The sequence below is a fragment of the Streptomyces sp. DH37 genome, from assembly GCF_029813835.1.
Classification (GTDB): domain Bacteria; phylum Actinomycetota; class Actinomycetes; order Streptomycetales; family Streptomycetaceae; genus Streptomyces.
In genome coordinates this window covers 1-55,009 of sequence record NZ_JARVKV010000044.1, presented here as the reverse complement: position 1 = coordinate 55,009, position 55,009 = coordinate 1, and the positions used below count along the sequence as shown (strand labels likewise).

Below are 55,009 nucleotides of genomic sequence, written 5' to 3'. Positions count from 1 at the left end.
TTGGTGTTTCGGTGGTCATGGCGAGAGGGAAACGCCCGGTTACATTCCGAACCCGGAAGCTAAGCCTTTCAGCGCCGATGGTACTGCATGGGGGACCGTGTGGGAGAGTAGGACGCCGCCGAACAATGTGTGTGGAGAGGGCCCCGCCGGCATGCCGGCGAGGCCCTCTCTTTTTTGGTGTGTCCGGGGTGGTGTGGTGTCCGGGGATTGGGTTCCGGGGGCCGCGCCACCCCTTTTTCGCGTTCGCCGGGTTTTTCCGGTGATGTTCCTCCGGTGCGGGGCCCTGGTGTCCCCGGGGGGCGCGGCACCGGTGAATCCGGCGCCCGAGTTCCTTTCGCGTTGTACCTCTGCAAGCCGGAGTGAGGAGAAGCCTCGGCGCCGAATGGTGATCGTGCTCTGCTCCAAGGCGATGGACAAAGGCGATGGACACGTGCACGCGCATCCGATCGGCGTCCACCCGCGTCCTGGGAACCGCGGAGCCGACCCCTTGGCGGGCGCAGCTCCTACGAGCGCGGGCGTACTGCGGGATACGAGGATTCGGCTGCACGTCCCCACAGGGACGACTCCGGAGCCGGCGCCCTCCAGCGACGTGAGGGCTTTCGCGTCATCGGGACGGCCGGCCCTGGTCCCCGAGCGGTTCTCAGAGACGGCCCATGGCTTTGAGGGCGAGATAGGCGTCGGCCAGGGCCGGGGCGAGCTCGGCGGGGGTGGCGTCCACGACCGTGACGCCGTGGCGGCGGAGCCGGGCCGCCGTGTGGCGGCGTTCGGCCTGCGTCTGAGCCGCGGCCGCGGCTCCGTAGACGGCGTCGAGTGTGCCGCGTGCGGTGGCCATCTCCTCGATGCGGGGGTCCGCGACCGAGGCGACCACGACCGTGTGGCGCTGGGTGAGGAGGGGAAGCACCGGGAGCAGTCCCTCCTCCACGGGAGAGGGGTCGAGACCGGTGAGCAGGACGACGAGCGAGTGCTGTGGAGCGTTGCGCAGGACTGCCGAGGCCATGCCCCGGGTGTCGGATTCGATCAGCGCCGGCTCGAGCGGCGCCATCGCCGTGACCAGGGCGGGCAGCAGATCGTGGGCGGTGCGGCCCCGGACCGTGGCGCGTACCCGGCGGTCGTAGGCCAGGAGGTCGAAGCGGTCGCCCGCACGGGCGGAGAGGGCGGCCAGCAGCAGGGCGGCGTCCATCGCGGCGTCGAGGCGCGGGATGTCGCCCACGCGGCCGGCCGAGGTGCGTCCGGTGTCGAGGACGGTCAGGATGCGGCGGTCGCGTTCGGGCCGCCAGGTGCGGACGGCGACGGTGGTCTGGCGGGCGGTGGCGCGCCAGTCGATGGAGCGGGTGTCGTCTCCGGGGATGTACTCGCGGAGGCTGTCGAACTCGGTGCCCTCGCCACGGGTGAGGACGCTGGTGCGTCCGTCGAGTTCGCGGAGCCGGGAGAGCCGGGCGGGCAGGTGTTTGCGGCTGGTGAAGGGCGGCAGGACGCGCAGGGTCCAGGGCACGGAGTGGCTGCCCTGGCGGGCGGCGAGACCGAGCGGGCCGTAGGAGCGCACGGTGACGCGTGCGGCCCGGTGGTCGCCGCGCCGGGTCGGGCGCAGATGCGTGGTGATGCGGCGGCGCTCTCCCGGGGGCACGGTCAGCCGGTGGCGGGAGGCGGTGATCCCGGAGCCGGCGGGCCAGCCGCTGGGGGGCCAGGCGTCGCGGAGATGGGCGCGGAGCGGACGCCCCGAGGGGTTGGCGACGGTGAGCTGGACCTGGGCGGGCTCACCGAGTCGAACTGATGTGTCACCGGAACGGGTGAAAAGGAGCTTTCGGACTGGTGCCGCGCGTCCGAGGTCGTACAGAATTGCGAGCAGCAGGGGAAGTTCGACGGCGAGGAGGCCGGTCCAGCCGGGAAGCAGGAAGCCGACGAGGAGCGCGCCGAGAGCGGCGATGAGGGCTGTACGTCCGGTGAGAGCCATCGGTCGGTTCGCGTCGCTTCAGCGGGGCACGGGGACATGGGCGAGCAGCGAGGAGATCACGCTGTCCGTGGTGACGCCCTCCATCTCGGCCTCGGGGCGCAGTTGGATGCGGTGCCGCAGGGTGGGCAGGGCGAGGGCCTTCACGTCGTCGGGGGTGACGTAGTCGCGTCCGGTGAGCCAGGCCCAGGCGCGGGCAGCAGAGAGCAGCGCGGTGGCGCCGCGGGGTGAGGCGCCCAGGGAGAGCGAGGGGGATTCACGGGTGGCACGGCAGATATCGACGACGTAGCCGGCGACTTCGGAGGAGATCGAGGTCTTGGCGACCGCGGCGCGGGCCGCGTCGAGTTCCGCGGGGCCGGCCACGCGCCGTACTCCGGCGGCGGCGAGGTCGCGGGGGTCGAAGCCCTCGGCATGCCGGGTGAGGACCTTGATCTCCTCTTCCCTGGAGGGCAGCTGCACCTGGAGTTTGAGAAGGAACCGGTCGAGCTGGGCCTCGGGGAGGGGGTAGGTGCCCTCGTACTCGACGGGGTTCTGGGTGGCGGCCACCAGGAAGGGATCCGGGAGCTTGCGCGCGGTGCCCTCGACGGAGACCTGCCGTTCCTCCATGGCCTCGAGGAGGGACGCCTGGGTCTTCGGCGGGGTGCGGTTGATCTCGTCGGCGAGAAGGAGGTTGGTGAAGACCGGGCCGGGCTGGAAGGAGAACTCGGCCGTCCGGTTGTCGTAGATGAGGGAGCCGGTGACGTCGCTGGGCATCAGGTCGGGGGTGAACTGGACGCGCTTGGTGTCGAGGTCGAGCGTGGCTGCCAGGGAGCGGACCAGAAGGGTCTTCGCGACGCCCGGGACGCCCTCCAGCAGTACGTGCCCGCGGCAGAGCAGGGCGACGACGAGTCCGGTGACGGTGGCGTCCTGACCGACCACGGCCTTGGAGATCTCGCTGCGCAGGGCCTCGAGGGCGGCGCGTGCGCTGTCTGCGGAGGGGGCGCTCACGGGGTGCGGTCCTTGTCTCTCGGAGTCGGGGTGATGCGGCGTTCGAGGAGGTCGAGTTCGTCGGTGAGCCGGACGAGGGCTTCGTCGTCGGCCGGGGCCGGACCGAACAGGACGGTGTGGATGCGGTTGCCGTCGTCTCCGGTGCGGGCGGCGACGGCCGGACACAGGGCCTCGGGACGGTGGGCCTGTGCGGTGGGCACTCCCGCGAGGGGGGCGAGCCGGGTGCGGGTGGCGGAACGCAGCGCTTCGGCGGCGCGGTCGCGTGCGTTCGCCTGGCGGTAGAGGCGGGCGCGGCCTTCGGTGGCCTCGGAGGCCGGGACGGCGACGGGCAGCCGTTCGGGGACGAGGGGTCCGAGCCTTCTGGCGCGCCAGAGGGCGGCGAGGACGGCGGCGATCGCGAGTTGGAGGGCGCCCCACCTCCACCCGGAGGGGATGAGGTCGAAGAAGCTCTCGTCGCCGCCGTCGGCGGCGGTGGCGTCGTCCAGGGAGGGGAGGTACCAGACCAGATGGGGACGGGAGCCGAGGAGTTGCAGGGCCAGCGAGGCGTTGCCGTGCTCGTCGAGGCGGTGGTTGTACAGCAGGTCCGGTGCGCCGAGCACCACTGTGTCGCCGTCGCCGGAGCCCGCGGGCAGCCGGAGCAGGGTGGGCAGGTCGCCGCTGGGGTAGCAGGCGTCGACCGTGGCCGCGGAGGTGGTGTAGGTGATGCCGCCGAGTTCGGCCTCGCCCGCGCGCCGGGCGTACGGGGCGTCGCAGTCGGGTCGCAGTACCTCGACGGGGGTGGGCTCCACGGCGCGTACGCCCGGGGCCAGGGTGTCCAGCGAGGCGGGGCCCGGGGCCAGCAGGACGGTGCGGCCTCCGCTGCCGGAGACGGCGGCGCGCAGCGCGGACTGCTGGCGGGCGCCGAGCAGGTCGGGGTTGGCCACCAGCAGCGTGGTGTCGGGCCCCAGCGCTTCGGTGGCCTCGGCGACGGTGGTGGCGACGGTGGTGTCCACGCCGCGGTCGGCGAGGAGTTCGGCGGTGGCGCGGCTGCCGTAGCGGTCGGCGGAGCGCGGGTCGAGCAGGCCGTACTGCTCGCCGGAGCGCAGGGCGGCGATGATCAGTCCGGCCAGCGCCAGGACGGTCGCCGCCAGCAGCAGGCCGCGGGCACGTCCCCACAGCTGGCGGGAGGTGGGCGAGACCGAGGTCGCCGGGCCCGTGGCGGTGGGGTCGGCGGGAGGCGGCGAGGTCGTCATGCGGCATCTCCGCCGGTGGTTGCGCCGGTGGTCTCGGCGGTGGCGCGGTCGTCGGCGAGCCGGGGCCTGCTGCGCCGGACGGCGTGGTCGAGGTCGCGCAGCCGGATGTACGCGGCCCGGTCGGCCGGGCGTTCGGCGTATGTGACCTCGTCGAAGGCGAGGGCGGCGGCGTACAGGGCCTCGGCGTGGCCGGGGAGGGCGCGGGCGGCCTCGGCGGCCGCCTCGTCGGCGGTGCGGCCGGGGCGGGGGTCGAGCAGGGCGCGCTCCTCCAAGGAGCGGACGAGGGCGCGCATCCGTTCCTGGAGGGCCTCGCTCCAGCGTCCGGCGTCCGCGTGCCGCTCGGCCGCGGCGCGGTGCTGGTCGGCGCTGCGCGGGCGGTCGTCGAAGAGCGCGGCGCTGCCGCCCGTCCCGGGGGCGCGGCGCAGCGCGCCCATGCGCAGGCGCAGGCCGGTGAGGAGCAGCACGACGAGCAGGGCGACGACCGCGAGGCCGACCCAGCCGCCGGGGGTGGCCCCGGCGGCCGCGTCGAGGAGGTCGCCGACCCGCTCCCACACCCAGTCGAGCAGGCGGCGCAGCGGGCTCGGGTCGTTCTCGTGGTACATCGGCTTGGACAGCTCGTCCTCGGCGGCCTCGCGCGCCGGGCCGCGTGGGATCGTCACCGGTACGTCGCCGTCGGAGCGCACGGCGGACGGGGCCTCCCCTGCCGCCGTGCGCGCGCCCGCGGACCGCGTCACCACATCAGTTCCCCGGGGGTGTGCCGTCGGTGGGCCGCTCGTAGCCGGGGACGCCCGCGGCGCGGGCGAGTTCGAGGTCGAGGGCCTCGCGGCGGATGCGCTGGTCCATGTAGAGCAGGGCGGTGACGCCCGCGCTGAGCGGGAGGGTGATGGTGGAGGCGAGCACCGCGCCGATGCCGATGACGATCAGGTACGTCCAGGTCACGTCGGCGACGCCGCCGGACAGGAAGGTGTCGATGCCGTCGCCGCCCAGCACCGGGGCCAGCAGGGATGCGGGGAGCTGGATGATCATGCTCACCATGGCGACCAGCACGACCGTGAGGAGCTGGATGCCGAACACGCGCCACCAGGAGTTCCGCACGAGCTTGGCGGAGCGGCGCAGGGCGGTGAACACGCCCTGCCGCTCCAGCATCAGCGCGGGTGCGGAGAGGCAGTAGCGGATCCACAGCCAGACGGCCGCCACGACGCCCGCGAAACCGCCGAGGAGGCCGATCCCTATGCCGGCCGCCTCCGAGCCGGCCGCGCCGAGCACGATGCCGGGCAGCGTCCCCAGGAAGATCACGCCGGTCACGATCAGCCCCACCAGCAGCGTCAGGCCGAGCAGGCGGGCGAGCTGCGGCCGGGAGTCGCGCCAGGCCTCCCCGATGGACACCGTGCGGCCCAGGACGGCGCGGCTGACCACCACGGTGAGCATCGCGGTGGCGATGACGGTGCCGACCAGGACGGCCAGCATCTCGACGCCCAGGGCGCTGAACGTACCGCTGAGGGCGTCCAGCACCTCGTCGGTGGTGGGCTCGGCCTTGGTCTCCAGGGCCTGGAGGCCGCTGTTGCCCCGCATCCAGACGCCGGTGGCGACGGTGGACGCGATCTGGATCATGATCGCGATCGCGAGCGAGATGCCCAGGACCGTACGCCAGTGGGCGCGCGCGGTGGAGACCGCCCCGTCCAGGATCTCCCCGATGCCCAGGGGGCGGAGCGGGATGACGCCGGGCTTGGCGGCGGGCGGCCGGCTCCAGTCCCCCCAGCCGGGCCGGCCCGGTGGTGGAGGAGGAGGCGTGCCCCAGCCCTGGGGGGCGGCGGGCGGCTGCTGCGGCGACCAGTTCCCGGGCGGCTGCTGCGCCGGCCCCTTGTCGACGGAGACCTTGTCGGTGGGCTGCCCGGAGGCGCCGCCACCGGATGCGCTCCCACCGGACGCCGGGGGAGGATCGGAGGGGGAGGATCCGGGCGAGACCCAGCCCGGAGAGTCACTCACTGCAGTTCACCTCGTGTTCTCGCGGCCCGTCCGTGGGGATGTGTCAGCTGGTTGGCAGCCATCGTGCCACGGGCCGCCGTGGAACGTAGCGGGCCCTGCGGGTCCCGGTTGTCATCGACTGATGGTTGGGAGAAGGGGCAGACTGTTCGAATGGTTGACCAGACTGAGGACCGATCCACGGCGTTGGCGCCCGATGGCGCACCGGTTCCCGTTCCCGCGCTGCGCTGGGAGGAACCTCCCGAGGGGCCGGTGGTGGTGTTGCTCGACCAGACCCGGCTGCCCGTCGAGGAGGTCGAGCTCGTCTGCACCGACGTGCCCGCCCTGGTGGAGGCGATCCGCACGCTCGCGGTGCGGGGGGCGCCGCTGCTGGGGCTGGCGGGCGCGTACGGCGTCGCGCTGGCCGCCGCCCGGGGGTACGACGTGACGGAGGCCGCCGAGCACCTCAGGCACGCACGTCCGACCGCGGTCAACCTCGAGTACGGGGTGCGCCGGGCCGAGCGGGCCTTCCGCGCGGTGGCCGACGCCGGTGCCGGGTACGAGCGGGCGGCCGCCGCGGCGCTCGCCGAGGCCCGCGCGCTGCACCGCGAGGACGCCGAGGCGAGCGAGCGGATGTCCGCGCACGGCCTGGCGCTGCTGGGCGAGCTGCTGCCGGGCGGCGGCTACCGAGTCCTCACCCACTGCAACACCGGGTCGCTGGTGTCGGGTGGGGGAGGCACGGCGTTCGGGGTCGTACGGGCCGCGCACCGCGCCGGGGAACTGCGCAGGCTGTGGGTGGACGAGACCCGGCCGCTGCTCCAGGGCGCGCGGCTGACGGCGTACGAGGCGGCCCGGGAGGGCATGGCGTACACGGTGCTCACGGACAGCGCGGCCGGTTCGCTGTTCGCGGCGGGCGAGGTGGACGCGGTGCTGGTCGGCGCGGACCGGATCGCGGCCGACGGCTCGGTGGCGAACAAGATCGGCAGTTACCCGCTGGCGGTGCTGGCCCGCTACCACCACGTGCCGTTCGTGGTGGTAGCGCCCGTGACCACGGTGGACCTGGAGACGGCCGACGGCGGCTCGATCGAGGTGGAGCAGCGTCCCGGCCACGAGGTGACGGAGTTCGCGCCGCCGACCGTGCCGGGAGCCGGGACGGAGCCGGGCAGCGGCATCCCGGTGGCCCCGCTGGGCGCCCAGGCCTACAACCCGGCCTTCGACGTCACCCCGGCGGAACTGGTCACGGCGATCGTCACCGAGCGCGGTGTGGTCTCGCCGGTCACCGGCGACGCCCTGGCCGAGCTGTGCGCTGCGTCACCGTCACCCCCGGAAAAGTCACGATCGGGTAATGGGATGATGGACGCATGAAGGGACGCGTCCTGGTCGTCGACGACGACACCGCACTGGCAGAGATGCTCGGCATCGTGCTGCGCGGCGAAGGCTTCGAACCGTCGTTCGTGTCGGACGGGGACAAGGCCCTCGCCGCGTTCCGCGAGACCAAGCCGGATCTCGTACTGCTCGACCTGATGCTGCCCGGGCGGGACGGCATCGAGGTGTGCCGGCTGATCCGGGCCGAGTCCGGGGTGCCGGTCGTCATGCTCACGGCCAAGAGCGACACCGTCGATGTGGTGGTGGGGCTGGAGTCCGGGGCCGACGACTACATCGTCAAGCCGTTCAAGCCCAAGGAACTGGTGGCCCGCATCCGGGCGCGGCTGCGGAGGTCGGAGGAGCCCGCTCCCGAGCAGCTCGCCATCGGCGATCTGGTCATCGACGTGGCGGGGCACTCCGTGAAGCGGGACGGCCAGTCGATCGCGCTGACGCCCCTGGAGTTCGACCTGCTGGTGGCCCTCGCCCGCAAGCCGTGGCAGGTCTTCACCCGCGAGGTGCTCCTGGAGCAGGTGTGGGGTTACCGCCACGCGGCGGACACCCGGCTGGTCAACGTCCATGTGCAGCGGCTGCGCTCCAAGGTCGAGAAGGACCCGGAGCGGCCCGAGATCGTGGTGACCGTACGCGGCGTGGGGTACAAGGCCGGACCAAGCTGACATGTGGCAAGGCGGTCGATTCCTCCCCGGCGGACTGCTGTCCGAAGGGGCGACGGGCAGCCGGGCGCACCCCCTGTTCCGGATGTTCGTCCGCTGGGTGCGCCGCCCGCTGCTGGCCGTGGTACGGCTGTGGCGGCGCAACATCCAGCTGCGGGTCGTGGCCGCCACGCTGCTGATGTCCCTCGCGGTCGTCCTGCTGCTGGGCCTGGTCGTCATCGGCCAGGTCCGCAACGGGCTCCTGGACGCCAAGCAGCAGGCCGCGCGGAGCCAGGCCGCCGGCGGCTTCGCGGTGGCCGAGCAGATGGCCGACAACGCGGCCGACGGCGCCGCCGAGGGCGACGCCGGGAACGGCCGCCGCGGGGTCCAGGACACCGGCACCTGGCTGAACAACCTGGTGACGCAGCTCGCCAGCGGCGGGCAGGGCGTCTACTACCTGGTGGCGCTCAGCTCCGAGGAGGGGCCGGACACCTTCGGCGCGGACGAGGGCGCCGGCACCCACGGGCCGCGCGCCTCCGGCCGGGCGCTGCCCGAGGAGAGCGTGTCCCAGGGCATGCGCCAGGCGCTGGCCGAGAGCCCGGACACCCACGAGCAGCACGGCAGGGTCGTGCTGGACGGCGGGCGCAGCGAGGCCGCGCTGGTCATAGGCAAGCGCCTCAGCGACCCCAACGGCGACCCGTACCAGCTCTACTACCTCTTCCCGTTCGAGCAGGAGGAGAAGTCCCTCAGCCTGGTGAAGGGCACCCTCGCCACCGCGGGGGTCTTCGTGGTGGTGCTGCTGGGGGCCATCGCCTGGCTCGTCGTGCGCCAGGTCGTCACGCCCGTCCGGATGGCGGCCAGGATCTCCGAGCGGCTCGCCGCCGGACGCCTCCAGGAGCGGATGAAGGTCTCCGGCGAGGACGACATCGCCCGGCTGGGGGAGTCGTTCAACAAGATGGCGAAGAACCTCCAGACGAAGATCCAGCAGCTGGAGGAGCTGTCCCGGATGCAGCGGCGCTTCGTCTCGGACGTCTCGCACGAGCTGCGCACCCCGCTCACCACGGTGCGGATGGCCGCCGACGTCATCTACGAGGCGCGCGACGAGTTCGACCCGGTGACGGCCCGCTCGGCCGAGCTGCTGCTGGGGCAGCTGGACCGCTTCGAGTCGCTGCTGGCGGACCTGCTGGAGATCAGCCGCTTCGACGCCGGGGCGGCCGCCCTGGAGGCCGAGCCGGTCGATCTGCGCGACGTCGTCAAGCGCGTCCTGGAGGGGGCCGAGCCGCTCGCCGAGCGCAAGGGCAGCCGGTTGCTGGTGCGCGGCGACGAGCGGCCGGTGGTGGCGGAGGCCGACGCCCGCCGCATCGAGCGCGTGCTGCGCAACCTCGTGGTCAACGCGGTGGAGCACGGTGAGGGCCGGGACGTGGTGGTCCGGCTCGCCTCGGGCGACGGCGCGGTGGCCGTGGCCGTGCGCGACTACGGCGTCGGTCTCAAGCCGGGCGAGGCCAACCGGGTCTTCAACCGCTTCTGGCGCGCCGACCCGGCCCGCGCCCGTACCACCGGCGGCACCGGCCTGGGCCTGTCCATCGCGGTCGAGGACGCCCGGCTGCACGGCGGCTGGCTGCAGGCATGGGGCGAGCCGGGCGGCGGCTCGCAGTTCCGGCTGACCATCCCGCGGACCGCGGGCGAGCCCCTGCGCGGCTCGCCCATCGCCCTGGAGCCGGCCGACTCGCGCCGCCGGAAGGAGGCGGCGGAAGCCCTCTCCGGCGGGACGCGCGCGTCCGTACCGCCGCCGCCCGCGTCCCACGGGACCGCGGAGGGCCCGCGCCGGACGCCCGGCGGCGGCGCGGTGGCGGCGCCGCCGCGGGACGGCCTGGGCGGAGGTCCGGACGGCGGTCCGGACGGCGGTCCGGACGGCGGGGGACCGGAAGAGCGGACACGGACGACGGAGGAGCGCGGTGGGCATGGCGACCGGCACGGCGGCTGAGCGTCCCCGCACGGGTTCCCCCGTGCCCCGTGCGCCCCGCAGGGCGGCGACGGCGCTGGGCGCCCTCGTCCTGCTGCTCACCGGGTGCGCGACGATGCCCTCCAAGGGGGACGTGCGCCCGGTGGACCCCTCCCCGCGCGCCGACACCGACTCCCAGGTGCGGGTGTTCGGGGTGAGCCCGCAGAAGGACGCGCAGCCCTGGCAGATCGTGCGCGGCTTCCTGGAGGCCACGACGAGCGACGAACCGGACTTCAGGACCGCCCGCGAGTACCTCACCGGCGGGACGGCGCGGGACTGGGACCCCTTCGCCCGCACGACGGTGCTCGACGGCGCGCCCAGCGTGCTCACGCCGGGCAGCTCCCTCACCGACCGGGAGGGCGACGGCGCCACCCTGGAGGTGACCGGCCCCACCGTCGCGATGGTGGACAGCGAGCACGCCTACCGCCCCAGCACGGGGACGTACCGGGAAACGTTCCACCTCGTCCGGGTCGGCGGCGAGTGGCGCATCGACCGGCTGCCGGACGGGCTGGTGGTGGCCGAGTCCGACTTCCAGCGCATCTACCAGTCGGTCAACACCTACCACTACGCCGACCTCGGCCCGGACACCGGCGCGGTGACGCGCGGCGAGGACGTCCTGGTCGCCGACCCGGTCTACGTCCGGCAGCGCATAGACCCGCTGACCGAGGCGGTCGGGGCGCTGCTGGACGGCCCGACCGGCTGGCTGGCCCCGGTGGTCGGCTCGGCCTTTCCCGAGGGCACGCGGCTCGCCGGGGGCGCCCGGCTCTCCCCGAACGACTCCGGCACGCTGGCCGTCCCGCTGGGCGTCCGCGACGAGAAGGGGCGCGAGCGTCCGCTGCGGGTGGGCAGCGCCCAGTGCGACCGGATGGCCGCCCAGCTGCTGTACACCGTGGACGGCCAGGTGTCGGTCAAGGTCGGCCGCGTCCGGCTGACCCGGGGACGGGGCGGCGAGGAACTGTGCTCCCTGTCCCGCGAGGAGGCGCGGGCGTACGCGCCGGGCCGGCTGGGCGGCGACGGCGGTCGCCAGTACTTCGTCGACGACCGCGACCGGCTGGCCGTGGTGCTGGGCGAGGGCGACCGGACCGCCCCCGTCAGCGGACCGTTCGGCACGGGGCAGGTCCGGATGAGCGCGGTCTCGGTGAGCCGGGACGAGGAGCGCGGCGCGGGGGTGTCCCTGGACGGCCGGTCGCTGTTCGTCGCCCCGCTCGCCGCCGACACCGGGCTCGGCGACCCCGTCCTGACCAGCGGTACGGAGCGCGAGAGGGACGGGCTGACGGCCCCGAGCTGGGACGGGCTCGGCGATCTGTGGGTGGCCGACCGCGACCCGCGGGGGCCCCGGCTGATGCGGCTGCGCGGAGGCCAGGAGGAGCCGGAGGCGGTCGAGGTGGTCGGCCTCGGCCGCGGCCGGATCGAGGCGCTGCGGGTCTCCTCGGACGGCGTGCGCGTGGCGCTGCTGATCAGCGAGGAGGGCCGTACGACCCTCCAGCTCGGCCGCATCGAGCGGGAGGACTCCGACGACGGCCGCCCGAAGGCGACCGTGGAGGGCCTGCGGCCCGTCGCCCCGCGGATGGACGACGTGGTCGACGCGTCCTGGGCCGGCGGCAGCAAGCTGGTGGTCGTCGGCCGGGAGGCGGGGGGCGTGCAGCAGCTGCGCTACACGGCGACGGACGGCTCGGCGGCCAGCCCCTCCACGCTGCCCGGGCTCAACGAGGTGACCGGGGTGGCGGCCTCGGAGAACGGCGACAGGCCGCTGCTGGCCGACACCAGGGAGGGCATCGCCCGGCTCGCGCGCGCCGAGTGGGAACTGGTCACGGACAAGGGGTCGATGCCCGCCTACCCGGGGTAGTCATCCCGGCATGTTCGGCATGCGGGAGTGGTGGCGGGAACTGGCCGATCTGGTGCTGCCGGCCGACTGCGCCGGGTGCGGGCTGCCGCGCACCGGCCTGTGCGCGCGGTGCCTGGGGCTGCTGCGCGGAGCGCGGCCGCGGCGGGTACGACCGCATCCGCCGCCCGGCGGCGGCCTGCCCCCGGTCCACGCGTGCCTGGCGTACGCCGACGAGGCGCGGGCGGTGCTGCTCGCGCACAAGGAGCGCGGCGCCCTGCGGCTGGCCGCCCCGCTGGGGGCGGTGCTGGCCGGGGCGGTACGGGCGGCGGCGGTGCGGGAGACGGGCCCGGAGCCGCTGCTGCTGGTGCCGGTGCCCTCCGCGCGCCGGGCGGTGGCGGCGCGCGGCCACGACCCGGTGCGGCGGATGGCCCTGGCGGCGGCCGGCGAGCTCAGACGCGGCGGACGGCCCGCCCGGGTGCTCCCCGTACTGCGGCAGCGGCGCACCGTGGCCGACCAGGCGGGGCTGGACGCCCGGCGGCGGTGGGCCAACCTGGCCGGGGCGCTGGGCACGGTGGCGGGGGCCGGACGGCTGCTGGAGGAGGGCCCGGTGGTCGTGGTGGACGACCTGGTGACCACGGGCGCCTCGCTCGCGGAGGCGGCGCGGGCGCTGGGCCGCGCGGGCGGCCGGGTGGCCGGCGCGGCGGTGGTGGCGGCCTCGGAACCCGGCGCCGTCTGAAAAGCGGTCCGGCGGTCACCCCCCACCGGGGCGTATCCGGGCCGCGAACGGGCAGTGTGGTCCCTACGGGGAACCGCCGACCGGGGCGCGGCCGCCGCCGTGGTGGAGGCGGAACGCACACGATCGGAGGTACGTGCCGGTAGGGGGTGCCGAGGATCCCCCGGCGGAGGTACGTTCGGTGGTGAGGAGCGGCGAGAGCCGTTCCGTACGGCGGGACATGTGCGCTCCATGGCGTTTGCCCGGCTTTGCTGGCCGCTTTCCCAAATGGTGGGAGTGGCGATCTTCCCGACGGGGGAGGAGGAGGTGAAAGTCGCAACCCGACGTAGGGCCGGACGGTGACGGGAAACGACCCGCACCCTTCGGACTCGGTGCACAAAGGGCGTGCTCCGCCGCTCAGGCCGCGGAGTCGCCCGGGAACGGAGTTCTGCGTGGACATCGTCGTCAAGGGCCGTAAGACAGAGGTGCCGGAGCGGTTCCGCAAGCACGTGGTCGACAAGCTCAAGGTGGACAAGATCCAGAAGATCGACGCCAAGGCGATCCGCCTCGACGTCGAGGTGTCCAAGGAGCACAACCCCCGTCAGGCCGACCGCTCGGACCGGGTTGAGATCACACTGCGCTCCCGCGGGCCGGTGATCCGTGCCGAGGCGGCGGCGGCCGATCCGTACGTGGCGCTGGACCTGGCCACGGAGAAGCTCGAGACGCGGCTGCGCAAGCAGCACGAGAAGCGGGTCTCCGCGCGCAAGGGGAACGGCCACCACCGGATCCCGGCGCGCGATGTGGCCGTGACCGTGCCGAACGCGGCGAGCATCGGCGACGACGGCCACCTCGGACCGCAGCGCACGGCGGTCGAGGAGCCGCCCGCCTCCACCAAGGTGGGGCCGCTGGAGGTCCAGGGCGAAGGCCCCCTGGTCGTCCGCGAGAAGACCCACGCGGCGGCCCCGATGTCGTTGGACCAGGCCCTGTACGAGATGGAGCTGGTCGGGCATGACTTCTACCTGTTCGTCGACTCCGAGACCAAGCTGCCCAGCGTCGTCTACCGGCGGCACGGTTACGACTACGGCGTCATCCATCTGGAACCCGATCCGTTCGTCGAGGAGGCACCGCGGGGCGCGGGAGGCGCTCTGGGTGGCTGATAACAGTCGCTGACACCGCGGACTGGCCCCGCCCCCGGCCGATCGACGAATTCGGCCGGGGGCGGGGGCATGGAATCATGGCCTCACGGCCAACCGGCGTCCTGCACCGACCGGTTGGCGCTGCGTTGCCTGGCTGCAGGGGGAGGAACCATGGCGGACAGCTTCGGGCCCGTGACGCCCGGCGCGCGGGACGGCGGCCGCGGTGCCGCCTCCGCGGACGCGCGGGAGGACGACGGTCCGCGCAGGGAGCCCATCCGGGTCCTGGTCGTCGACGACCACGCCCTCTTCAGACGCGGGCTGGAGATCGTCCTCGCGCAGGAGGAGGACATCGAGGTCGTCGGTGAGGCGGGGGACGGGGCCGAGGCCGTGGACAAGGCGGCGGACCTGCTGCCCGACATCGTCCTGATGGACGTGCGGATGCCCCGGCGCGGCGGCATCGAGGCGTGCACCTCGATCAAGGAGGTGGCCCCCAGCGCGAAGATCATCATGCTGACGATCAGCGACGAGGAGGCCGACCTCTACGACGCGATCAAGGCGGGGGCCACCGGTTACCTGCTCAAGGAGATCTCCACCGACGAGGTCTCCACCGCGATCCGCGCGGTCGCCGACGGGCAGTCGCAGATCAGCCCGTCGATGGCGGCCAAGCTGCTCACCGAGTTCAAGTCGATGATCCAGCGCACCGACGAGAAGCGGCTGGTGCCCGCGCCGCGCCTCACCGACCGGGAGCTGGAGGTGCTCAAGCTCGTCGCCACCGGCATGAACAACCGGGACATCGCCAAGGAGCTCTTCATCAGCGAGAACACGGTGAAGAACCACGTCCGCAACATCCTGGAGAAGCTCCAGCTCCACTCCCGGATGGAGGCCGTGGTGTACGCGATGAGGGAGAAGATCCTGGAGATCAGGTGAGGCGGCGCGGCCCGGAACGGTCCGGGCCGCGCGTCAGGCCAGCGCGGCGGTGAGGGCCGCGGCCGACGCCGGATCGTCGCAGCGCTCGACGCGGACCGCGTCGCAGCCCACCCAGTCCGCCGCCTCCCGCAGCGCCCGCGCCATCGGCTCCACCGCCCCGCGCCCCGCCACCGACACCTGCCGCGCCACCAGCGTCCGCCCCTCGCGGGCCGGGTCCACCCGGCCCAGCAGCCGTCCCCCCGACAGCAGCGGCATCGCGAAGTAGCCGTGCACCCGCCGGGCCCGGGGGACGTACGCCTCCAGCCGGTGGGTGAAGCCGAAGATCCGCTCGGTGCGCCCGCGGTCCCAGATCAGCGAGTCGAACGGCGACAGCAGCGTCGTACGGTGCCGCCCCCGGGTCCCGGCCGACTCCGCCTCCAGCGCCGCCGGATCCGCCCAGGCCGGCTTGCCCCAGCCCTCGACCTCCACCGGCACCAGGCCCGTCTCCGCCACGACCGCGTCGACCTGCTCGCCCTTCAGCCGGTGGTAGTCGGCCAGGTCCGCGCGCGTGGCCACCCCCATCGCGGCCCCGGCCCGGGCGACCAGCCGGCGCAGGCACTCGTGGTCGGCCAGGTCGTCGTGGAGCAGCTCGGCGGGGACGGCGCGCTCGGCCAGGTCGTACACCCTCTTCCAGCCGCGCCGCTCGGTGCAGACGACCTCGCCGGTGTCGAGCAGCCACTCCACCGCGATCTTCGTCTCGGACCAGTCGTACCACTCGCCGCCGTTCTTCGCGCCGCCCAGCTCGGTGGCGGTCAGCGGGCCGTCGGCCCTCAGCCGGTCCCGTACGGCGGCGCAGGAGCGCTCGGAGTCCTCCATGCGGTGCCAGCGGTGCCCCCTGGCCCGGAACGCCCGGCGCCGGAAGGCGAAGTGCGGCCACTCCTCGATCGGCAGGACGCAGGCGGCGTGCGACCAGTACTCGAAGGCGCGGCGGTCCGTCCAGTACGCCGCCTCCACCGTGTCGCGGCCGACCGCGCCCAGCCGCGCGTACGGCACCAGTTCGTGGGAACGGGCCAGTACCGAGATGGTGTCCAGCTGCACGGCGCCCAGGCGGCGCAGCATCCCCCGCACCCCGGCCCGGCGGTCCGGCGCTCCCAGCAGTCCCTGTGCGCGCAGTGCGATTCGGCGGGCCTCGTCGGCGGAGAGTGAGAGTGAGACGGTGGTCATGCGCCGACGATAGGGGCTGCCACCGACATCCGGTCCCGGAACCCCCGCCGGGCCCGCGGTCCCTACGGCGCCGGCAGGTACGGCACGGCCGCCGTCAGCCCCCGGTCCGAGGGCAGCAGCGACGCCACCCAGGCGTCCCGCCGGGTCCCGCGGAACGTGATCCGCGCCCGCAGGGTGCCCTCCATGACGAAGCCCAGCCGCTCCGCGACCGCCCGCGACCCGGTGTTCCCGGCCTCGGCGAACCACTCCAGGCGCTCCACGCCCAGCTCGGTGAAGGCCCAGTCGGCCACCGCCCGCGCGGCCTCCACGGTGTAGCCGCGGCCCCGGTGCGCCCTGGCCGTCCAGTAGCCCAGCTCCGCCAGGCGCCCCTCCGGGCCGGGCGGTGTGATGCGCACCAGCCCCGTCGAGCCGGCCAGCTCCCCGTCGCGGGTGAAGACGCCGAAGGTGTACGCGGTGTCCTCGCGCCAGCCGGCCGGGCCGATGTCGAGCACGAACTCCTGCGCGTGCCGCCGCTCGTACGGCTCGGGGAGGGTGGTCCAGCGCAGGATGTCCGGATCCTGGCAGGCGGCGTGGACGGCGGGAACGTCCCGGGGCTCGAAGGGCCGCAGCAACAGGCGCTCGGTGCCGAGGGTGACGGGTCGCATGAGGAGATTGTGCCGGTCATCCAATCGGGCGGAACCGGCACCTTCCGAGTCTCCGGCACGTTGGGGGGTACAGGGGCCGGTGCCCCTCGCATACGATGGCCGGTGCGGCTGGGCCCGACGCAAGGAAGAGGCCCGCCGTGCCAGAGCACCCAGACCGTGCCCGGCCCGACCGGCAAGGAGCCAGCCTACGTGTCCGTCTTCGGCAAGATCATGCGTGCAGGTGAAGGCAAGATCCTGCGCAAGCTGCACCGCATCGCGGACCAGGTGTCGTCGATCGAAGAGGATTTCGTCAACCTCACCGACGCCGAGCTGCGGGCGCTCACGGACGAGTACAAGGAGCGCCTCGCCGACGGGGAGACCCTCGACGACCTGCTGCCCGAAGCCTTCGCGACGGTCCGCGAGGCGGCCAAGCGCGTACTCGGCCAGCGCCACTACGACGTGCAGATCATGGGCGGCGCCGCCCTGCACATGGGCTACGTCGCCGAGATGAAGACCGGTGAGGGCAAGACGCTGGTGGGCACGCTGCCCGCCTACCTCAACGGTCTGTCGGGCAAGGGCGTCCACCTGATCACGGTCAACGACTACCTGGCCCAGCGCGACTCCGAGCTGATGGGCCGGGTCCACAAGTTCCTGGGCCTGTCGGTCGGCTGCATCGTCGCCAACATGACCCCGGGGCAGCGCCGCGAGCAGTACGCCTGCGACATCACCTACGGCACCAACAACGAGTTCGGCTTCGACTACCTGCGCGACAACATGGCGTGGTCGAAGGACGAGCTGGTGCAGCGCGGCCACAACTTCGCGATCGTCGACGAGGTCGACTCGATCCTCGTCGACGAGGCCCGCACCCCGCTGATCATCTCGGGCCCGGCCGACCAGGCCACCAAGTGGTACGGCGACTTCGCCAAGCTGGTGAGGCGGCTGGAGCGGGGCGAACCCGCCAACCCGCTCAAGCAGCAGCCGGAGACCGGCGACTACGAGGTCGACGAGAAGAAGCGCACGGTCGCCATCCACGAGTCGGGCGTCGGCAAGGTCGAGGACTGGCTGGGGATCGACAACCTCTACGAGTCGGTCAACACCCCGCTGGTGGGCTACCTCAACAACGCGATCAAGGCCAAGGAGCTCTACAAGAAGGACAAGGACTACGTCGTCCTCGACGGCGAGGTCATGATCGTCGACGAGCACACCGGCCGCATCCTCGCCGGGCGCCGCTACAACGAGGGCATGCACCAGGCGATCGAGGCGAAGGAGGGGGTGGAGATCAAGGACGAGAACCAGACGCTCGCCACGATCACCCTCCAGAACTTCTTCCGCCTCTACGACAAGCTCTCGGGCATGACCGGTACGGCCATGACCGAGGCCGCCGAGTTCCACCAGATCTACAAGCTCGGCGTGGTGCCGATCCCGACCCACCGCCCGATGATCCGCAAGGACCAGTCGGACCTGATCTACCGCACCGAGGTGGCCAAGTTCGAGGCGGTGGTCGAGGACATCGTCGAGCGGCACAAGAAGGGCCAGCCGGTCCTGGTGGGCACCACCTCGGTCGAGAAGTCCGAGTACCTGTCGCAGCAGCTCAGGAAGCGCGGAGTGCCGCACGAGGTGCTCAACGCCAAGAACCACGAGCGTGAGGCCGCGATCGTCGCGCAGGCGGGCCGCAAGGGCGCCGTCACGGTCGCCACCAACATGGCCGGCCGCGGTACCGACATCAAGCTCGGCGGCAACCCGGACGACCTCGCCGAGACCGAGCTGCGCGCCAAGGGCCTGGACCCGGTGGAGAACGCCGAGGAGTGGGCCGCCGCCCTCCCCGGGGCGCTGGAGCGCGCCGAGCAGGCGGTCGCCGCGGAGCACGACGAGGTCACCGCCCTCGGCGGCCTGTACGTGCTGGGCACCGAGCGGCACGAGTCGCGCCGCATCGACAACCAGCTGCGCGGCCGCTCCGGCCGCCAGGGCGACCCGGGCGAGTCCCGCTTCTACCTCTCCCTCGGCGACGACCTGATGCGGCTGTTCAAGGCGCAGATGGTCGAGCGCGTGATGTCCATGGCCAACGTGCCCGACGACGTCCCCATCGAGAACAAGATGGTCACCCGCGCCATCGCCTCGGCGCAGTCCCAGGTCGAGCAGCAGAACTTCGAGATCCGCAAGAACGTCCTGAAGTACGACGAGGTCCTCAACCGGCAGCGCGAGGTCATCTACGGCGAGCGCCGCCGCGTCCTGGAGGGCGAGGACCTGCACGAGCAGATCCTCCACTTCATGGACGACACCATCGACGCGTACGTCCAGGCCGAGACGGTCGAGGGCTTCGCCGAGGAGTGGGACCTGGAGCGGCTGTGGAGCGCCTTCAAGCAGCTCTACCCGGTGTCGGTCACCATCGAGGACCTGGAGGAGGCCGCCGGGGGCCGCGACGGCATCACGGCGGACTTCATCTCCGAGTCCATCAAGGACGACATCCACGAGCGGTACGAGGAGCGCGAGAAGCAGCTCGGCTCGGAGATCATGCGCGAGCTGGAGCGGCGCGTGGTCCTCTCCGTGCTCGACCGCAAGTGGCGTGAGCACCTGTACGAGATGGACTACCTCCAGGAGGGCATCGGCCTGCGCGCCATGGCGCAGCGCGACCCGCTGGTGGAGTACCAGCGCGAGGGCTACGACATGTTCGTCGCGATGATGGACGGCATCAAGGAGGAGTCCGTCGGCTACCTGTTCAACCTGGAGGTCCAGGTGGAGCAGCAGGTCGAGGAGGTGCCGGTCGAGGAGGCCGGGCCCTCGCTGGAGAAGGCCCCGCAGGAGGAGGCCGTCCCGGCCGGCGCGCGTCCGGCCATCCGCGCCAAGGGGCTGGACGCCCCGCAGCGCCCGGACCGGCTGCACTTCTCCGCGCCGACGGTGGACGGCGAGGGCGGTGTCATCGAGGGCGACTTCGCGGGCGGCGAGGAGGGCGGCCCGGTCCGCTCGCCCGCGGACGGCATGACGCGCGCCGAGCGCCGCAAGGCCCAGAAGGAGAAGGGCCGCCGCCGCAAGAAGTGATCCGGCGACCGCCGCGCCGCGGCGGTCGGCCGTTCGCCGTCAGATCCGGCCCGGGGCCGGGCGTCCGGGAGGGCGCCCGGCCCCGGCGCGTTCCGGCCGTCCCCTCCCGGCTCCCCGGGACGCCGCCGGGGTGCCATCGGGACGCCCATCACGCCCTCAGGGCACCGTGTCGAGCTCGACGGCGGAGCACCGCCAGCGGTGGTCGCGGGACCGCTCCAGCCGGAAGGCCAGGGCGCGCAGCCGGTCGCCGGCGGCGATCCGGGCGAACGCCTCGATCGCTCCGGGGCTGGGCTGCGACCAGCCGACCTCACGCACCACGGGAGCCGGGCCGCCCGCCACCGCCGACCGCAGCGGGGTGTGCGGGGCGAGCCGGACCAGCCGCTCGTACGCCTCGTCGCGGGTGTGGCCCAGCAGCAGGTGGACCGGCCGCAGGCCGCTGAGGACGAGCACCAGCCGGTGGGCGAACCAGTAGGGCGGCAGCCGGTCGCGTTCGCGCTGCCGGGCGGCGAGCACGGCCGAGCGGGCCGGCCGCCGGGAGTCCCGGCGGCCGGGAGGGGCGGTACGGCTGGTGGGCGGCATGGTCTCTCCCCGTGGGTCTGAGCGGTCTCCCGGACCGATCGCTTACTGGTCGGTAGCTTTCGCTCCGGTTCTACTGGGACGTCCCGGAGGCGGCAACGACCGGCGGGCGGCGCCGACGGGCCCCGCACGGTTCACCTATCCGGCGGAGAGTTCCCCGGGGATTGACGGCCGGTGCGCTGACCTGCACCGCCGCACCGCACAGGTGAACGGGACGGTAGGGGCCGGAGGCTTTCGGCGCGCCGGACCCGCCGTATGCTGTCGGGGCACTCGGAGCGGCCTTACACGAAAGTGGTGGCGATGCGCGTCTACGTCCCCCTGACCCTGCCCGGCCTCGCGGACGCGCACCGGACGGGCGAGCTGGGCCCCGGCCCGCTGACCGCCTACGCGGTCACCCCCGCACTGCGCGAGTGGTACGTCTCGGACGACATCGAGGAACTGGAGTACGCCGCGCTCGGCCGCGCCGCGCAGGCCTCGCTGCGGCTCCTGGCCGTCGACCCCGGCGCCCCGCGGCGGCGGGTGGTGGTGGCCGCGGACGTACCCGACCGCGAGGCCGTCGCCGACCCGGACCGCGGCCTGGACCCGTCCGCGCTCGGCGAGGTGCGCATCGCGCGGGCCCTGCCGCTGGACAGGGCCGCCGCCGTGCACGTCGACGGCGACGACGCCGAGGCGGACGTCTCCGCGGCGGCGGACGCGCTGGGCGCGGCCGACCAGGGCGACGACGACGCCCGCTTCGTGGTGGACGGGGCGGACGACCACGAACTGCTGTGGTACGCCGTCCAGGAGATCGGCGGCCTCCTGGAGGACCTGGAGGACCTCGGCTGAGCCCGCCCCCGGCCGGCGCCCGGCCGGAGGGGACCGCCCTCCGGTCCCGTGCTACCGCTTGTCACACCGGGCCTCTACCGTCGTGGGCATGGATTCGGGTACGGGGAGAGCCCACATCGTGTGGGACTGGAACGGCACGCTGCTGCACGACATCGACGCGGTCATCGCGGCGACCAACGCCGCCTTCGCCGAGATAGGGCTGCCGCCCATCACGCTGGAGCGCTACCGGGAGCTGTACTGCGTGCCGGTGCCCCGCTTCTATGAGCGGCTGATGGGGAGGCTGCCCACCGACGAGGAGTGGGCCGGGATGGACGAGGTCTTCCACCGGCACTACTTCGCGCGCGTCGAGCAGGTGGGGCTCGCCGAGGGCGCGGCGGAACTGCTCGCCGCGCGGCGGGCGGCCGGCCTGACCCAGTCGCTGTGCTCCCTGGCCCCGCACGACCACCTGGTGCCGCTGGTGCGCCGGCACGGCATCGAGGAGCACTTCGTCCGGGTCGACGGCAACCTCGGGGGCAGCAGCGGGTCGGGCGTCGGCAAGGCCCGGCAGATGGCGGCGCACGTGGCGGCGCTCGGCGGCTTCGACCCGCGCCGCACCGTGGTGGTCGGCGACGCGGTGGACGACGCGATCGCGGCCGCCCACGTGGGCGCGCGGGCCGTGCTGTACACCGGCGGCTCGCACAGCCGGGCCAGCCTGCTGGCGGCCGGGGTGCCGGTGGTGGACAGCCTCGCCGAGGCGGTCGAGGTGGCCGAGGAGATGGCGGCGGGCGGCTGAGACCCGCCGGGGACTCCGCCGGGCCGGAGGACGCCGTACCGCACGGACACGGACCGCACGGACACGGGCCGCCGACGGCCGGCCCGCGGGCTCCCCGGACGGCGGGCTCCCGGTCCGCCCCGGCTCCCCTCCGCCCCGGCCGCGCCGGGCGGTCGGAAGGCCGGTCCGACGGGTGCCGGGCGGGCGGCGCGTCATGGCCGACCGGTTCCTGCGCGGCCTCGGCCACGGCGCCGGCGCCGCCGTGCCCGGCCTCCGCGTGGTGTGGGTCCGGGCCCGCCGCTGACGGGGACGGTGAGGCGGGCCGCGTCCCCGCGGCCGGACGCGCGGGGACGCCCGGTCGCACGGCGGCCCCGTCCTCCCCGCCGCCCGCCCGGGGGGTCAGCCGAGCGGTGCGCGGGCGCGCAGTACGGCCAGGAACGCCCGCATCCAGCCCGGGTGGTCCGGCCAGGCGCGGGAGGAGACCAGCGTGCCGTCGACCACGACCTCGTCGTCCCGGAAGACGGCGCCGGCGGCCTGCATGTCGATCTCCAGCGCCGGGTACGCGGTCACCCGGCGTCCGGCCAGCCCGCCGGCCGCGGCGGTCAGCAGCGGGCCGTGGCAGATCTGCGCGACCGGCTTGTCCGCGTCGAAGAACGCCTTGAGGATCTTGCGCAGCTCCGGGTCGTTGCGCAGGTACTCCGGAGCCCGCCCGCCCGGCAGGACCAGGGCGGCGTACCGCCCGGGATCGACCTCGGTGAAGGCGAGGTCGGCGGGCCAGGTGTAGCCGGGCTTCTCGGTGTAGGTGTCGTAGTCCTCCTCGAAGTCGTGCACGACGAAGCGCAGCTTCTTGCGGCTGGGCGCGGCGATGTGGACGGTGTAGCCCTCCTCCAGCAGCCGCTGGTAGGGGTAGAGCACCTCCAGCGACTCCGCGGCGTCACCGGTGACGACGAGGACGGCGGGCGGAGCGCCCCCGGCGTCCGCGGCGTTCCCCGTGTCCTCGGCGCTGTCTCCCGACATGGTCACCCACCTCCGGAAAAGGAGTCCTTGTGCCCAACGTCCTCTTCCTCCGGGGGTTTGCCAAGGGGGCGTGCCGCCCGCCCCGCCGGAGGCTGTCCACAACGTCCAACTCGGGTCCCCGGTTTTGTACACATACTGTCCATGACGGCCACCGGGCGCGGAGGGATAGCCTTGCCACGTGATCAGCGAGACACCCGCGGAAGGCAGTGCGGCCTCCGCCCCCGGGCTCCCGCGCCGCGGCGCCGGCGCCGGGGCCGTCGCAGGTCACCGCACCTCCGGGCATGACGCCCCGCTCCGGCGGACACTCTGTGTACCGACGCCATGCCACCAGAACCCTCAACGCCTTGACGTCACGCAACGGCGCGCGACAGGAGCCAGACGACATGCAGACCAAGCTGGACGAAGCAAAGGCCGAGCTGCTCGAACGAGCCGCCCGGGTCGCCGATAGCGGTCCCGCCGGCAGCCAACCCGTACCGGGGCTGGACTCCGTGACCCTCGGCTCGTACCTCCAGCGCTACTACCTGCACACCGCGCCCGAGGACCTCACCGACCGCGACCCGGTCGACGTCTACGGCGCCGCGGTCTCCCACTGCCGGCTGGCCCAGCAGCGCCCCCAGGGCACCGCGAACGTCCGCGTCCACACCCCGTCCGTCGACGAGAACGGCTGGACGTGCACCCACACCGTCGTCGAGGTCGTCACCGACGACATGCCCTTCCTGGTGGACTCGGTCACCAACGAGCTGACCCGGCAGGGCCGCGGCATCCACCTGGTGATCCACCCCCAGGTGGTCGTGCGCCGCGACGTCACCGGCAGGCTGCTCCAGGTGCTGGACGTGGACGCCCGGCGCCGGGACGGGATGCCGCACGACGCGCTCACCGAGTCCTGGATCCACGTCGAGATCGACCGCGAGACCGACCGCGACGACCTGAAGCGGATCACCGCGGACCTGCGGCGCGTCCTGTCCGACGTCCGCGAGGCGGTCGAGGACTGGCAGAAGATGCGGGCCGCCGCGCTGCGGATCGCCGACGAGCTGCCCGACGAGCCGCTGGCCGACGACCTGCCCGACGAGGAGGTCGAGGAGGCGCGGGAACTGCTGCGCTGGCTCGCGGCCGACCACTTCACCTTCCTCGGCTACCGCGAGTACGAGCTGACCTCCGAGGCCGCCGACGGGGACGAGGAGCTGCTGCTCAGCGCCGTCCCGGGCACCGGCCTGGGCATCCTGCGCTCCGACCCCCACCACGACGGCCGGAACGACGGCGCCGGCGGCGGACACGACGACGGCAGTGACGGCGGCAGTGTCGGTGGCGGTGACGGCGGTGACGGCGCGTCCGCCCGCCCCCACACGCCCGCCCACACGCCCGCCCACACCCACGCCCACCCGGTGTCGCCCTCCTTCAACCGGCTCTCCGCCGACGCCCGCGCCAAGGCCCGCGAGCACAGGCTGCTGGTGCTCACCAAGGCCAACAGCCGCGCCACCGTCCACCGCCCCTCCTACCTCGACTACATCGGGGTGAAGAAGTTCGACGAGGCGGGCAACGTGGTGGGCGAGCGCCGCTTCCTCGGGCTGTTCTCGTCGGCCGCCTACACCGAGTCGGTGCGCCGGGTGCCCGTCATCCGCCGCAAGGTCGAGGAGGTCATCACCTCCACCGGCTTCGTCCCCGACAGCCACGACGGCCGCGACCTGCTCCAGATCCTGGAGACGTACCCGCGCGACGAGCTCTTCCAGATCCCGGCCGGCGAGCTGCGCGAGATCGTCACCTCCGTGCTGTACCTCCAGGAGCGCCGCAAGCTCCGGCTCTACTTGCGCCAGGACGAGTACGGCCGCTACTACTCCGCGCTGGTCTACCTGCCGCGGGACCGCTACACCACCGCCGTGCGGCTGCGGATGACCGACATCCTCACCGAGGAACTGGGCGGCACCAACGTCGACTTCACCGCCTGGAACACCGAGTCGGTCCTCGCCCGGCTGCACTTCGTCATCCGCGTCCCGCAGGGCACCGAGCTGGCCGAGCTGACCCACGCCGACACCGAGCGCATCGAGGCCCGGCTGGTGGAGGCCGCCCGCTCCTGGGCCGACGGCTTCTCCGAGGCGCTGGTCGCCGAGGTCGGCGAGGAGCGGGCGGCCCGGCTCGCCCACCGCTACGGGGACGCCTTCCCCGAGGGCTACAAGGCCGACTTCCCGCCCCGCACCGCCGTCGCGGACATCCAGTACATCCAGGGGCTGGAGCGGAGCGAGGGCGTCAGCGACTTCGCGCTCAGCCTGTACGAACCGGTCGGGGCCGGCCCCGGCGAGCGCCGCTTCAAGATCTACCGCACCGGCGAGCCCGTCTCGCTCTCGGCCGTCCTGCCGGTCCTCCAGGCCATGGGCGTGGAGGTCGTCGACGAGCGCCCCTACGAGCTGCGCTGCGCCGACCGCTCCCGGGCGTGGATCTACGACTTCGGGCTCCGGCTGCCCGCGAACCAGGCGCAGAACCTGGAGGGCGACGCCCGCGAGCGCTTCCAGGACGCCTTCGCCGCCGTCTGGAGCGGCGAGGCCGAGAGCGACGGCTTCAACGCGCTGGTGCTCTCCGCCGGACTGACCTGGCGGCAGGCGATGGTGCTGCGCGCGTACGCCAAGTACCTGCGGCAGGCCGGCTCGCCCTTCAGCCAGGACTACATGGAGGACACCCTCCGCCACAACGTCCACACCACCCGGCTGCTGGTCAGCCTCTTCGAGGCCCGCCTCTCCCCGGACCGCACCGCCGCCGGCCACGAGTTGACCGACGGCCTGCTGGAGGAGCTGGACGGCGCGCTGGACCAGGTCGCCTCGCTGGACGAGGACCGCATCCTGCGCTCGTTCCTCACCCTCATCAAGGCCACCCTGCGGACGAACTACTTCCAGCCCCGCGACGCCTCCGGGCGGATGCACGCCTACGTGTCGATGAAGTTCGACCCGCAGGCCATCCCGGACCTGCCCGCGCCCCGCCCGGCGTACGAGATCTGGGTGTACTCGCCGCGCGTGGAGGGCGTGCACCTGCGGTTCGGCAAGGTCGCCCGCGGCGGTCTGCGCTGGTCCGACCGGCGCGAGGACTTCCGCACCGAGATCCTGGGCCTGGTGAAGGCGCAGGAGGTCAAGAACACGGTGATCGTGCCGGTGGGCGCCAAGGGCGGCTTCGTCGGCAAGCGGCTGCCCGACCCCGCGGCGGACCGCGACGCATGGCTGAACGAGGGCATCGCCTGCTACAAGACCTTCATCTCCGGCATGCTCGACATCACCGACAACCTCGTGGGCGGCCAGGTCGTGCCGCCCGAGCGCGTGGTGCGGCACGACGGGGACGACACCTACCTGGTCGTCGCGGCCGACAAGGGCACCGCGGCCTTCTCCGACATCGCCAACGAGGTCGCCACCGCCTACGGGTTCTGGCTCGGCGACGCCTTCGCCTCCGGCGGCTCGGCCGGCTACGACCACAAGGGCATGGGCATCACCGCCCGCGGCGCCTGGGAGTCGGTCAAGCGGCACTTCCGCGAGCTGGGGCACGACACCCAGACCGAGGACTTCACGGTCGTCGGCATCGGCGACATGTCCGGCGACGTCTTCGGCAACGGCATGCTGCTCAGCGAGCACATCCGGCTGGTCGCCGCCTTCGACCACCGGCACATCTTCCTCGACCCGACCCCGGACGCGGCCGCCTCCTACGCCGAGCGCCGCCGGCTGTTCGAGCTGCCGCGCTCCTCCTGGGCCGACTACGACACCTCGCTGCTGTCCCCCGGGGGCGGGATCCACCCCCGCACCGCCAAGTCCATCCCCGTCAACGCGCAGGTGCGCGAGGCGCTGGGCATCGAGGGCGGCGTCACCAAGATGACCCCGGCCGAGCTGATGAAGGCCATCCTCAGGGCGCCGGTGGACCTGCTGTGGAACGGCGGCATCGGCACATACGTCAAGGCGTCCACCGAGTCCAACGCCGACGTCGGCGACAAGGCCAACGACGCGATCCGGGTGGACGGCCGGGACCTGCGGGTGCGGGTCGTCGGCGAGGGCGGCAACCTGGGCCTGACGCAGCTCGGCCGCATCGAGTTCGCGTCGGAGGGCGGACGGGTCAACACCGACGCCATCGACAACAGCGCGGGCGTGGACTCCTCCGACCACGAGGTCAACATCAAGATCCTGCTCAACGCGGTCGTCGCGGACGGCGACATGACCGTCAAGCAGCGCAACGCCCTGCTGGCGGAGATGACCGACGAGGTCGCCGAGCTGGTGCTGCGCAACAACTACGCGCAGAACGTGGCCCTGGCCAACGCGATGCGGCAGGCGCCCGACCTGCTCCACGCCCAGCAGCGGCTCATGCGCACCCTGTCCCGCCAGGGGCGGTTGGACCGGCAGCTGGAGTTCCTGCCCGCCGACCGGCAGATCCGCGAGCGGCTGGCGCACGGCCACGGCCTCACCCAGCCCGAGCTGGCGGTGCTGCTGGCGTACGCCAAGATCACCGTCACCGAGGAGCTGGCGGACACCGATCTGGCGGACGACCCGTACCTGCAGCGGCTGGCGCACGCGTACTTCCCCAGCGCGCTGCGCGAGCGCTTCCCCGAGCAGATCGAGCGCCACGCCCTGCGGCGCCAGATCGTCACGACCCTCCTGATCAACGACACGGTCAACACCGGGGGCTCGACCCTGGTGCACCGGATGAAGGAGGAGTCGGGGGCCTCGACGGAGGAGATCGTGCGGGCGCACACCGCGTCCCGGGAGATCTTCGGCCTCTCCCGCGTCTGGGACGAGGTGGAGGCGCTGGACAACGTCGTGGCCGCCGAGGTCCAGACCCGCATGCGGCTGCACGCCAGGCGGCTGGTCGAGCGCGGCACCCGCTGGCTGCTGAACAACCGGCCGCAGCCGCTCAGGCTCGCCGAGACCATCGACGTCTTCCAGGAGCGGGTGGAGGTGGTCTGGTCCCAGCTGCCCAAGCTGCTCAGGGGCGCCGACCTGGACTGGCACCAGAGCGTCAACGACGAGCTGACCGGCGCCGGGGTCCCCGGCGAGCTGGCGCTGCGGGTGGCGGGCTTCTCCTCCGTCTTCCCCGCCCTGGACGTGGTCGCCGTCGCCGACCGCACCGGACGCGAGCTGCTGGACGTCGCCGAGGTGTACTACGACCTCGCCGACCGGCTGGGCATCACCGAACTCCAGGACCGGGTGAGCGAGCTGCCGCGCTCCGACCGCTGGCAGTCGATGGCGCGCGCGGCGATCCGCGAGGACCTGTACGCCGCCCACCAGCTCCTCACCGCGGACGTGCTGGCCGCCGGGGACAGCAGCGCCACGCCCGAGCAGCGCTTCGCGGCGTGGGAGGAGAAGAGCGCCGCCGTCCTGGGGCGGGCCAGGGCCACGCTGGAGGAGATCCGCGAGTCGGACACCTTCGACCTGGCGAACCTGTCGGTGGCGATGCGCACGATGCGCACGCTGCTGCGCAGCAACCGCTGACGCGCCGGGCCCGCGTACGGCGGGAAGGGGCGGGGAGGGGCGGCCGTCCGGCCGCCCCTCCCCGCCGTGTGCGGGCCCTACTTCACCGCGCCGGCCATCACGCCCGAGACGAACTGCCGCTGGAAGGCGAAGAACACCACCAGCGGGACCACCATCGAGACGAACGCGCCCGAGGCCAGCACGTCGATGTTGTTGCCGAACTGGCGCACCTGCTGCTGGAGGGCGACCGTGATCGGCGGATCGCCGGCGTCGGCGAAGATCAGCGCGACCAGCATGTCGTTCCACACCCACAGGAACTGGAAGATGCCCAGCGAGGCGATCGCCGGACCGCCCAGCGGCAGGACGACGCGCGTGAACAGCCGCACCTCGTTCGCGCCGTCCAGCCGCGCCGCCTCCAGCAGTTCGCGCGGGATCTCGGCGAAGAAGTTGCGCAGCAGGAAGATCGCGAACGGCAGGCCGAACGCCGTGTGGAAGACGACCACGCCGACGGTGGTCTCGAAGATCCCCAGCGTGTTGAAGAGCTTCGCCACCGGGATCAGCGCCACCTGCACCGGCACCACCAGCAGCCCGACCACCAGCAGGAACCACCAGTCCCGGCCGGGGAAGTCCAGCCAGGCGAAGGCGTATCCGGCGAGCGAGCCGATCACCACGACCAGCACCGTGGAGGGCACGGTGATGGCCAGGGTGGTCAGCAGGGAGTTGGTGATGGCGTCGTTCTCCAGCAGCGACCGGTAGTTGGACGCCGTCAGCTGCGACCAGTCGCCCAGCGCCGTCCACCATCCGGAGGAGGAGATGTCGGAGCGCTCGCGGAAGGACGACAGCAGCAGCCCGGTGGTCGGCAGCAGCCACAGCAGGGCGACCACGACCAGGGTGAAGCGCACCGCCCAGTGCCCGGTGAGCGCGGCGAGCCGCGAACCGAGCGGCTGCCGGGCCCGCCCGTCCCGCTCCGGCCGTACGGGCGCGGGGGCGGGACCCGATCCGGAGCCGGGGGTGGGGGTGGTCTCGGAGAGAGTGCTCACCGTCGGTTCTCCCTCCTCAGTCGCCGGATGTTGAAGACCATCACCGGCACCACCAGCAGCAGCAACAGCACCGCGATGGCGCTGCCCACGCCCTGGTCGGCGCCCGTGCCGAAGGACGACAGGTACAGCTGGAGCGCCAGCACGTTCGCGTCGGACTGGGTGGCGCCCGGGGCGATGATGTAGACGAGGTCGAAGATCTTCAGGACGTTGATCATCAGGGTGACGAGGACGACCGCGAGCACGGGCGCCAGCACCGGCACCGTGACCCTGCGGAAGACCTGCCACTCGTTCGCGCCGTCCACCCGCGCGGCCTCCAGCAGCTCGCGCGGTACGCCCGCCAGGCCCGCCGCGATCAGCACCATCGCGAAGCCCGCCCACATCCAGATGTAGGAGGCGATGATCGCCGGGGTGATCAGGGACGGACCGAGCCAGTTGACGCCGTTGTAGGCCTCGGTGAAGTTGGAGGCGGGCAGCCGCAGCAGGGCGCCGTCCGCCTCGGCGGGCAGGGCGTACGTGCCGTCCTCCCCGGTGGTGGCGGTGGCGACGACCCTGCCGTCCTTCACCGCCTCGACCTCCACCCCGGCCAGGGCCTTCTCGCCGGGGTCGACGACGTTCGGCTCGCCCCCGCCGCCCTTGCTGAAGTCCACCCAGACCGTGCCGGTGACCTGGCCGTCGCCCGCGGGCTCCGCGGGCCTCGCGTCGGCGGCGTCGGCCAGGTCCTGCGGGGGGACGCCGACCAGCGGCAGGTTCGCCGGGCCGGTGGCGTCCACCGCCGATGCGGTGGTGTACGCGCCGTCGCCGGACTTCTCCAGGTCCCCGTCCGGCCGCGGACGGGCGCCGGGCCAGGCGGAGGCCTCGTTGAAGGTGTCGTGGATCCCGACCCAGACGGCGTTGGCCACGCCGCGGTCGGGGTCCTGCTCGTACACCAGGCGGAAGATGATGCCGGCGGCGAGCATCGAGATGGCCATGGGCATGAAGACGACCAGCTTGAACGCCGTGCCCCAGCGCACCCGTTCGGTGAGCACCGCGAAGATCAGGCCCAGGGCGGTGGCCACGGTCGGGGCGACGGCCACCCAGATCGCGTTGTTCCTGATCGCGGTCAGGATGCCGTCGTCGGTGAAGAGTTCGACGTAGTTGTCCAGACCGACGAAGCCGGTGCCGGACGCGTCGAAGAAGCTGCGGTAGACCGAGTAGACGATGGGATAGACGACCAGCGCGCCCAGCAGCACCAGGGCGGGCAGCAGGAAGCAGGCTGCCAGCCAGGGCCGGGTGCGGACGACAGAGGAGCGGCGCTCGGTCCCGGGGACGGGCGGGCCCGGCGGGCCTGGTGCCGCCGGGCCGCCCGCTGTGGCGGTCGACATGACAGTCCGTCTCCGTCCCGGTCCGTCAGTCGCCGTACGCCTTGGCCGCGGCGGCCTCCAGCTCGCGCTGGGCGCCGGCCACGTCCTCCGGATCCGCCAGGAAGTCCTGGAGCGCCTTCCACTCGCCCTCGCCCTTGGTGCCGCCGAAGGCGGCCGGGGCCTGGTCGGACATGTCGAAGCGGAAGTCGTCGCCCGCGGCGATCAGCGCCTCGGCGATGTCGCGCTGCACGTCGTCGGGGTAGACGGACGTGTCCAGCTCCTTGTTCGGCGAGATGAAGCCGCCCTGCTCCGCCCAGATGGCCGCGGCGTCGGTGGAGGCCAGGAAGGTGAGCAGGGCGTGGGCGCCCTCGCTGTCCTTCAGCGCCACCGCCGCGTCACCCGCGCTGACCACCGGGGAGTCCTCGCCGACCGCCGGGAACGGGAAGACCTTGGCGTCCTGGCCGATCTTCGCCTCGGTGTCGCCGATGTTGACGGCGACGAAGTCGCCCTCGTAGACCATGGCGGCCTGCGGCTGCTCGACGTCGGCGAAGACCTGGGTGACGGACTTGGGGAACTCCGTGCGCAGCGCGCCCTGGTTGCCGCCCGCCAGGAGCTGCTTCTCGCCGAACAGCTCGCCGAGGGTGGTCAGGGCCTCCCCGACGGAGGGGTCGGTCCACTTGATCTCGTGCCGGGCGAGCTGGTCGTACTTCTCGGGCCCGGCCTGGGAGAGGTAGACGTTCTCGAACCAGTCGGTGAGCGTCCAGCCGTCCGCGCCGCCGACCGAGACCGGGGGGACGCCGGAGTCGGAGACGGTCCGGGCGGTGTCGAGGAACTCGTCCCAGGTCTTCGGCTCGCTCACGCCCGCGTTCTCGAAGGCGGTGGTGTTGTACCAGACCAGGGACTTGTTGGCGGCCTTGAAGTAGACGCCGTACTGCTCGCCGTCGTGGGCGCCCAGGTCCCGCCAGCCCTGGGAGAAGTTCTTCTCCAGCTGCTTCCGGGTCTCCTCCCTGAGGGGCTTGACCCAGCCCTTCTCGGCGAACTGGTGGAGCACGCCGACCTGCGGCAGCATCGCCACGTCCGGCGGCGCGCCGCCCTCGATCTTGGAGCCGACGAAGGTCGCCACGTTGTCGCCGGTGGGCACGAAGCCGACCTCGGCGCCCGTGCGCTTCTCGAACTCGTCGAGCACCTTGCGGAAGTTCTCCTGCTCCGGGCCGGTCCACACGGCCGCCACCTGGAGCTTCTGCCCGTCCAGCTCGGGCAGTTCGACGGTGGGCTTCCGCTGGCCCTGCGGGTCGCCCCCGGACTCCTCGCCCCCGCCGTCACCTCCGCCGCAGGCGGCCGTCAGCGAGAGTGCCAGCGCCGCGGCCAGCGCGGTGCCCGCTCTCAGGGCCCGCGATCGAGTTGTACGGACAGAAGTGCGCATTGCTCACCGTCCCCACTGTGGGCACGGCCGGTCGTCGGACGGCCGCGCCGTACGTCCCGTGTGATCAGTCCTACGCCTGAACACCTTGCCCGGCAAGAGCACTTCACATGTCGACCCGCCGTTCGTGACCGGCTCGTGACCGTACGGCCCGGGCTTCCCCGGGGCGGCGCCCGCCGGGGGTCACATCAGCGAGGGGGGCGCGGGGGCGCCCGCCTCGCGGGCCGCGCGCTCGATCGCGCTGGCGAGCAGCGCCAGATCGGTCGGCCCGTTGCCCAGCTCGCGCACGGGACGGCGGGTGGGCGGATCGCCGGCGCGCGCCCAGTCCAGGGGGACGACCGTCGGGCGCAGGGTCGCCGTCCGGGGTATGCGGCCCGACACCCTGCCCGCCTGGAAGGCGGTCGCCGAGCCGTCCGGCCGGTGCAGCGTCCCGCGCCCCGGCGGCGGCCCCTCGGCCGGGTCGCCGGACCCCAGGGCGACCCGCAGGGCCGCGCCCTGCCCGGCGGCGGTCCGCTCGGTGTGCTCCGGCCGCCCGGTCGCGGCCACCAGGTGCACCCCGAGCCGCGCCCCGTCCCGTGCCACGGCCTCCAGCGCCCGGACCACCGAACCGGCCGCCGGGCGGCCGGGGTTGCCCAGGGCGGGGGCGACCAGCGTGTCGAAGTCGTCGACGAGGACCACCAGCCGGGGGAGCGGGACCGGCGTCCCCGGGGTCCCGGCGGGATCCGGGGCCTCGCCGCGCGCCCGGAGCTTGAGGGCGCCGAGGTCGGCGCCCGCCGCGGGGCCGGTGCCCGGGCCGGGGGCGCCCCCGGCCCGGCGCTGCGCGACCACCCGGGCGGCGCCGCCGCCGACCGGGCCGCCGCCGGCGGCGCGCTGCCGCGTGCGCGAGACCTCCGCCGCGTACGCCTCGTACGGGAGGTCGCCGAGCAGCTCCGCGCGGCGCTTCAGCTCGCCGCCCAGGGCCTGGGCGAACTCCCGCATCCGCACCGGGTCCCCGGCGGAGAGGTACGTCGAGGCGTGCGGCAGGTCGCCGCAGACCCGCAGCCCGTCGCCGTCGCCGTCCACGAGGACGAGGGCCAGCCTGTCCGGGCGCTCCCCGGCGGCCAGCGAGGCGGCGGCCGAACGCAGCAGCTCGGTCTTGCCGGAACCCGCCGCGCCGCCGACCAGGAGAGGGCCGCGGTCGGCCGCGAGATCGGCGGTCACCGGGCCGTGCGGACCCGCGCCGAGGACCACCTCGGCACGCGGGCCGGCGGGTGCGAACGGGCTCCCGGGGCCGCCCGGACCCCCGGGCGCGCCGGCCGCGGCGGGGTCCGCGGGCCCGTCGGCCCAGCGGGCCAGCAGCGCGGCGGGCGTGGCCCGGGCCAGGCCCAGCTCCTCCAGCAGCCGGGAGTTCCGCGGCAGCGGTACGGGACGGGCCGCGGACGGGCCCTCCACCGCGTCCGCCTCGCGCAGCGGCGCCAGCGCCCGGGCGAAGCGCTCGGCCCAGGCGGCCGACACCCCGTCCACGGTCGCGACCGGGGCGTCGGCCGGATCCGTGCCGCGCGCCACCACCCGTACCGCCGTGGCGACGGCGCCGCTGAGCAGGCCGACGGCGCCGCAGGAGCGGAAGGCGGGCGAGGCGGCGGCCGCGGCCTCCAGGGTGACGGCCAGCGGGGAGGTGGGGGTGGCGGCCGGCGCCTCGGCCAGGCAGACCAGGTGGACGCCGGCGGCCGGCCCGTGCGCCGCCAGCCGGGCCAGGGCGTCGCGCGGTTCGGCCGGGCCGGGATCGCCGTCGACCACGGCGACCGTCAGCGGGCCGCGGGGCGCGCCCGGCCGGGCCCCCGGCGCCGGCCCGTCCAGCCGCCGCAGCAGCTCCTCGGTGCGGGCGGCGGCCTGCTCGCGGTCGTACGCCAGCAGCAGGCGGCAGTCCTGGCCGTGCGCCGGACGCAGGTGCGGCAGCCAGCCCAGCCAGGACCAGTCGCCGCTCCCGGTCCCGCTCGGCCCCCCGCCGCGGGGGGCTCGGCCCGGGGCGATCAGCACGATCTCCAGGGCGCCCGGCCCGTGCAGCGCGGCGAGCTGGGCGAGCACCGAGCGCACCAGGGGCAGCAGCCGGGCGCGGGGCCCGGCCAGCCCCAGCGAACCGGTCCGCCGCAGGTCGACCGTCACCGGCACGACGGACCCGGCGGCGCCGCGCGCCGTGCCGAGCCGGACGGCCAGCGCGTCGGGGTGGTCCGTGCCGCGCTCCCACAGCCGGGGGCCGGGACCCAGCGCGGTGAGCAGGATCTCCGACGGGTCGGGCCAGCGCTCCCCGTCCGCCGCGGGCCCGGTGGCCGGGCCGGGCCGTTCCCGCTCCGCCCCGGCCGCGTCCGCCCGGTCCTCCTCCGGCCGCCCTCCGGCGAGCCGCCGCGCCCAGGCCCCCAGGCCCCCGCCGCGCCGGGGCCGCTCGGCGGACGGACCGCCGCGCGGGGGCACGAGCCCGGCGCCGTGGGTGCCGCCGCCGGAGGGGAAGGGGTGGTCGGCGCGGTCGTGCTCGATCTCCTCGGCCGTGCCGGGGCCGCCGGGGACGTACGGGGTGGCCGCCGCGCCGGGTCCGCGTCCCTGCCCGGCGGCCCGCCCGTCCTCTTCCGGCCGGCGGGGCGGGAGCGCCGCGTCGCCCAGCCCGCTGACCGTCTCGGCGGCGGGTGCGGCGGGTGCCGCCGGGGCGGCGGGGCCGCCCGGGAGCCGCCCGCCCGCGCCGGCGCCGTTCGCGGCGATCCGCAGGTGCCCCTCGCCGTCCGGGAGCGCGGGCAGCCCGCCCGGCAGCCCCTCCGCCCCGGCCCGCAGCCGTACGGCGGACTCGCCCAGCCGCAGCGTCGCGCCCGGCGGCAGGGGCACCGGGCGGTCGTGGACGGCCGTGCCGTCGACCGCCGTGCCGTTGGTGGAGGCCAGGTCGGTGACCGTCACCACGCCCGACTCGGCCACGGTGACCATGCAGTGCAGCCGGGAGACGTCCGGGTCGTCCAGTGGTACGTCCGCCTCGGCGGAGCGGCCCACGCGCACCTGCCCGCCCCGCAGCAGATGGACCCCGCCCGCGTCCGGCCCGGCGACGACGTGCAGCCGGGCCCGCGTCCCGGCGGGGGCCAGGCCGTGGCTCCAGGGGGCCGTCGGTCCGTACAGGGACACCACCGCGCCGTCCACCAGCGGCGGCACCCCGAGAAGCTGGCGCCCGGCGTCCAGCCGCTGCGCTCCGGCGAACACCGCCACCGCGTCCCCGGAGCCGGCGGCGGGCGCGGCGCCGGCGGAGGCGGCCGCCGAGGCGAGCGCGCCCGTCACGGCGGAGAGGGCGGTGCCGGGAGGGGCGGTCACCAGCACGTCGCACCCGCTAGCGGTCTGTTCCGCGTGACCGCCGCGCGGTCCGAGGACAGTCAGCCGGATCTGCATCGACATCGGCCCCTTCAGTCCCGTGATGCTGGATGCATCCTCGCACCGACCACTGTCGCCGCGCCCACGATCCTCCATTGAATGATCTTGATTGGTCGGCTGTGCACGCAAATGTGGCCGGTAATTGCCAGTCCTCCGTGCGTTTCGCTCCGGTGCGGACAGCCGTTCGGCCCGCGGAACCGGTCCGGCGGGCGCCCCCGGACCGGGCCGGAACCGCGCCCCGGCAACCGTCCGCCCGCGCGGCGCGTCCGATACGGAAGACGGCCCGAGACGGCCGGGGACGGCCGGGCGCGGGGAGGAGCGCGGGGGAGCGGAAGGCGGGCGGAACGGCCCGGCGAGGCGCGTCCGCACCCCTGTGTCCTGCCGCGCACGGCATTACAGTGGGCCGACGGAGCGCCGTACAGTGGCCGCTCCGGCAGTCCGGAACGAACCAGGGAGCGCATGACGTGCGGCCGGTAGGCAGCAAGTACCTGCTCGAGGAGCCGCTCGGACGCGGCGCCACGGGCACCGTCTGGCGCGCGCGCCAGAGGGAAGCGGCGGGCGCCGAGGCGGCCGTGGCCGGGCACCCCGGTGAGACCGTCGCGATCAAGGTCCTCAAGGAGGAGCTGGCGAACGACCCGGACGTGGTGATGCGCTTCCTGCGCGAGCGCTCCGTCCTGCTCCGCCTGACCCACCCCAACATCGTCCGCACCCGCGACCTGGTGGTCGAGGGCGATCTCCTCGCCCTCGTCATGGACCTGATCGACGGTCCGGACCTGGACCGCTACCTCCGCCGCAACGGCCCCTTCTCGCCGATCGCCGCCGCGCTGCTGACCGCCCAGATCGCCGACGCGCTGGCCGCCAGCCACGCCGACGACGTCGTCCACCGCGACCTCAAGCCCGCCAACGTGCTGCTCGCCGGCTCCGAGGACGACCCCGCGGGCCTGCGGCCGATGCTCACCGACTTCGGCATCGCGCGCCTGGCCGACTCCCCGGGCCTGACCCGCACCCACGAGTTCGTCGGCACCCCCGCGTACGTCGCGCCCGAGTCCGCCGAGGGCCGGCCGCAGACCTCCGCCGTGGACGTCTACGGCGCGGGCATCCTGCTGTACGAGCTGGTCACCGGCCGTCCCCCGTTCGGCGGCGGCACCGCGCTGGAACTCCTCCAGCGCCATCTGACCGAGGAGCCGCAGCGCCCCGGCAACGTGCCCCTGCCGCTGTGGACCGTCATCGAGCGCTGCCTGCGCAAGAACCCCGCGGAGCGGCCCGGCGCCGAGAACCTCGCCCGCGCCCTGCGGACGGTCGCCGAGGGCATCGGGGTGCACGCCACGCCCGCGCAGGCCGAGGCCGCGATGGGCGTCGCCGCGCTGCTGGGCCCCGACCCGTCGCCCACCCCGGTGCCGGGGCAGGCCCCGGCCGGCGCCTCGGACCCCACCCAGGTGCTGCCGACCACGGGCCGCCCCGGCGACGGCGCCCCCGCGTACGACCCCAACGCCGCCACCAGTGTCATGCCGCACACCGGCGGCCCCGGCCAGGGCGGCTCCGGCGAGGGCGCCACCCAGGTCATGCCGCCCGTGCCCCCCGGCCCGCCGTCCGGACAGGGGGACGGGCCGCGGCCCGAGGAGCCGCACCCCTGGCAGACCCAGCTGCGCGCCGCCCGGGACCGCAACGAGCAGACCCAGATCCAGCCGCTCGACCCGGAGCTGGACCCGCTGCGCCGCCGTCCCCAGCGCCGCGCCGCCCCGCAGCCCGCCCAGCCTCCGCAGCAGCCCCAGCCCCAGCCCCAGTCCCGTCCCCAGCCACGGCAGCGCGCCCGCCAGCAGCAGCCGCAGCAGCCGTACGCCCCCGCGCCGCAGCACAGGCCGGAGCCGCGGCCGCGCCGGCACGAGCCCCCGCGCCCGCCCGCGCCGCAACCCGCCCCCCGGCAGCCCCGGCAGCGCAGTGCGAACCCCATGCGCATCCCCGGGCTCGGCTGCCTCAAGGGCTGTCTGTTCATGGTCCTGATCGCCGTCCTGATCTGCGTCCTGGTCTGGAACTTCACCCCGCTGCCCGAGTGGTGGGACCAGGGGCGGCAGTTCTGGGACGACACCAAGAACTGGGTCGGCGACGCGTGGACCTGGGTGACCGAGCTCGGCAACACGGCCGAGGAGCTGCCCACCGACGTCCCCACGGAGATCCCCACGGACGTCCCCGTGAACAACGGGTGACGGGATGACGGGGGACGGTCGCGGCGCCCGGCGAGGGCGGCGACTCAGTGGCTTTGTCGACTTTCGGGACGGATTTCCGTCACGGAGGCGCGGCTTGCCGCCATCCGGGGGGCGCGCCACCCTCCCGGACGCGTAGTTTTGTCGCCATGTCACGGAAGATCGGCAGTCGGTACACCGCCCACCAGATCCTGGGCCGCGGAAGCGCCGGCACGGTGTGGCTGGGCGAGGGGCCGCAGGGCCCCGTCGCCGTCAAGCTGCTGCGCGAGGACCTCGCCTCGGACCAGGAGCTGGTGGGCCGCTTCGTCCAGGAGCGCACCGCGCTGCTCGCCCTCGACCACCCGCGCGTCGTCGGCGTGCGCGACCTGGTGGTCGACGGAAACGACCTCGCCCTCGTCATGGACCTGGTGCGCGGCACCGACCTGCGCACCCGGCTGGAGCGCGAGCGCCGCCTCGCCCCGCAGGTCGCCGTCGCCATCGCCGCCGACGTCGCCGACGCGCTGGCCGCCGCCCACGCGGCCGGGATCGTGCACCGGGACGTCAAGCCCGAGAACGTCCTCCTCGACGTCCACGCCCCGGCCGGCCCCGGCGGCGCGCCGCCCGCGCTGCTCACCGACTTCGGCATCGCCAAGCTGATCGACGCGCCCAGCCGGGGCGGCGGCAGCAAGGTCGTCGGCACCCCCGACTACGTCGCCCCCGAGATCGTCGAGGGCCTGCCGCCGCGCGCCTCCGTCGACGTCTACGCCCTGGCCACGGTGCTGTACGAGCTGCTCGCCGGCTTCACGCCCTTCGGCGGCGGCCACCCCGGCGCCGTGCTGCGCCGCCACGTCACCGAGCGCGTCGCCCCGCTGCCCGGCATCCCGGACGAGCTGTGGCAGCTGATCAACCAGTGCCTGGCCAAGGCCCCCGCCTCCCGGCTGCGCGCCTCCGAGGCGGCCGCGCGGCTGCGGGAACTGCTCCCGTCGCTGGCCGGCCACCCGCCGCTCGACATCGACGAGCCCGAACCGGAGTCCGACGCCTACGGGGAGCAGGGGGCGTACGGACCGTACGGCGACCGTCCCGCGTACGACGGCGAGCCGTACGACACGCCCGCCCGCGGCGCCGTCCCGCTCGTCCACGGCGGGCCCGCTCCCGACTCCACCCGGGACACCCACACCAGCATGCGCGTCCCCGGCGCGGACGAACTGGCGGGCGGCGCCCACGGCACCGCCCGCGCGCCCCGCACCCCGGGCAGTCCCCGCGCCGGTTCCGCCCGCCACCGGGCGGCCGAGCGCCGCCGCCGCGTCAGGCTGGGCGTCACGGCCACCGCCGTCGCCGCCGCGCTCGGCGTCGGCGGCTGGCTGGCCCTGGCCGACGGCGGCGGCGAGGGCGAGGGCGGTCCTACGGCCCCGTCGCAGAGCGAGGAGGACCGGCCGGAGGAGCCCTGAGGGGCACCCGGGGGACCCGGCTCCCGACGCGGAGTGCCGGCCCGGTTACCGGCCGGTCGGTCCGCGGCCGACGGGGCGGCGGCAAAGGTTCCCGCAACCGTTAGTCTGGAGGGCGTGGCAGTCGTCGACGTATCCGAAGCACTGAAGTCCCTCACCTCCACCATGGAGTCGATCGAGGCCGTCCTGGACCTCGAGAAGCTGAGGGCCGAGATCGCCGTGCTCGAAGAGCAGGCGGCGGACCCGGCCCTGTGGAACGACACCGAGAACGCCCAGCGGGTCACCAGCAAGCTGTCCCTGCTCCAGGCGCAGGTCCGCAGGGTGGAGGAGCTGCACGGCCGGATCGACGACCTCGAGATCATGTTCGAGCTCGCCGACTCCGAGGACGACGCCGACGCCCGCGCCGAGGCGGAGAACGAGCTGCGGTCCGTTCAGAAGGCCGTGGACGAGCTGGAGGTGCGCACCCTCCTCTCCGGCGAGTACGACCCCCGCGAGGCCATGGTCAGCGTCCGCGCGGAGGCCGGCGGCGTGGACGCCGCCGACTTCGCCGAGCAGCTGATGCGCATGTACCTGCGCTGGGCCGAGCGCAAGGGCTACCCGACCGAGGTCCTGGACACCTCGTACGCCGAGGAGGCGGGCATCAAGTCCGCCACCTTCTCCGTCAAGGCCCCCTACGCCTACGGCACCCTCTCGGTGGAGCAGGGCACCCACCGCATGGTGCGCATCTCGCCCTTCGACAACCAGGGCCGCCGCCAGACGTCCTTCGCGGGCGTCGAGGTGATGCCGGTGGTGGAGCAGACCGACCACATCGAGATCCCCGAGAACGAGATCCGCATCGACGTCTTCCGCTCCTCCGGCCCCGGCGGCCAGTCGGTCAACACCACCGACTCCGCGGTCCGGATGACGCACCTCCCGACCGGCATCGTCGTCTCCTGCCAGAACGAGAAGTCCCAGATCCAGAACCGCGCCGCCGCCATGCGCGTCCTCCAGGCCCGGCTCCTGGCGCACCGCCGGGCGGAGGAGCAGGCCAAGATGGACGCCCTCAAGAGCGACGGCGGCAACTCCTGGGGCAACCAGATGCGTTCGTACGTCCTCCAGCCGTACCAGATGGTCAAGGACCTGCGCACCGAGCACGAGGTCGGCAACCCCCAGGCCGTCCTCGACGGCGACATCGACGGCTTCCTGGAGGCGGGCATCCGCTGGCGCAAGCAGCAGGAGCAGCAGAGCGCCGGCTGATCCGGGCCCGCCCCCGGCGGCCGGTCCGCCGGAAGTCCCCGCTCCCGTGTGTCGGTTGTGTCACAACCCCGCCCGCCGGGGTCCCAACTACCCGCTCACCGCGGACATTTCGGATGGGTCCGGCTTGACGGCGGTGTCGGGGCTGGGAAAGCATGCGGGCTGGCACGCGCGTGTTCGGGGCGCGTAGGTACGGGGGTGGACAGAGCCCGACCGACGATCGGTCGCCGGCTCGGCACGACGGACCCCGGCACGCAGGAAGCTCCGCACGGCTGCCCCACTGACGAAGACAACTACTGGGGGTAGTTGGCATATGACCAATTCCAAGACGCGGGTGCGCGTCGCGAGGGTCGCCGCTGGCGCGGTCTTCCTCGCCGGTGTGTCGCTGACGGCCGTCGGCACGGCCTCGGCCCTGGAGCTGACCGCCGCCGTCCAGACCGGCGAGACCGAGGGCGGTGACAACGCAGGGGCGGCCTCGATCTCCACCGGCGGTGCCTCCGGCGAGACGTCCGGTGTCGACCAGGGGCAGACCACCACGGGTGAGACGACCACCGGTGAGACCACCACGGGTGAGACCACCACGGGTGAGACGACCACCGGTGAGACCACCACGGGTGAGACCACCACGGGTGAGACGACCACCGGTGAGACCACCACGGGTGAGACCACCACCGGCGAGACGACCGGCCAGCCCACCACCGGTGGCAACACCAGCAACGGCACCAACGGCAACTCCGGTGGCAACACCAGCAACGGCTCCAACGGCACGTCCGGTGGCAGCACCAGCAGCGGCACCAACGGCACCTCCGGTGGCGACACCGGTTCCACCGGCGGTGACTCCGGGGGCTCCACCGGCGGTGACACCGGAGGCTCCACCGGCGGTACCGGGGGCTCCACCGGCGGTACCGGCGGTCCCGAGGATGAGAACCCGCAGACCTGCGTGCTGGACGAGTCCAGCGTGGACTGCGGCGACGGCACCGACACCGACTCGGTCGGCACCAAGCCGATCAGCCAGGAGGCGCCGAAGGAGGAGCTGGCCGAGACCGGCGCCGCCGAGACGACCTTCCTGCTGGTCGGCGCGGCCACGATGATCGCCGGTGGTGTCGGCTTCCGCCTGATGCCGCGCCTGGCGAGCCGCCGTACGGCCGCCTGAACGATCCGCGCGGCGCCGCGCACGCGTGATGGCGCGTGACGGCGCACACGCGGCGAGGGCCCGGGACGCACGGCGTCCCGGGCCCTCGTATGCCGGCGGGGGTGTTGTCGGCCTGTGTGTCGGCCGTGGGCGGCCCGTACGGCGCTACACGGCGGCCTGGTGCGCCAGCAGGGCCACGGCGATCAGGGTCAGCAGCAGTGCCGCCAGCGCCCCCGGGGAGAGGGAGCCCAGCGAGAACGGTCCGTTCTCCTGGTGCAGCCGCTCACGGTGCGCGCGGCACACCGGGCAACGGCCCTCACTCACCGGCCCTGCGCAGTTGGCGCACACCAGTCGGTCGCACGTCATGCGATGTCCTCCTTATGTAGCGCCAACGCCGCCGGGCGGCCTTCTGTTCCCACCTCCGCCCCTGGAGCCGGAAGCTCTGCCTCCACTGTGCCAGCACCGGGCCCGGAGCGCAGAAAGTCATGGCCAATGCCTGGTTTATGCCTGATGCCCCCGTGACCAAAACCACCAACCCCGGACGGCGACTGCGGACCTCGCGCCGATTCGCGTAGGGTCACCACACCGACGGGGAACCACTCCGCGGCTTCCGCTGCCCCTACCCAGGTCGACGTGGTGTAAATCCGTGATCCGATTCGACAACGTCTCGAAGTTCTACCCCAAGCAGAACCGCCCCGCCCTCCACGATGTCTCGCTGGAGGTCGAGCGCGGCGAGTTCGTCTTCCTGGTGGGCTCCTCCGGCTCCGGCAAGTCCACCTTCCTGCGGCTGATCCTCCGGGAGGAGCGCACCAGCCACGGCCAGGTCCACGTCCTCGGAAAGGACCTCGCCCGCCTGTCCAACTGGAAGGTGCCGCAGATGCGCCGCCAGATCGGCACCGTCTTCCAGGACTTCCGGCTGCTCCCCAACAAGACGGTCGGGGAGAACGTCGCCTTCGCCCTGGAGGTGATCGGCCGCTCGCGCGGCGACATCCGCAAGTCCGTCCCCCAGGTGCTCGACCTGGTCGGCCTGACGGGCAAGGAGGACCGGATGCCCGGCGAGCTGTCCGGCGGTGAGCAGCAGCGCGTGGCCATCGCCCGCGCGTTCGTCAACAAGCCGAAGCTGCTGATCGCCGACGAGCCCACCGGCAACCTCGACCCGCAGACGTCCGTCGGCATCATGAAGCTGCTGGACCGCATCAACCGCACCGGGGCGACCGTGGTCATGGCCACCCACGACCAGCAGATCGTCGACCAGATGCGCAAGCGCGTGATCGAACTAGAAAAGGGCCGTCTCGTGCGCGACCAGTCGCGCGGTGTCTACGGCTACCAGCACTGAAAGGACGCCATGCGCGCCCAGTTCGTACTGTCGGAGATCGGCGTCGGTCTCCGCCGCAACCTCACGATGACCTTCGCGGTGATCGTCTCCGTCGCCCTGTCGCTGGCCCTGCTCGGCGGTGCGCTGCTCGCCCGCGAACAGGTCAACAGCATGAAGGGGTTCTGGTACGACAAGGTCCAGGTGTCGATCTACCTCTGCAACGAGAACGACGCCGAGTCCGACCCCAACTGCACCAGGGGGGCGGTCACCGCGCAGCAGAAGCGCCAGATCAAGGCGGACCTCGACAAGCTCGACATAGTCGAAACGGTCTACCACGAGTCCGCCGAACAGGCGTACAAGCACTACCAGGAGCAGTTCAGGGACTCCCCGCTGGCCGACTCGCTGACCCCGGACCAGATGCAGGAGTCCTACCGCGTCAAGCTGAAGGACCCCACCAAGTTCGAGGTCATCAGCACCGCCTTCTCCGGCCGCGAGGGCGTCCAGGAGGTCCAGGACCAGCGGAACCTGCTGGAGAACCTCTTCCGGATGCTCAACGGCATGAACTGGGCGGCGATAGGGCTGATGGGCCTGATGCTGGTCGTCGCCCTGCTGCTGATCGTCAACACCGTGCGGGTGGCGGCGTTCAGCAGGCGCCGCGAGACGGGGATCATGCGGCTGGTGGGCGCCTCCAGCTTCTACATCCAGATGCCGTTCATCGCGGAGGCCGCGTTCGCGGGCCTGCTGGGCGCCTTCGGCGCGACCGTGCTGCTGGTGGTCGGCCGCTACTTCCTCATCGACGCCGGCCTGTCGCTGGCCGAGCAGATGCCGCTGATCAACTTCATCGGCTGGGACGCGCTGTTGAAGGTGCTCCCGCTGGTCTTCGTGGTCGGCGTGCTGATGCCCGCACTGGCCGCCTTCATCACGCTGCGTAAGTACCTGAAGGTGTGACGGAGGCGCGACCCGGGGGCGCCCGGGGGCCGTTGTGACGCCCCCGGGCACGCTCCGGGTGTGACGAAGGACGCGGCGGTCGTCCGTGCAACCTCCCGTGCGACGCCCACCCGTGTCCTAGACTCCGCAGCATGTCGGGTCCGTCGAAGTTCGCTCCCCACGGCTCCGCCCGGACCGCGGGCCGGCCCGCGGACGGCGGGCACCGGCCCCACCGCGTCCTCCGCGGGGCCGGGCTGACCCTGGTCTTCGTGACCGTCCTGGCGACCGGGGCCGTCACCGAATCGTGGGGTGGCGTCACCGAGAGTGACGCGTCGCCGGTGAGTCCCCGGCTGTCCCGCACGGGGGCGCAGGAGAGCGCCTCCGGGCACGAGGACGCCGCGTACGACGCCGAGGAGCTGGTCAGCCGCAGCGGCGACCGCTGGGCCGCCGCGTACACCGCCCGCGAGTACGAGGGGCTCCGCAGGGCCCTGGACGGCGAGTACGTGGGCGTGGGCGTCTCCGTGCGCCGCACGGGCGGCGACCGGGTCGAGGTGGCCCGCGTCCAGCCCGGGAGCCCCGCCGCCGAGGCGGGCGTACGCGCCGGGGACCGGCTGGTCACCGTCGACGGCACCGCGACCGGCGGCCGCCCCGTCACCGACGTCGTGGCCCTGCTGCGTGGCGGCGCGCCGGGGGAGGCGGCGCCGCCCGGCAGCCGGGTCGTCCTCGGCCTCGACCGCGACGGCCGGCGCTGGGAGGAGGGGCTCGAGCGGGCCCGGCTCGGCGTCGAGACCGTCACCGTCGTCCCCCTGGACGACGGCTCCACCGGGACCGGCGCCACCCGCGTCAGGATCGACTCGTTCACCAAGGGGTCCGGCGAACAGGTGCGGCGCGCGGTCGACGGACTTCCCCCGGACGAGGGAATCCTGCTCGACCTGCGCGGCAACCCCGGCGGCCTGGTCGCGGAGGCCGCCGGCGCGGCCTCCGCCTTCCTCGACGGCGGCCTGGTCGCCACCTACGGGAACGGCGACACCCGCCGCGCGCTGTACGCCGAGCCCGGCGGCAACACCGAGTCGCCCCTGGTGGTGCTGGTCGACGGCGGCACGATGAGCGCCGCCGAACTGCTGGCGGGCGCCCTCCAGGACCGCGGCCGGGCGGTCGTCGTCGGCACCCGCACCTTCGGCAAGGGCTCGGTGCAGGTGCCGGAGGAGCAGCCGGACGGCTCGGTCGCCGAGCTGACCGTCGGCCACTACGCCACCCCCGCCGGACGCATCCTCGAGGAGGAGGGGCTGGCCCCGGACCTGGTGGTGCGGCCGGGGCAGGACGCGCAGGAGGAGGCCCGCACGGTATTGAGTGGCCTCGCCACCCGGTCGTAGTGGGAGAATGGCCTGGCTATGGCTAAAGAGACGGGGCGCAAACTCATCGCGCAGAACAAGAAGGCGCGGCACGACTACCTCATCCTCGACACCTACGAGTGCGGGCTGGTGCTGACCGGCACCGAGGTGAAGTCGCTGCGGCAGGGGCGGGCGTCGCTGGTGGACGGCTTCGCCCAGCTCGACGGCGGTGAGGCGTGGCTGCACAACGTCCACATCCCGGAGTACAGCCAGGGGACGTGGACCAACCACAGCGCGCGGCGCAAGCGGAAGCTGCTGATGCACCGCGAGGAGATCGACAAGCTGATCGGCAAGCTCCAGGAGACGGGTCTGACGCTGGTCCCCCTCCAGCTCTACTTCAAGGACGGCCGGGCGAAGGTCGAGGTCGCGCTGGCGCGGGGCAAGAAGGAGTACGACAAGCGGCAGACCCTGCGGGAGAAGCAGGACCGCCGCGAGGCCGAGCGCGCGGTCTCGGCGGCCCGCCGCCGCCAGCGGGCCTGACGGCCCGCCCGCCACGGCGGTCGCCGCCCCCTCGCGCGCCGCGGGGAGGCACCGCGCGCCCCCGGGAACAATCCGGGGGCGGGCGCCGTTGGACTGTGTGTACGAGGCCGGAGCGGATCGGCCGGGCGGCTCCCCGGAGACGGGGAACGCGCTGGCAGACCACCGCGTCGACCCGTACAATGGCACCAGCGCCGTCCGGCTCCGGCCGGGCGAGCTTGTCAAATGAACATGGGGATGATCGGTTTCGACAGCGGCTGTTGAAGCAGGGGAAGCGAGCCGAGGAACGCGGCAATGATCTCGTTAACCATCTGCCGCAAAAAAATAATCGCCAACACCAAGCGCGATTCCTTCGCCCTCGCTGCCTGAGCAGCGACTCGCGAAGTGTCAGCCCAGGGGCGTTCCCGCCCTGGATCCTGGCATCAGCTAGGGAACTCCACCGTTAACCCCGGTCACGGGGGCTGACGGGACATCAAACAGTGACTGGGCCTGTCGGCGGCTTGTCCGCGTGACCGCCGGGGCCGAGAAAATCACAGCGGACTGCGCTCGGAGAAGCCCTGGTTCTGCACCGTTGGACGCGGGTTCGATTCCCGCCATCTCCACTCACCCCATGGGTCGAAGGCCCCGCCGTCCTCGGACGGCGGGGCCTTCGCCATGTCTCACGCCTGCCTCATGCCTGTCCCACGCCTGCCTCACGCCTGTCTGACACCTGCCTCGCGCCTGCCCCGCGCCGCCCTCCGTCCCGGAGCCGCGGCCAGTGCCGTGGCCGCGGCGAGCGCGGCGGCCACCGGCGGCACCGCGTACCCCCACGAGCCGCCCAGGTGCTCCGCCGCCCAGCCGCCCGCCGCCGAACCGGCGGCCACGCCGCCCAGCAGCGCGGTGACGGCCAGGGTCATGCCCTCGTTCAGCCGGCCGGGCGGGGTGAGCCGCTGGACCAGCGTCATGCCGGTGACCATCGTCGGGGCCGTCGCCATCCCGGCGACCAGCAGCGCGGGGGCCAGCACCAGCAGACTGCCGGCGGCCGAGGCGAGCAGCGGCAGCGTCATCAGGGCGGCCATCGCTCCCACGCACACCGCGAAGCGCTGCCGCACCGATCCTCCGAGGCGCAGGGCGCCGAAGGCGAGCCCCGCCGCTCCCGAGCCCAGCGCCTGGAGGGCCAGGACGGCCCCCGCCGCGCCCTGGTGGCCCAGCCCGTCGGCGTACGCGACCGTCACCACCTCCAGCGCGCCGAAGACCGCGCCGGTGGCGAGGAAGGCGGCCAGCAGCGGGGGCAGGCCCGGGGTGCGCAGCGGCGCGGCCGTGCGGGCGGCGCCGTCGTGCGGCACGACGGGCGGTTCGGTGCGGCGCTGGGCGGCGAACAGCAGGGTGCCGGCCAGCATCAGGACCACGGCGGTCAGGGTGCCCGCCTCGGGGAAGAGCGAGACGCACAGGACGGTGGCCAGGACCGGGCCGAGCATGAAGCACAGTTCGTCCAGGGCCTGCTCGAAGGAGTTGGCGGTGTGCCGCGCGGCCTCGGCCTCCGGGGAGGGACCGCGGTACAGGTGCGCCCAGCGGGCCCGCGCCATGCCCCCGGTGTTGGGGGCGGTGGAGCCGGCCGCGTGGGCGGCGAACAGCGTCCAGTCGGGGGCGTCGTACCGCACGCACAGCAGCAGCGCCAGCGAGCCCGCCGCGGCGAGGAAGGCGGCCGGTACGGCGATCCGGGCCTGTCCGCGGCGGTCCACCAGCCGGGCGATCAGCGGCGCCAGGACGGCGGTGGCGACCAGTCCGGTGGCGGTCACGGCCCCGGCGAGGGCGTACGAGCCGCGAGTGGTGGCGATCATGACGACCGCGCTGATGCCGAACATCCCCATCGGCAGCCGTGCGAGGAAGCCCGCGAAGGCGAAGGCCCGCGTCCCGGGCGGGGCGAACAGGCGCGCGTAGGGCGCGAGCCAGCGGATGTGCGTGGCGCGGCCTCCGGGGCGAGCGCCTTTCCGTGCGCCTCCGGGCCGTGCGGTGGCCGGGGTCCCGCCGTCCGGCACGGGCGGCGCGTCGGAGTCGGTACGGGGGCGGGAGCGGTCGGGTCCGGCGGCGGATTTCGGCATGTACACACCGTGAGGCAGGCGTGTGTGGGGCGTCCAACACCTGGTCGCTGGTCATTCACGCACATTCGTTGTCACCATGGGGCGTGCCCCGAGACACCGACCCCCGGCTGCTGCGCGCCTTCGCCGCCGTCGCCGGCGAACTGAACTTCACCCGTGCCGCCGCCCGGATGTTCGTCGCCCAGCAGTCGCTGAGCCGCGACATACGGCGGCTGGAGGACCAGCTCGGCACCGTGCTGTTCGTCCGCACCACCCGGCGCGTGGCCCTGACGCCCGAGGGGGAGCGGCTGCTGCCGTACGCCCGGCGGGTGCTCGCGGCGCACGACGAGCTGAACGCCGCCGCCGTACGCGACGAGCGCCCCCTGCTCGTCGACGTCGGCGCCCCGGTCGCCACCGGTCAGCAGGTGCTGGACGAGGCCCGGCGGCTGGCGCCCGAGCTGGAGTTCGTCGCCCGCTACCACAGCGGGCTGACCGGCGCCGCCGCGGAGATCGCCGGCGGGCGGCTCGACGTCTCCTTCGGCCGGGTCGCCGGTCTGGAGCCGGCCGTGCTGGCCGTGCTCGACCACCGGCTGATCCGCTACGAGCGGCTCGCCGTGCTGCTCCCGCAGGACCACCGGCTGGCCCGGCTGCCCCGGGTGCCGCTGGACGCGCTGGCGGGGGAGACGCTGTACGCGGGGGCGGGCAACCCGGAGACCGCCGAGTGGACCGACTACGCCCGTCACCTCTTCGAGGGCCGCGGCATCGGGCTCGCCGCGCCGTTCCCGAGGATCGAGGGAGAGGCGGAGTTCGCCCGGGTCGTCCGCAGGCGGGGCTGGTCGGTGCTGGCCAGTGAGGTCTTCACCGCGGTGCCGGGCATGGCCCTGCGCCCGCTCGTCGACCCGGTGCCGCTCTCGCCGGTCTCCATGGTGTGGCGGCGCGGCCTGCGCCATCCGGGACTGGACGCGCTCCAGGCGTCCGTGCGGCGGCTGGCGGACGCGGGCCGCTGGCGGGAGCGGCCCTACGGCTCCTGGCTGCCGGAGCCGGACGCCCGGGTCCTGGGCGCGGCCCCGCCGTCGGCGCGCTGAAGTCCCTGGCCGAAAAGCACCGTTACCTTCCCTCTCGAAACGGCGCATACGGGAGACATCGGACGACGCCCTTCGATGCGGGGGACGATGCGCTCGGCCGGGCCGGTCCCGGCCCGGCGACACGCATCCGGCGGTTTCGCCCGGCACGCCCCGATCGAACGGCCGAATGCGGGGGGCGCGGGCGGTCAGCGGGCGGCGGGCGATGAGTTCAGGACAGTTCCGGGGGCACGCGGAGCGGTCGCCGAGGGCTCACACGCGCCCTGGCCCCCGCGTGAGAGCAAGGTTGCGCGGAGGTCACCTGGGGGCACCGGGGCGAAACGCGCCGTCCATAGCGTCGGGAACCGACATCCGACACCGTGGAGGCGCCATGACCGCTCCGACGACCGCACGCGGCAGGGGCCGCTGGATCGAGCACTGGGACCCGGAGGACGAGGGCTTCTGGGAGCGGGAGGGCCGCCGCGTCGCCCGGCGCAACCTCGCCCTGTCGGTGGTCTCCGAGCACATCGGGTTCTCCGTGTGGAGCATGTTCTCGGTGCTCGCCCTGTTCATGGGCCCCGAGTACGGCATCGACCCGGCCGGGAAGTTCTTCCTGGTCGCCGTCGCCTCCCTGGTCGGCGCCGCGCTGCGGGTGCCCTACGGCTTCGCGGTCGCCCGCTTCGGCGGCCGCAACTGGACGGTGATCAGCGCGGCGATGCTGCTGGTGCCCACCGCCGCCCTCCTCGTGGTCATGGAACCGGGCACGTCGTACACCACCTTCATGCTGGTGGCGGTCCTCACCGGCGTCGGCGGCGCCAACTTCGCCTCCTCCATGACCAACATCAACAGCTTCTACCCGCTGCGGCTGAAGGGCTGGGCCCTGGGGATGAACGCGGGCGGCGGCAACATCGGCGTCGCCGTCGTCCAGCTCGCCGGCCTGCTGATCATCGCCGTCGCCGGATCCGCGCAGCCCAGGCTGCTGCTCGCCGCCTACCTGCCGCTGATCGTCGCCGCCACCGTCCTCAGCGCGCGGTACATGGACAACCTCGGCCCCGTCCGCAACGACACCGGCGCGGCGAAGGAGGCCGCGCGCGACCGCCACACCTGGATCATGGCGTTCCTCTACATCGGCACCTTCGGCTCGTTCATCGGCTACGGCTTCGCCTTCGGCCTGGTGCTCCAGAACCAGTTCGGCCGCACCCCCCTCCAGGCCGCCTCCCTCACCTTCATCGGACCGCTGCTGGGCTCGCTGATCCGCCCCGTCGGCGGGCGGCTCGCCGACCGGCTCGGCGGCGCCCGCGTCACGCTGTGGAACTTCGCGGCCATGACGGTCGCGGTCGCCTTCATCGTCGCCGCGTCGACGCGGGAGTCGCTGCCGCTGTTCATCGCCTCCTTCATCGTCCTGTTCGTGCTCACCGGGCTGGGCAACGGCTCGACGTTCAAGATGATCCCGGGCATCTTCCAGGCCAAGGCCCACGCCATGGGCCTGACCGGGGAGGCGGCCGCCGTCCGCGCCCGCCGGCTGTCGGGCGCCTCCATGGCCCTGATCGGGGCGGTCGGCGGGTTCGGCGGCCTGGGCATCAACATGGCCCTGCGCCAGTCCTTCCTGACCTCCGGCACCGGCACCGGGGCCTTCGTCGTCTTCCTCGGCTACTACGTGGCCTGCGCGGCGGTGACCTGGGCCGTATACCTGCGGCGCACCGCCTCCGCGCCCGCCGCCGCCACCGCGCCCGGCGGGGACCGCACGGCGGCGGGCGAAACGCGGGAGCGCCCCGCCTACGCGGAGGTGTGAGCGGCCGGGGCGGGGAGGCCCGGACACAATGCCCGTAACACCGGGGAAACCACGGCGAACCGAGCCCGTCACGCATCCTTGACAGGCTCGGTCCGCCCACGGCCGTACGGACACGGCTGTACGGCCCGGCCCGGGCGAACCCGTACGGACGACTGCGGACGAGGACCACATGCACCAGGTCGGACCACTGGAAGGCTTCACCGTCGGCGTCACCGCCGCCCGGCGCGCCGACGAACTGGGCGCGCTGCTGGAGCGGCGCGGCGCGGCGGTGCTGCACGCGCCGGCCCTGCGCATCGTGCCGCTGGCCGACGACGGCGAACTGCTCGGCGCGACCGAGGCGCTGCTCGACCACGCCCCCGACACGGTGGTGGCCACCACCGCCATCGGCTTCCGCGGCTGGGTGGAGGCCGCCGACGGCTGGGGCCTGGGCGAGCGGCTGCGGACCGCGCTGGGCGGGGTGGAACTGCTCGCCCGCGGCCCCAAGGTGCGCGGCGCGGTACGGGCCGCGGGGCTGACCGAGGCCTGGTCGCCGCCGTCGGAGTCGCTGGCCGAGGTCCTGGACCGGCTGCTGGCCGAGGGGGTCGACGGCCGCCGGATCGCCGTCCAGCTCCACGGCGAGCCGCTGCCCGGCTTCGTCGAGGCGCTGCGCGAGGCGGGGGCGGAGGTCGTGGGCGTCCCCGTCTACCGCTGGCTGCCCCCGGAGGACATCGCCCCCGTGGACCGGCTGATCGACGCCGTGCTGGCCCGCGCCGTGGACGCGGTCACCTTCACCTCCGCCCCCGCGGCGGCCTCCCTGCTGGAGCGCGCGGAGCGGCGCGGCCTGCGGGACGGGCTGCTGGAGGCGCTGCGGCACGAGGTGCTGGCCGCCTGCGTGGGCCCGGTCACCGCGCTGCCGCTGACCGCGCACGACGTACCGGTGGTGCGGCCCGAGCGCTTCCGGCTCGGACCGCTGGTCCAGTTGCTCTGCCGCGAACTGCCCGCCCGCGCGACCGCCCTGCCCGTCGCCGGGCGGCGGCTGGAGATCCGGGGCCACGCGGCGGTCGTGGACGGCGAGCTGCGGCCCGTACCGCCCGCCGGGATGGCCCTGCTGCGGGCCCTGGCCCGGCGGCCCGGCTGGGTGGTCTCCCGCGCCGACCTGCTGCGCGCCCTGCCCGGCGCGGGGCGCGACGAGCACGCCGTGGAGACGGCGATGGCGCGGCTGCGCTCGGCCCTCGGCGGGCCCCGGATGATCCAGACGGTGGTCAAGCGCGGCTACCGGCTGGCCTTCGACCCCTCGGGCGGCTCGGCGGACGGGACCGGGGGCGGGACCGCGGGGGAGGCGGAGGGGGCGGAGCACACCAGGGAACACCCCGCGGAGCACCCCACCGAGCACCCCACCGAGCACCCCGCCGGGGGCTGAACGCCCGGCCTGCACCGTCCGTGTCCCCCGACGGGAGCGGTTTCGCCGATTCCGCAGAGGACCCGGGGACACGTCGACGGGGAGGACGGTGTGCGCGAGGACGCCGCCGTGACGACCGACCGCGACCACACCCACGTGTGCGGGAGGGACCGGACGAGGAACTGATGCGGGTGCTGTACCGCGAGCACGCCGGCCCGCTGCTCGCGTGCGTACTCCGGCTCGTCGCCGGGGACCGGCACCGCGCCGGGGACGTCGTGCGGGAGACCCGGCTGCGCGCCTGGCGCGACGCGCACCGGCCGGGCCCCGGCCGGGGGCCGCGGGGACACCCCGCTCCACACGGTCGGCGGCACCGGGACCGACCGCTCCGACACCGAGCGGTTCGAGGTCCGCACCCCGGACGGACGGCACCCGGTGACGCTCCCGGCGGCGTGAGCGCCGCCCGCTCCCGGGAGGCGTGGCGCTTCCGTGCCGGGTTCGTGCCGCTTCCGTGCCGCTTCCGTGCCCGTTCCGCGCGTGCGCTCCACCGTCCCCGTCGCGTACGGTGGACGGCTGCCCTGAGTACACCAGAAGGGGGCCGTGCGTTGGGAGCGCAGGACACAGTGCCGCCGGCGGAGCGGACCGCCGACGACAGCCGCGGCGACGACCGGCCCGCCGGCCGGAGCGACGGCCGGAGCGACGGCCGCCGGGAGGTTCACGACGGCATACGGGAGCGGGAGATCCGCGGGGAGCAGGAGCACCTCGACACGGTCTACCGGCGCCTCGAGGAGAAGATCCACGAGGCGGAGTTCCTCATGGCGGACGCCGCCAAGCGCGCCCAGGTCGGCACGCCGGGGGCGCTCGCCGAGCGGGACGCGCAGGTCTTCCGCGCCGGCGTGCACCTCAACCGGCTCAACAGCGAGTTCGAGGACTTCCTCTTCGGCCGCGTCGACCTGCTGCTGGGCAAGGACGGCGAGCGCGGGCCGGACGGCGCGTACACCTCCGTCGAGCCCGCCGACGACGCGGTGCGCCCCGACGGCGCCGGCGGCGCCGTCGCGGACATCGCCGAGACCCTGCACATCGGGCGGCTCGGCGTGCTCGACGCCGACTACACCCCGCTGGTCATCGACTGGCGCGCCCCGGCCGCCGCGCCCTTCTACCGGGCCACCCCCGTGGCGCCGGGCCGGGTGGTGCGGCGCCGGGTGATCCGCAGCCGGGGCCGGAAGGTGCTGGGCGTGGAGGACGACCTGCTGCGCCCGGAGCTGACCGCCCACCTGGACGGGCGGGAGCTCGCGGTGGTCGGCGACGGCGCCCTGATGGCGGCGCTGGGCCGGGCCCGGAGCCACTCCATGCGCGACATCGTCGCCTCCATCCAGGCCGAGCAGGACGAGGTGATCCGGGCCCCCGCCGCCTCCGTCACCGAGGTCGAGGGCGGGCCCGGCACGGGCAAGACGGCCGTCGCGCTGCACCGCGCCGCGTACCTCCTCTACCAGGACCGGCGGCGCTACGCGGGCGGCATCCTCATCGTGAGCCCCACCCCGCTGCTGGTGTCGTACACCGAGGGCGTGCTGCCGTCCCTGGGCGAGGAGGGCCAGGTCGCGATCCGCGCGCTGGGCTCGCTGGTGGAGGGTGCGGAGGCCGACGCCTACGACGAGCAGGCCGTCGCCCGCGTCAAGGGCTCCTCCCGCATGGTGAGGGTGCTGCGCAGGGCGGCGCGCGGCGCGCTGGAGCTGGGGGAGGCCCCCGAACGGCTGCGGGTGGTCGCCCTCGGCGCGCGCCTGGAGCTGGACGCCGACGACCTGCGCCGCGTCCGCGAGCAGGCCCTCGCCGGCACCGCGCCGGTCAACCTGCTGCGCCCGCGCGCCCGGCGGCTGCTGCTGGACGCGCTGTGGGAGCGCTCCGGCGCCGGGCGGCGGCACACCGATCCCGAACTGGCCGCCGAGGCGCGCCAGGGCTTCGACGAGGACGTCTCCACCGAGGTCGACTTCACCGGCTTCCTCGACGCCTGGTGGCCCGAGCTGACCCCGCGCCGCGTGCTGGCCGCCATGGGCGACGAGAGGCGGCTGGCCCGCTGGGCACGCCGCGTCCTCCAGCCGCGCGAGGTGCGCAGGCTGGCGCGCTCGCTGTCCCGGCTGGACGCCGACGGCTCCGGTCCGCTCTCCGCGCACGACGTGGCGCTCCTGGACGAGCTGCGGGTCCTGCTCGGCGCCCCCGCCCGCCCCCGCAGGAGGGAGGTGGACCCGCTGGACCAGCTCACCGGCCTGGAGGAGCTGAGGACCTACGCGGACCGTACCGCCGGCCGCTCCGCCGCCCGCGCCGAGCGGCCCGACGAGGAGCGCACCGACTACGCGCACGTCATCGTCGACGAGGCGCAGGACCTCACCCCCATGCAGTGGCGGATGGTCGGCCGCCGCGGCCGCCACGCCACGTGGACGGTCGTCGGCGACCCGGCGCAGAGCTCCTGGTCCGATCCGGAGGAGGCCGCCGCCGCCCGCGACGAGGCGCTGGGCACCCGTCCGCGCCGCCGCTTCGAGCTGACGGTGAACTACCGCAACCCGGCCGAGATCGCCGAGCTGTCCGCCCGGGTGCTGGCCCTGGCCATGCCGGGCGTGCGCCCGCCCCGCGCGGTCCGCGCCACCGGCCTGGTGCCGCGCTTCGCGACGGCGCCGGGCGGCGGCGTGGGCCGGGCGGTGCGGGCGGAGGCCGAGCGGCTGCTGGCGGAGGTGGAGGGCACGGTCGGCGTCGTGGTGGCGATGGGCCGCCGCGAGCAGGCTCGTGCCTGGCTGGAGGGACTCGGCGACCGGGTGGTGCCGCTGGGCAGCCTGGAGGCCAAGGGCCTGGAGTACGACGCGACGCTCGTCGTCTCGCCCGCGGAGATCGCCGACGAGTCCCCGGCCGGGCTGCGGGTGCTGTACGTGGCGCTGACCCGGGCCACGCAGCGGCTGACGGTCCTGTCGCGGGAGAAGGACCTGCCGGACGCGGAGGGGGTCCCCGACCTGCTGCGGGAGTGAGGCCGGGACCGGGGCCCGCCGGGGATCCGCGGAGTTTTCCCGGGCTTTGCGGTCGGCCGGAATCACCTTCCCCGATCGTTTGTTAGCCTGGCTGTGGCACCGGCCCGATCCAAGCCCCCGGGCCCAACCTTCGTCGCTTCGAGCGACCACTTGCCGCGAGGCGAGCATGGCGGGTCGGTGTCACAGACGTGGACGAGGGGTCCGCGCCGTCCCCCGGCCGCGGGGCCCCCTC

General features: G+C 74.1%; 38 protein-coding genes, 1 rRNA gene and 1 other RNA gene. 25 read left to right on the top strand and 15 right to left on the bottom strand.

Features of this window, described 5'->3' with window-relative positions; translation table 11 throughout:
- Positions 1-7 precede the first annotated feature (7 nt).
- Positions 8-124: ribosomal RNA gene (gene rrf, locus QC029_RS20785) — 5S ribosomal RNA — on the top strand.
- 516 nt (positions 125-640) lie between these two features.
- Here rrf and QC029_RS20780 read toward each other — a convergent pair.
- The 5 genes from QC029_RS20780 to QC029_RS20760 are packed head-to-tail and all read right to left on the bottom strand — an operon-like array spanning position 641 to position 6,153.
- Positions 641-1,951 (bottom strand): DUF58 domain-containing protein, encoded by a 1,311-nt coding sequence (locus tag QC029_RS20780; protein ID WP_279557229.1) that lies wholly within the window; start codon positions 1,949-1,951, stop codon positions 641-643.
- Between the two features lie 18 nt (positions 1,952-1,969).
- Positions 1,970-2,935: a MoxR family ATPase gene (locus tag QC029_RS20775; RefSeq protein ID WP_279557228.1), complete on the bottom strand. Its 966-nt coding sequence runs from the start codon at positions 2,933-2,935 to the stop codon at positions 1,970-1,972.
- Positions 2,932-4,167, bottom strand: coding sequence for a DUF4350 domain-containing protein (locus QC029_RS20770; protein WP_279557227.1), 1,236 nt, complete (start codon positions 4,165-4,167; stop codon positions 2,932-2,934). The genes QC029_RS20775 and QC029_RS20770 overlap by 4 nt, the downstream gene beginning before the upstream one ends.
- Complete coding sequence (locus QC029_RS20765; RefSeq protein WP_279557226.1) at positions 4,164-4,904, bottom strand: DUF4129 domain-containing protein; 741 nt, start codon at positions 4,902-4,904, stop codon at positions 4,164-4,166. The genes QC029_RS20770 and QC029_RS20765 overlap by 4 nt, the downstream gene beginning before the upstream one ends.
- Position 4,905: 1 nt before the next feature.
- A complete protein-coding gene (locus tag QC029_RS20760; RefSeq protein ID WP_279557225.1) occupies positions 4,906-6,153 on the bottom strand; it encodes a glycerophosphoryl diester phosphodiesterase membrane domain-containing protein in 1,248 nt (415 codons plus the stop codon).
- Between the two features lie 150 nt (positions 6,154-6,303).
- On the opposite strand from QC029_RS20760, the gene mtnA reads away from it, so the two are divergent.
- From mtnA to QC029_RS20725, 7 genes are all read left to right on the top strand, one after another.
- Complete coding sequence (gene mtnA / locus QC029_RS20755) at positions 6,304-7,494, top strand: S-methyl-5-thioribose-1-phosphate isomerase (RefSeq protein WP_279557224.1); 1,191 nt, start codon at positions 6,304-6,306, stop codon at positions 7,492-7,494.
- Entirely contained in the window at positions 7,491-8,168 is a 678-nt protein-coding gene (gene mtrA, locus QC029_RS20750; RefSeq protein ID WP_165302778.1) for a two-component system response regulator MtrA, read from the top strand. Before mtnA ends, mtrA begins: the two co-directional genes overlap by 4 nt.
- Before the next feature lies 1 nt (position 8,169).
- Positions 8,170-10,128: an MtrAB system histidine kinase MtrB gene (mtrB, locus tag QC029_RS20745; RefSeq protein WP_279557223.1), complete on the top strand. Its 1,959-nt coding sequence runs from the start codon at positions 8,170-8,172 to the stop codon at positions 10,126-10,128.
- Positions 10,106-11,992 (top strand): LpqB family beta-propeller domain-containing protein, encoded by a 1,887-nt coding sequence (locus tag QC029_RS20740; RefSeq protein ID WP_279557222.1) that lies wholly within the window; start codon positions 10,106-10,108, stop codon positions 11,990-11,992. The genes mtrB and QC029_RS20740 overlap by 23 nt, the downstream gene beginning before the upstream one ends.
- Before the next feature lie 10 nt (positions 11,993-12,002).
- Positions 12,003-12,707: a ComF family protein gene (locus QC029_RS20735; RefSeq protein ID WP_279557221.1), complete on the top strand. Its 705-nt coding sequence runs from the start codon at positions 12,003-12,005 to the stop codon at positions 12,705-12,707.
- 428 nt (positions 12,708-13,135) lie between these two features.
- Complete coding sequence (gene raiA / locus QC029_RS20730) at positions 13,136-13,840, top strand: ribosome-associated translation inhibitor RaiA (RefSeq protein ID WP_279557220.1); 705 nt, start codon at positions 13,136-13,138, stop codon at positions 13,838-13,840.
- Between the two features lie 150 nt (positions 13,841-13,990).
- Positions 13,991-14,746, top strand: coding sequence for a response regulator transcription factor (locus tag QC029_RS20725; protein WP_279557219.1), 756 nt, complete (start codon positions 13,991-13,993; stop codon positions 14,744-14,746).
- 33 nt (positions 14,747-14,779) lie between these two features.
- Here the strand turns inward: QC029_RS20725 and QC029_RS20720 are convergent, their stop codons facing one another.
- Both QC029_RS20720 and QC029_RS20715 read right to left on the bottom strand, forming a co-directional pair.
- A complete protein-coding gene (locus tag QC029_RS20720; protein WP_279557218.1) occupies positions 14,780-15,949 on the bottom strand; it encodes a winged helix-turn-helix domain-containing protein in 1,170 nt (389 codons plus the stop codon).
- A gap of 62 nt (positions 15,950-16,011) precedes the next feature.
- Positions 16,012-16,593 carry a GNAT family N-acetyltransferase gene (locus QC029_RS20715; protein WP_279557217.1) on the bottom strand — a complete coding sequence of 194 codons (582 nt, stop codon included), beginning with the start codon at positions 16,591-16,593 and terminating at the stop codon, positions 16,012-16,014.
- Positions 16,594-16,782: 189 nt separating this feature from the next.
- Here QC029_RS20715 and secA point away from each other — a divergent pair, with 189 nt between their 5' ends.
- Positions 16,783-19,608 carry a preprotein translocase subunit SecA gene (gene secA / locus QC029_RS20710; RefSeq protein ID WP_279557216.1) on the top strand — a complete coding sequence of 942 codons (2,826 nt, stop codon included), beginning with the start codon at positions 16,783-16,785 and terminating at the stop codon, positions 19,606-19,608.
- A 156-nt stretch (positions 19,609-19,764) separates the two neighbouring features.
- Here the strand turns inward: secA and QC029_RS20705 are convergent, their stop codons facing one another.
- Entirely contained in the window at positions 19,765-20,187 is a 423-nt protein-coding gene (locus QC029_RS20705; protein WP_279557215.1) for an Rv3235 family protein, read from the bottom strand.
- Positions 20,188-20,484: 297 nt separating this feature from the next.
- Between QC029_RS20705 and QC029_RS20700 the strand changes: the two genes are divergently transcribed.
- Positions 20,485-21,009, top strand: a complete 525-nt coding sequence (locus tag QC029_RS20700; RefSeq protein WP_279557214.1) for a hypothetical protein — start codon at positions 20,485-20,487, stop codon at positions 21,007-21,009.
- Between the two features lie 88 nt (positions 21,010-21,097).
- Complete coding sequence (locus QC029_RS20695; protein WP_279557213.1) at positions 21,098-21,781, top strand: HAD family hydrolase; 684 nt, start codon at positions 21,098-21,100, stop codon at positions 21,779-21,781.
- A gap of 378 nt (positions 21,782-22,159) precedes the next feature.
- On the opposite strand, the gene QC029_RS20690 is transcribed toward QC029_RS20695, so the two are convergent.
- Positions 22,160-22,777 (bottom strand): DJ-1/PfpI family protein, encoded by a 618-nt coding sequence (locus QC029_RS20690; protein ID WP_279557212.1) that lies wholly within the window; start codon positions 22,775-22,777, stop codon positions 22,160-22,162.
- Between the two features lie 383 nt (positions 22,778-23,160).
- On the opposite strand from QC029_RS20690, the gene QC029_RS20685 reads away from it, so the two are divergent.
- Positions 23,161-28,224 (top strand): NAD-glutamate dehydrogenase, encoded by a 5,064-nt coding sequence (locus tag QC029_RS20685; protein ID WP_279557211.1) that lies wholly within the window; start codon positions 23,161-23,163, stop codon positions 28,222-28,224.
- A 77-nt stretch (positions 28,225-28,301) separates the two neighbouring features.
- Here the strand turns inward: QC029_RS20685 and QC029_RS20680 are convergent, their stop codons facing one another.
- The 4 genes from QC029_RS20680 to QC029_RS20665 all read right to left on the bottom strand — a co-directional run bounded on the left by QC029_RS20680 (position 28,302) and on the right by QC029_RS20665 (position 35,399).
- Positions 28,302-29,243, bottom strand: a complete 942-nt coding sequence (locus QC029_RS20680; protein ID WP_279557210.1) for a carbohydrate ABC transporter permease — start codon at positions 29,241-29,243, stop codon at positions 28,302-28,304.
- The gene (locus tag QC029_RS20675; RefSeq protein ID WP_279557209.1) at positions 29,240-30,604 is read right to left on the bottom strand and encodes an ABC transporter permease subunit; all 1,365 of its coding nucleotides are present in this window, start codon (positions 30,602-30,604) and stop codon (positions 29,240-29,242) included. Before QC029_RS20675 ends, QC029_RS20680 begins: the two co-directional genes overlap by 4 nt.
- 25 nt (positions 30,605-30,629) lie before the next feature.
- Positions 30,630-32,006, bottom strand: a complete 1,377-nt coding sequence (locus QC029_RS20670; protein ID WP_279557208.1) for an ABC transporter substrate-binding protein — start codon at positions 32,004-32,006, stop codon at positions 30,630-30,632.
- A gap of 180 nt (positions 32,007-32,186) precedes the next feature.
- A complete protein-coding gene (locus QC029_RS20665; RefSeq protein ID WP_279557232.1) occupies positions 32,187-35,399 on the bottom strand; it encodes an FHA domain-containing protein in 3,213 nt (1,070 codons plus the stop codon).
- A gap of 446 nt (positions 35,400-35,845) precedes the next feature.
- Here QC029_RS20665 and QC029_RS20660 point away from each other — a divergent pair, with 446 nt between their 5' ends.
- The 4 genes from QC029_RS20660 to QC029_RS20645 all read left to right on the top strand — a co-directional run bounded on the left by QC029_RS20660 (position 35,846) and on the right by QC029_RS20645 (position 41,392).
- Positions 35,846-37,585, top strand: a complete 1,740-nt coding sequence (locus QC029_RS20660; RefSeq protein ID WP_279557207.1) for a serine/threonine-protein kinase — start codon at positions 35,846-35,848, stop codon at positions 37,583-37,585.
- Positions 37,586-37,731: 146 nt separating this feature from the next.
- On the top strand, positions 37,732-39,009 hold the full coding sequence (locus QC029_RS20655) for a serine/threonine-protein kinase (RefSeq protein ID WP_279557206.1): 1,278 nt from the start codon (positions 37,732-37,734) through the stop codon (positions 39,007-39,009).
- 114 nt (positions 39,010-39,123) lie between these two features.
- Positions 39,124-40,242: a peptide chain release factor 2 gene (gene prfB / locus QC029_RS20650; RefSeq protein WP_279557205.1), complete on the top strand. Its 1,119-nt coding sequence runs from the start codon at positions 39,124-39,126 to the stop codon at positions 40,240-40,242.
- 310 nt (positions 40,243-40,552) lie between these two features.
- A complete protein-coding gene (locus QC029_RS20645; RefSeq protein ID WP_279557204.1) occupies positions 40,553-41,392 on the top strand; it encodes a hypothetical protein in 840 nt (279 codons plus the stop codon).
- Between the two features lie 144 nt (positions 41,393-41,536).
- Here the strand turns inward: QC029_RS20645 and QC029_RS20640 are convergent, their stop codons facing one another.
- Positions 41,537-41,737, bottom strand: a complete 201-nt coding sequence (locus tag QC029_RS20640) for a hypothetical protein (protein WP_279557203.1) — start codon at positions 41,735-41,737, stop codon at positions 41,537-41,539.
- A 280-nt stretch (positions 41,738-42,017) separates the two neighbouring features.
- Here QC029_RS20640 and ftsE point away from each other — a divergent pair, with 280 nt between their 5' ends.
- The 5 genes from ftsE (at position 42,018) to ssrA (ending at position 46,086) form a co-directional block, all read left to right on the top strand.
- Complete coding sequence (gene ftsE / locus QC029_RS20635) at positions 42,018-42,707, top strand: cell division ATP-binding protein FtsE (RefSeq protein WP_279557202.1); 690 nt, start codon at positions 42,018-42,020, stop codon at positions 42,705-42,707.
- A 9-nt stretch (positions 42,708-42,716) separates the two neighbouring features.
- Entirely contained in the window at positions 42,717-43,634 is a 918-nt protein-coding gene (gene ftsX, locus QC029_RS20630) for a permease-like cell division protein FtsX (RefSeq protein ID WP_279557201.1), read from the top strand.
- A gap of 239 nt (positions 43,635-43,873) precedes the next feature.
- Complete coding sequence (locus QC029_RS20625) at positions 43,874-44,986, top strand: S41 family peptidase (RefSeq protein ID WP_279557231.1); 1,113 nt, start codon at positions 43,874-43,876, stop codon at positions 44,984-44,986.
- Between the two features lie 18 nt (positions 44,987-45,004).
- Positions 45,005-45,484, top strand: a complete 480-nt coding sequence (smpB, locus tag QC029_RS20620; protein ID WP_279557200.1) for an SsrA-binding protein SmpB — start codon at positions 45,005-45,007, stop codon at positions 45,482-45,484.
- A gap of 230 nt (positions 45,485-45,714) precedes the next feature.
- Positions 45,715-46,086: a transfer-messenger RNA gene (gene ssrA, locus QC029_RS20615) on the top strand.
- An 87-nt stretch (positions 46,087-46,173) separates the two neighbouring features.
- Here ssrA and QC029_RS20610 read toward each other — a convergent pair.
- Entirely contained in the window at positions 46,174-47,562 is a 1,389-nt protein-coding gene (locus QC029_RS20610) for an MFS transporter (RefSeq protein WP_279557199.1), read from the bottom strand.
- 83 nt (positions 47,563-47,645) lie between these two features.
- Between QC029_RS20610 and QC029_RS20605 the strand changes: the two genes are divergently transcribed.
- The 4 genes from QC029_RS20605 to QC029_RS20590 all read left to right on the top strand — a co-directional run bounded on the left by QC029_RS20605 (position 47,646) and on the right by QC029_RS20590 (position 54,777).
- Complete coding sequence (locus tag QC029_RS20605; protein WP_279557198.1) at positions 47,646-48,623, top strand: LysR family transcriptional regulator; 978 nt, start codon at positions 47,646-47,648, stop codon at positions 48,621-48,623.
- 367 nt (positions 48,624-48,990) lie between these two features.
- A complete protein-coding gene (locus QC029_RS20600) occupies positions 48,991-50,391 on the top strand; it encodes a NarK/NasA family nitrate transporter (RefSeq protein ID WP_279557197.1) in 1,401 nt (466 codons plus the stop codon).
- A gap of 169 nt (positions 50,392-50,560) precedes the next feature.
- A complete protein-coding gene (locus QC029_RS20595; protein WP_279557196.1) occupies positions 50,561-51,790 on the top strand; it encodes a uroporphyrinogen-III synthase in 1,230 nt (409 codons plus the stop codon).
- 701 nt (positions 51,791-52,491) lie between these two features.
- Positions 52,492-54,777, top strand: a complete 2,286-nt coding sequence (locus QC029_RS20590) for a UvrD-helicase domain-containing protein (protein WP_279557230.1) — start codon at positions 52,492-52,494, stop codon at positions 54,775-54,777.
- The last annotated feature ends 232 nt before the right edge of the window (positions 54,778-55,009 follow it).

Bases quoted from the DNA above. Each gene is read 5' to 3' on its own strand.
- QC029_RS20780 (WP_279557229.1), bottom strand. From the start codon at position 1,951: ATGGCTCTCACCGGACGTACAGCCCTCATCGCCGCTCTCGGCGCGCTC.
- QC029_RS20770 (WP_279557227.1), bottom strand. From the start codon at position 4,167: ATGACGACCTCGCCGCCTCCCGCCGACCCCACCGCCACGGGCCCGGCG.
- mtnA (WP_279557224.1), top strand. From the start codon at position 6,304: ATGGTTGACCAGACTGAGGACCGATCCACGGCGTTGGCGCCCGATGGC.
- mtrA (WP_165302778.1), top strand. From the start codon at position 7,491: ATGAAGGGACGCGTCCTGGTCGTCGACGACGACACCGCACTGGCAGAG.
- mtrB (WP_279557223.1), top strand. From the start codon at position 8,170: ATGTGGCAAGGCGGTCGATTCCTCCCCGGCGGACTGCTGTCCGAAGGG.
- QC029_RS20740 (WP_279557222.1), top strand. From the start codon at position 10,106: ATGGCGACCGGCACGGCGGCTGAGCGTCCCCGCACGGGTTCCCCCGTG.
- QC029_RS20735 (WP_279557221.1), top strand. From the start codon at position 12,003: ATGTTCGGCATGCGGGAGTGGTGGCGGGAACTGGCCGATCTGGTGCTG.
- QC029_RS20725 (WP_279557219.1), top strand. From the start codon at position 13,991: ATGGCGGACAGCTTCGGGCCCGTGACGCCCGGCGCGCGGGACGGCGGC.
- QC029_RS20720 (WP_279557218.1), bottom strand. From the start codon at position 15,949: ATGACCACCGTCTCACTCTCACTCTCCGCCGACGAGGCCCGCCGAATC.
- QC029_RS20715 (WP_279557217.1), bottom strand. From the start codon at position 16,593: ATGCGACCCGTCACCCTCGGCACCGAGCGCCTGTTGCTGCGGCCCTTC.
- QC029_RS20705 (WP_279557215.1), bottom strand. From the start codon at position 20,187: ATGCCGCCCACCAGCCGTACCGCCCCTCCCGGCCGCCGGGACTCCCGG.
- QC029_RS20700 (WP_279557214.1), top strand. From the start codon at position 20,485: ATGCGCGTCTACGTCCCCCTGACCCTGCCCGGCCTCGCGGACGCGCAC.
- QC029_RS20695 (WP_279557213.1), top strand. From the start codon at position 21,098: ATGGATTCGGGTACGGGGAGAGCCCACATCGTGTGGGACTGGAACGGC.
- QC029_RS20690 (WP_279557212.1), bottom strand. From the start codon at position 22,777: ATGTCGGGAGACAGCGCCGAGGACACGGGGAACGCCGCGGACGCCGGG.
- QC029_RS20685 (WP_279557211.1), top strand. From the start codon at position 23,161: ATGCAGACCAAGCTGGACGAAGCAAAGGCCGAGCTGCTCGAACGAGCC.
- QC029_RS20675 (WP_279557209.1), bottom strand. From the start codon at position 30,604: ATGTCGACCGCCACAGCGGGCGGCCCGGCGGCACCAGGCCCGCCGGGC.
- QC029_RS20670 (WP_279557208.1), bottom strand. From the start codon at position 32,006: ATGCGCACTTCTGTCCGTACAACTCGATCGCGGGCCCTGAGAGCGGGC.
- QC029_RS20665 (WP_279557232.1), bottom strand. From the start codon at position 35,399: ATGCAGATCCGGCTGACTGTCCTCGGACCGCGCGGCGGTCACGCGGAA.
- QC029_RS20655 (WP_279557206.1), top strand. From the start codon at position 37,732: ATGTCACGGAAGATCGGCAGTCGGTACACCGCCCACCAGATCCTGGGC.
- QC029_RS20645 (WP_279557204.1), top strand. From the start codon at position 40,553: ATGACCAATTCCAAGACGCGGGTGCGCGTCGCGAGGGTCGCCGCTGGC.
- QC029_RS20640 (WP_279557203.1), bottom strand. From the start codon at position 41,737: ATGACGTGCGACCGACTGGTGTGCGCCAACTGCGCAGGGCCGGTGAGT.
- ftsX (WP_279557201.1), top strand. From the start codon at position 42,717: ATGCGCGCCCAGTTCGTACTGTCGGAGATCGGCGTCGGTCTCCGCCGC.
- smpB (WP_279557200.1), top strand. From the start codon at position 45,005: ATGGCTAAAGAGACGGGGCGCAAACTCATCGCGCAGAACAAGAAGGCG.
- QC029_RS20610 (WP_279557199.1), bottom strand. From the start codon at position 47,562: ATGCCGAAATCCGCCGCCGGACCCGACCGCTCCCGCCCCCGTACCGAC.
- QC029_RS20600 (WP_279557197.1), top strand. From the start codon at position 48,991: ATGACCGCTCCGACGACCGCACGCGGCAGGGGCCGCTGGATCGAGCAC.
- QC029_RS20595 (WP_279557196.1), top strand. From the start codon at position 50,561: ATGCACCAGGTCGGACCACTGGAAGGCTTCACCGTCGGCGTCACCGCC.